The organism is Candidatus Poseidonia alphae, from assembly GCF_943787815.1.
In the GTDB taxonomy this organism is placed as follows: domain Archaea; phylum Thermoplasmatota; class Poseidoniia; order Poseidoniales; family Poseidoniaceae; genus Poseidonia; species Poseidonia alphae.
Window position 1 is genome coordinate 115,344 of the sequence record NZ_CALSNW010000003.1, and the last position, 57,671, is coordinate 173,014.

42 protein-coding genes (2 of these 42 cut by a window edge) are annotated in these 57,671 nt (G+C 50.0%); 13 read left to right on the forward strand and 29 right to left on the reverse strand.

All coding sequences use genetic code 11. The features are described from left to right. Both AAA857_RS05390 and AAA857_RS05395 read right to left on the reverse strand, forming a co-directional pair. On the reverse strand, window positions 1–108 hold the start of the coding sequence (locus AAA857_RS05390; protein ID WP_338173893.1) for a Z1 domain-containing protein. It extends 2,445 nt beyond the left edge of the window; only the first 108 of its 2,553 coding nucleotides appear in the window; its start codon is at window positions 106–108; its stop codon lies off the left edge, out of view. Window positions 109–128: 20 nt separating this feature from the next. Continuing rightward, on the reverse strand, window positions 129–1,997 hold the full coding sequence (locus AAA857_RS05395) for an ATP-binding protein (protein WP_338173895.1): 1,869 nt from the start codon (window positions 1,995–1,997) through the stop codon (window positions 129–131). Between the two features lie 91 nt (window positions 1,998–2,088). Here AAA857_RS05395 and AAA857_RS05400 point away from each other — a divergent pair, with 91 nt between their 5' ends. The 6 genes from AAA857_RS05400 to AAA857_RS05425 are packed head-to-tail and all read left to right on the forward strand — an operon-like array spanning window position 2,089 to window position 7,782. Continuing rightward, window positions 2,089–3,273 carry a DNA cytosine methyltransferase gene (locus tag AAA857_RS05400; RefSeq protein WP_338173897.1) on the forward strand — a complete coding sequence of 395 codons (1,185 nt, stop codon included), beginning with the start codon at window positions 2,089–2,091 and terminating at the stop codon, window positions 3,271–3,273. A gap of 56 nt (window positions 3,274–3,329) precedes the next feature. Beyond that, on the forward strand, window positions 3,330–3,512 hold the full coding sequence (locus AAA857_RS05405) for a hypothetical protein (protein WP_338173899.1): 183 nt from the start codon (window positions 3,330–3,332) through the stop codon (window positions 3,510–3,512). Beyond that, window positions 3,513–5,654, forward strand: coding sequence for a hypothetical protein (locus AAA857_RS05410; protein ID WP_338173901.1), 2,142 nt, complete (start codon window positions 3,513–3,515; stop codon window positions 5,652–5,654). Further along, window positions 5,651–6,022, forward strand: coding sequence for a hypothetical protein (locus tag AAA857_RS05415; protein WP_338173904.1), 372 nt, complete (start codon window positions 5,651–5,653; stop codon window positions 6,020–6,022). Before AAA857_RS05410 ends, AAA857_RS05415 begins: the two co-directional genes overlap by 4 nt. Before the next feature lie 38 nt (window positions 6,023–6,060). Then, a complete protein-coding gene (locus AAA857_RS05420; RefSeq protein WP_338173906.1) occupies window positions 6,061–6,981 on the forward strand; it encodes a DNA adenine methylase in 921 nt (306 codons plus the stop codon). A gap of 15 nt (window positions 6,982–6,996) precedes the next feature. Continuing rightward, on the forward strand, window positions 6,997–7,782 hold the full coding sequence (locus AAA857_RS05425; protein WP_338173908.1) for a hypothetical protein: 786 nt from the start codon (window positions 6,997–6,999) through the stop codon (window positions 7,780–7,782). 467 nt (window positions 7,783–8,249) lie between these two features. Here the strand turns inward: AAA857_RS05425 and AAA857_RS05430 are convergent, their stop codons facing one another. From AAA857_RS05430 to AAA857_RS05445, 4 genes are read right to left on the reverse strand one after another with little or no spacing between them, the layout of a single operon-like run. Next, window positions 8,250–8,936 (reverse strand): hypothetical protein, encoded by a 687-nt coding sequence (locus tag AAA857_RS05430; RefSeq protein WP_338173910.1) that lies wholly within the window; start codon window positions 8,934–8,936, stop codon window positions 8,250–8,252. After that, complete coding sequence (locus tag AAA857_RS05435; RefSeq protein WP_338173912.1) at window positions 8,936–9,814, reverse strand: AIPR family protein; 879 nt, start codon at window positions 9,812–9,814, stop codon at window positions 8,936–8,938. The genes AAA857_RS05430 and AAA857_RS05435 overlap by 1 nt, the downstream gene beginning before the upstream one ends. 42 nt (window positions 9,815–9,856) lie before the next feature. After that, window positions 9,857–13,204 carry a methylmalonyl-CoA mutase family protein gene (locus tag AAA857_RS05440; RefSeq protein WP_338173914.1) on the reverse strand — a complete coding sequence of 1,116 codons (3,348 nt, stop codon included), beginning with the start codon at window positions 13,202–13,204 and terminating at the stop codon, window positions 9,857–9,859. Window positions 13,205–13,254: 50 nt separating this feature from the next. Next, window positions 13,255–16,653, reverse strand: coding sequence for a hypothetical protein (locus tag AAA857_RS05445; protein WP_338173916.1), 3,399 nt, complete (start codon window positions 16,651–16,653; stop codon window positions 13,255–13,257). 113 nt (window positions 16,654–16,766) lie between these two features. On the opposite strand from AAA857_RS05445, the gene AAA857_RS05450 reads away from it, so the two are divergent. After that, window positions 16,767–18,443, forward strand: coding sequence for an ABC-F family ATP-binding cassette domain-containing protein (locus AAA857_RS05450; RefSeq protein WP_338173918.1), 1,677 nt, complete (start codon window positions 16,767–16,769; stop codon window positions 18,441–18,443). Window positions 18,444–18,511: 68 nt separating this feature from the next. On the opposite strand, the gene AAA857_RS05455 is transcribed toward AAA857_RS05450, so the two are convergent. The 9 genes from AAA857_RS05455 to AAA857_RS05495 form a co-directional block, all read right to left on the reverse strand. Continuing rightward, window positions 18,512–19,462, reverse strand: coding sequence for a glutathione S-transferase C-terminal domain-containing protein (locus AAA857_RS05455; protein WP_338173920.1), 951 nt, complete (start codon window positions 19,460–19,462; stop codon window positions 18,512–18,514). 89 nt (window positions 19,463–19,551) lie between these two features. Further along, entirely contained in the window at window positions 19,552–20,223 is a 672-nt protein-coding gene (locus tag AAA857_RS05460; protein ID WP_338173923.1) for a hypothetical protein, read from the reverse strand. Between the two features lie 62 nt (window positions 20,224–20,285). After that, entirely contained in the window at window positions 20,286–22,193 is a 1,908-nt protein-coding gene (locus AAA857_RS05465) for an AMP-binding protein (RefSeq protein WP_338173925.1), read from the reverse strand. A 32-nt stretch (window positions 22,194–22,225) separates the two neighbouring features. Continuing rightward, window positions 22,226–23,002 (reverse strand): uracil-DNA glycosylase family protein, encoded by a 777-nt coding sequence (locus AAA857_RS05470; protein WP_338173927.1) that lies wholly within the window; start codon window positions 23,000–23,002, stop codon window positions 22,226–22,228. A 29-nt stretch (window positions 23,003–23,031) separates the two neighbouring features. Then, window positions 23,032–23,331: a hypothetical protein gene (locus AAA857_RS05475; protein WP_338173929.1), complete on the reverse strand. Its 300-nt coding sequence runs from the start codon at window positions 23,329–23,331 to the stop codon at window positions 23,032–23,034. A gap of 22 nt (window positions 23,332–23,353) precedes the next feature. Further along, window positions 23,354–25,834: a hypothetical protein gene (locus tag AAA857_RS05480; RefSeq protein ID WP_338173931.1), complete on the reverse strand. Its 2,481-nt coding sequence runs from the start codon at window positions 25,832–25,834 to the stop codon at window positions 23,354–23,356. Between the two features lie 84 nt (window positions 25,835–25,918). Then, on the reverse strand, window positions 25,919–27,700 hold the full coding sequence (locus tag AAA857_RS05485) for a radical SAM protein (RefSeq protein ID WP_338173932.1): 1,782 nt from the start codon (window positions 27,698–27,700) through the stop codon (window positions 25,919–25,921). Window positions 27,701–27,726: 26 nt separating this feature from the next. Beyond that, complete coding sequence (locus AAA857_RS05490) at window positions 27,727–29,175, reverse strand: exosome complex RNA-binding protein Csl4 (RefSeq protein WP_338173934.1); 1,449 nt, start codon at window positions 29,173–29,175, stop codon at window positions 27,727–27,729. A 74-nt stretch (window positions 29,176–29,249) separates the two neighbouring features. Further along, window positions 29,250–29,843, reverse strand: coding sequence for a methyltransferase (locus AAA857_RS05495; RefSeq protein WP_338173936.1), 594 nt, complete (start codon window positions 29,841–29,843; stop codon window positions 29,250–29,252). 31 nt (window positions 29,844–29,874) lie between these two features. On the opposite strand from AAA857_RS05495, the gene AAA857_RS05500 reads away from it, so the two are divergent. Further along, window positions 29,875–30,081: a hypothetical protein gene (locus AAA857_RS05500; RefSeq protein ID WP_338173938.1), complete on the forward strand. Its 207-nt coding sequence runs from the start codon at window positions 29,875–29,877 to the stop codon at window positions 30,079–30,081. A gap of 57 nt (window positions 30,082–30,138) precedes the next feature. Here the strand turns inward: AAA857_RS05500 and AAA857_RS05505 are convergent, their stop codons facing one another. Genes AAA857_RS05505 through AAA857_RS05520 form a run of 4 tightly spaced genes read right to left on the reverse strand, consistent with a single transcriptional unit; the run spans window position 30,139 to window position 35,380 of the window. Beyond that, window positions 30,139–31,215, reverse strand: coding sequence for a hypothetical protein (locus tag AAA857_RS05505; RefSeq protein WP_338173940.1), 1,077 nt, complete (start codon window positions 31,213–31,215; stop codon window positions 30,139–30,141). Between the two features lie 5 nt (window positions 31,216–31,220). Continuing rightward, window positions 31,221–32,294 carry a hypothetical protein gene (locus tag AAA857_RS05510; RefSeq protein ID WP_338173942.1) on the reverse strand — a complete coding sequence of 358 codons (1,074 nt, stop codon included), beginning with the start codon at window positions 32,292–32,294 and terminating at the stop codon, window positions 31,221–31,223. Window positions 32,295–32,336: 42 nt separating this feature from the next. Beyond that, window positions 32,337–33,065 (reverse strand): glycosyltransferase family 2 protein, encoded by a 729-nt coding sequence (locus tag AAA857_RS05515; protein WP_338173944.1) that lies wholly within the window; start codon window positions 33,063–33,065, stop codon window positions 32,337–32,339. A gap of 11 nt (window positions 33,066–33,076) precedes the next feature. Continuing rightward, on the reverse strand, window positions 33,077–35,380 hold the full coding sequence (locus AAA857_RS05520) for a hypothetical protein (RefSeq protein WP_338173946.1): 2,304 nt from the start codon (window positions 35,378–35,380) through the stop codon (window positions 33,077–33,079). Between the two features lie 73 nt (window positions 35,381–35,453). Between AAA857_RS05520 and AAA857_RS05525 the strand changes: the two genes are divergently transcribed. Then, complete coding sequence (locus AAA857_RS05525; protein WP_338173948.1) at window positions 35,454–36,074, forward strand: peptidoglycan DD-metalloendopeptidase family protein; 621 nt, start codon at window positions 35,454–35,456, stop codon at window positions 36,072–36,074. Here the strand turns inward: AAA857_RS05525 and AAA857_RS05530 are convergent. The 5 genes from AAA857_RS05530 to AAA857_RS05550 form a co-directional block, all read right to left on the reverse strand. Beyond that, window positions 36,068–37,165 (reverse strand): SIS domain-containing protein, encoded by a 1,098-nt coding sequence (locus AAA857_RS05530; protein WP_338173950.1) that lies wholly within the window; start codon window positions 37,163–37,165, stop codon window positions 36,068–36,070. The genes AAA857_RS05525 and AAA857_RS05530 overlap by 7 nt on opposite strands. Window positions 37,166–37,168: 3 nt before the next feature. Next, window positions 37,169–38,254 (reverse strand): NMD3-related protein, encoded by a 1,086-nt coding sequence (locus AAA857_RS05535; protein WP_338173952.1) that lies wholly within the window; start codon window positions 38,252–38,254, stop codon window positions 37,169–37,171. Between the two features lie 74 nt (window positions 38,255–38,328). Then, window positions 38,329–38,490 carry a hypothetical protein gene (locus tag AAA857_RS05540; RefSeq protein WP_338173954.1) on the reverse strand — a complete coding sequence of 54 codons (162 nt, stop codon included), beginning with the start codon at window positions 38,488–38,490 and terminating at the stop codon, window positions 38,329–38,331. Window position 38,491: 1 nt separating this feature from the next. After that, window positions 38,492–39,193 (reverse strand): cytochrome c biogenesis protein CcsA, encoded by a 702-nt coding sequence (gene ccsA / locus AAA857_RS05545; RefSeq protein ID WP_338173956.1) that lies wholly within the window; start codon window positions 39,191–39,193, stop codon window positions 38,492–38,494. 40 nt (window positions 39,194–39,233) lie between these two features. Continuing rightward, the gene (locus tag AAA857_RS05550) at window positions 39,234–40,454 is read right to left on the reverse strand and encodes an ATP-binding cassette domain-containing protein (protein WP_338173958.1); all 1,221 of its coding nucleotides are present in this window, start codon (window positions 40,452–40,454) and stop codon (window positions 39,234–39,236) included. Between the two features lie 11 nt (window positions 40,455–40,465). Here AAA857_RS05550 and AAA857_RS05555 point away from each other — a divergent pair, with 11 nt between their 5' ends. The 3 genes from AAA857_RS05555 (at window position 40,466) to glmS (ending at window position 48,167) form a co-directional block, all read left to right on the forward strand. Continuing rightward, entirely contained in the window at window positions 40,466–41,593 is a 1,128-nt protein-coding gene (locus AAA857_RS05555) for a rhomboid family intramembrane serine protease (protein ID WP_338173960.1), read from the forward strand. Window positions 41,594–41,699: 106 nt separating this feature from the next. Then, window positions 41,700–46,334: a S8 family serine peptidase gene (locus tag AAA857_RS05560; RefSeq protein WP_338173963.1), complete on the forward strand. Its 4,635-nt coding sequence runs from the start codon at window positions 41,700–41,702 to the stop codon at window positions 46,332–46,334. A 9-nt stretch (window positions 46,335–46,343) separates the two neighbouring features. Beyond that, on the forward strand, window positions 46,344–48,167 hold the full coding sequence (gene glmS / locus AAA857_RS05565; RefSeq protein WP_338173965.1) for a glutamine--fructose-6-phosphate transaminase (isomerizing): 1,824 nt from the start codon (window positions 46,344–46,346) through the stop codon (window positions 48,165–48,167). 3 nt (window positions 48,168–48,170) lie between these two features. Here the strand turns inward: glmS and AAA857_RS05570 are convergent, their stop codons facing one another. Beyond that, window positions 48,171–48,890: an ATPase domain-containing protein gene (locus AAA857_RS05570; protein ID WP_338173967.1), complete on the reverse strand. Its 720-nt coding sequence runs from the start codon at window positions 48,888–48,890 to the stop codon at window positions 48,171–48,173. Window positions 48,891–48,947: 57 nt separating this feature from the next. Between AAA857_RS05570 and AAA857_RS05575 the strand changes: the two genes are divergently transcribed. Then, window positions 48,948–49,559, forward strand: coding sequence for a Maf family protein (locus AAA857_RS05575; RefSeq protein ID WP_338173968.1), 612 nt, complete (start codon window positions 48,948–48,950; stop codon window positions 49,557–49,559). A 2-nt stretch (window positions 49,560–49,561) separates the two neighbouring features. Here AAA857_RS05575 and AAA857_RS05580 read toward each other — a convergent pair whose 3' ends face one another. The 4 genes in view from AAA857_RS05580 to AAA857_RS05595 are tightly spaced (at most 47 nt apart) and all read right to left on the reverse strand, a layout consistent with a single transcriptional unit that may run on beyond the window. Continuing rightward, complete coding sequence (locus AAA857_RS05580) at window positions 49,562–50,131, reverse strand: hypothetical protein (RefSeq protein WP_338173969.1); 570 nt, start codon at window positions 50,129–50,131, stop codon at window positions 49,562–49,564. A gap of 9 nt (window positions 50,132–50,140) precedes the next feature. Then, window positions 50,141–53,725, reverse strand: coding sequence for a hypothetical protein (locus AAA857_RS05585; RefSeq protein ID WP_338173970.1), 3,585 nt, complete (start codon window positions 53,723–53,725; stop codon window positions 50,141–50,143). A 47-nt stretch (window positions 53,726–53,772) separates the two neighbouring features. Further along, window positions 53,773–57,309, reverse strand: a complete 3,537-nt coding sequence (locus tag AAA857_RS05590; protein ID WP_338173971.1) for a hypothetical protein — start codon at window positions 57,307–57,309, stop codon at window positions 53,773–53,775. A 38-nt stretch (window positions 57,310–57,347) separates the two neighbouring features. Then, window positions 57,348–57,671 carry the 3' portion of a TATA-box-binding protein gene (locus tag AAA857_RS05595; RefSeq protein ID WP_338173972.1) on the reverse strand. Its footprint extends 291 nt past the window's final position, so 324 of the gene's 615 nt are visible here — the last part of the coding sequence; its start codon lies beyond the right edge, outside the window; the stop codon is at window positions 57,348–57,350.

Sequence of the window (57,671 nt, forward strand, 5' to 3'; positions counted from 1 at the left end):
GCTCCAACCGTTCTTTTTGGCATACTCAAAGAATTCAGAATACGTATCAAACTGTACGGCGATGTAGGCAGCTTCTATGGCCTCCCGAACCTTGTCATCGTCTTCCATGAATGGTCCCTCTATCGTCCTTACTTCAGTTCATCAGGTTGGATTCCTAGGCGATTTAATGCTCCTTTAAGATCATCAATGTTCTGTTGCTTGTTATCGGTATACATTCTCAAAATGACTTTCGGACCCGAGAGGGTGGCTTTGTTTTCCCCCTGCTGACATTTGCATGAACTCTTTTCCTGACCACAACCACCATCGCAAATGGTTTTCGGAGTTTTTGGTTTCGGAGCCTTCGGACAAAGATGCGATTTATGAGTGCCTTCACAGTGTTTGCATTGGTTGTTGCAGGTTGTCGGCGTACATTCTCCTGCTTTTGAACAAGTTAGACACTTAAAGGTGCATTTTTTGCTAGTGCACCCTGAGTTTTTCTGTTTGCATGTTGGACACTCGTACTCAGGGCAGATTTCCCCGGGCGCGTGAGCGTAATCACACAACGGGCACTCGCTGTATTTGACGCCAGCCTTTCCGTCTCTGACCAAAACATTAGGAAAGTGAGCGGTTTTGTTCTGAGCCTTCTTGGTTCCAGTTGGTTTCTTCCAGCCTTCGTCAGTGTCCACGAAGAATGAAATCTCGTTTTGGAACGGAGGAGCGTACATTCCGCCTCCAGCTTTTTGGTCAAGTCCACGTAGGATCTCATCCCAAGCGTCTCCGAACTTTTTGATACGGTCTTTGTTGGCAGAGACTTTGATTTGATCGTCGAGTGAACTGGGGTACTGCACCTCGATTCGAATTGAATTGGCTTCATTGGCCGAGACATTGAGATCGTAGAATTGGCCGTAGTTGATGAGTCGATCATCCCTGTAGAAGAAAAATCCAGCAACACTGTCGCTTTGTAACCGTTTTGAAGGGCCATTGGGGGGCGCTCTATCCATTGGGGATGTCTTATCATCCTTCTTCCATTTCAAATCAGGGAGTTCCTTCCGAATGATGCTCCGAATAGGTTTGGATGAGGGAACCACATAAGGTCGGATTTTTAATCCAGCAAGGCTGGAACTGCTGAACTCATATCCTTCAAATGTGCCGAATCTAGACATGGCTTCACAGAATTTAATCCTCTCAGTAAGAATGGCGATTTCAGCAACATCTTTACTATCTGATTTGTTTTTCTCAAGAATTTTCTTCTGTTTCTCAAATTCGGTTGGTGTGAATGCCTTCCAGAACGGATCAATCGGAGCCACATTCGTGTAGTCATTTTCAACGTGGTTGTAAACAGAGATTTGAGCTGGTTCAACCCTTTCCAAGTATTTTTGATACACCATTCCGAGAACCTTCTCAAAGTGATTTGTACCTGCATGTGTGTGAATGAAGCACGAGACAGGTTCGTTGCCCGCCATGGATAAGGTATCGTGCCGATGACATGCGACCACACACGTACTCCACTCACCTTCATTGAAATCATCAAGAATTTCATGCACTTCTGCGGGTATTGTGGTGTCTGATTTGGAATAGAGTTTCGGCATGGTTGGATTGAGCAATGGATCCTGGTCCATGTCGTAATCAATGCCACATTCTTCTGGGTTTTTCGCAACAGAGAAGTATAGTTCATCATCAATTTGAGTAAATACGAACAAGAAATTGTATTTTGACAACGGTGCAATCTTCATACCTACGTGGTATTTACCAATGTCATCGTTCTTTCGTTCCTTTTCTCCGGCCTTTTCTTGAATTTCAAAAGAATTGAAGAGTTTCGTGGTGGTTCCGAAACCCTCACCATCATCAAACACAGCGAATCCTACATCGGATTTCGGGGAAGAAGATGTGCATTCAAAGAATTTGATGTAGACATGTTTGCTGTTGCAGTCCAAAGAATTGTCAACAATCTCCAAGACGATATCATCAAGTTCGAGTCCAGACCTGTCAAAGATGATACTGGGTACTGACCTTGCCATGCTTCTGAAGAAGAGGTGACCTCATAAGAACTTACCTTCAATCTAATATTCATCCTGTAAAGTCTATCAAGCGCCGAGAGGGTGGGGTGTCATGCCTAAGCTAGCGCTTGACTATGGCCTCGTTGCCGTTCCGACTGATAGAATTGACAAACGATGGCTCAATGCCCAAAATAGGGGGTTTTCAATCCATCCGAGAAATGGTCAAATCTTACGCTCGTGCGATATTTTTTCAGGATGTGGGGGAATTACACTTGGCCTTCACGAAGCTGCACGGGCATCTGGCTTCAAACTCAAGGTGGTGATGGGATGTGATTTGTTTCCAGCCGCAAAAAAATCGTTCCAAGCCAACTTCAAGGCTCGACACTTCCTTGACAAACCGATTGAAGAATATGTTGACGGTGAGCTCGGTGGTGAAGAGACTCCAAACGAAGTAAAATTGAAAAAACGCCTCAAGCGGATTGACATTGTCGTAGGCGGTCCCCCTTGCCAGGGAAATTCCAATCTTAACAACCACACTCGAGGCGATGACCCGAGAAATGAGTTGTACATGCGGATGATTCGTTTTGTTGAATTGTTTCGGCCTTCAGTCGTGCTTATTGAGAACGTACGTGGTGTCGCCAACAACAAACAGCGTGTTGTCCCTCGTGCGAAAAAATACCTAGCCGATATGGGCTACAGCGTTGACAACGGCGTCGTCAGAGGCGAGCAAATCGGGATTCCACAAACGCGAGTCCGCCACTTCACGGTCGCCATCAAAGGCTCGCATCCCGATTTTTCATTCACTGCCATTGCTGCCCCTACTCACAAACAACCACGAGATCTTAGGTGGGCTATTGGTGATTTGAATACCAAAGACAGTGAAGATTCCATTTTCTATCAAACACCGAACGCCGGTGACGTCAACCAAAAGCGAATGGATTGGTTCATTGGAAAGGACGAATACAATCTTCCAAACAAGCATAGACCTCTTTGTCAACAGGGTGACCATACCTATCCTGCGGTCTATGGTCGAATGAAATGGGACGATCCAGCACCTACACTCACGACTGGATTCGGTTGCAACGGAAGGGGCAGGTTTACCCACCCTGAAGGTGGCAGAGTGCTCACCCCACATGAGGCCGCAAGGGTCCAGACCTTTCCTGATTTTTACAATTTCAAGGTCATTGAGAAGCGAACAGACCTCCACGCCTTGATTGGGAATGCGGTTCCGCCCCTCATGGCGAAACATATCTTGGCTAAACTCTTGGACTGGTCGTCATTACAAATTGATGATTGAGTAGGTTCATGTCAGCAGTACGGAATGATTATCAAATGTCATGGTTATATTAGACCATGGAACAGGATACTCTCCTTTTGACCGAGTTTCTCAAACATGGTAAAAAGCAAGGTCTGGAAGAGAACTTCCTCCGAGAAATGTATGTATTCTTGTTCAAGAATCAATACGTCATGGCAGGCGACCGGGATCACGTCCGAGCGCAATTGTTGAAACTTATCAGGGCAGAAACGGGTGATTGAATGGAACTTCAATACCTAGTCCTCTACAACATTGGTCCTTTCAGAGGTCGGAAGGAAATTGATCTCCGCACCGCTCGACCAGGGAATGGGTTTGCCTTTTTTGCAGATAACAATCGAGGAAAAACATCGATCTACAATGCAATGCGATGGTGTCTGTTTGGAGAAGTCTCCGCTCGTGCGCGGACGGTCAACGGCGAAGTTTACGGTGGTGGCATGCTACCGATGGTTGGTGAAGGTAAAAGCCTCATGAACAACCATGCATACCAAAATGACGACCAAGAAATGGAAGTGATGATTTTGGCAACAACCTCCCAAGGTGACGTTGTTATCAGACGCACAGCGAAGTCAACCACCATTTTTGCTCGAAAGGATTCTGAGATAAAGACCGCCATCTCTGTTAAAATCGGCTCAAATGATCTGCTCTCGGGAAGAGAAGGGGAAGAGGCGATTCAGCAATTTTTCCCGAGAGAACTTGAACGGTTTTTCTTCATTGACGGTGAAGCGCTTGAAGAATACACCGAGATGATGCAATCAAGTTCACTCAAGGGCCTCAAAGACGAGGTCAACGCTGTTCTGGGAATTCCTGCCCTGACCCGTGGCGATGATGATCTGTCAAGAATCCGTGAAGGCGTGAAGTCAAAGATAGGGGTCAAACAAAAAGCTGCCAAAGCACAGACAAAGGCTCGAGATGCCGCCAACAATCAGAAATTAAAACTTGAGAAAGCCGTTAAGGAACGAAATAAGAAAGAAGCATTGTTGGAAACGGTGCTTGAAAAACTGGAGCAGACGGAACTGGCCCTGAGTGAACACAAAGAAATTCAGCCACTAATTGAAGAGAAAAAGAGATTGGAAGTGCAGTTGGAACTGAACAAGGAAACACTCTCAAACTTTGCCAAGGACAAACAAGACGAGGCTAAAACTGCCTGGAAAATCTTGTTGTGGAAACGTACCAAACCGGCCTATGAACAATACAGATCACAGCAGCAGTCCTCACTACTTCACGATCGAGACATCGAAGATTTGGAATCGAAAATCAGAGATGCAGAAAAAGATATCAAAGAAATGACAGGCATTTGTGGTGAATGCGGTCAACCACTTCCAGACCTTGAAAAGTTCAAAAGGCGGAAAGAATCCGAATTGAGCGAACTCAATATCAAGCTTCAATCAATGAAGGAAAAAGAAATCCTTCCATTGGATACGCTGAATAAAATCGTTGGCGACTTAGGAGAGTTGAAGCCAGAATCGAAGTCAATGGACAGAATTACCAAAGCCAACAACCGATGGAAAAACATGGCAGATGAAATCCAAAACCTCGCAGAGAAAATAAAGAATCTCGATGAAAAGGTAGATGAGGAGGCCCAGGGTGAATTCGCTGAATTAAGTGAACGTCGTGGGCGCCAACAAACGGTTGTCGCGAACCGCCGAGCCGAGTTGAAAGTAGCCAGAACAGAGGTGTCTCTTGCAGAAACCGAATTACGGAGACTTGAGCGGCTTGCTGGTAAATCTGTTGAGAATCAAGGGGAACACGAACTTGACAACCTCATCGGTGCACTCCAAGTGACCGTCAAAGACACCATCGCCTCCTACAGAGAAGAGGCGAGGAAAAAAGTACAAACAAGAGCCTCATCTGTTTTTAAGCGCCTCAACAACGCACCAGAAGTCTACACAAATATTCGAGTTGACAAAAGCTTCAAGACAGAGATTTTGAACAGCAAAGGAGGCGTTTCCCCGAATCCTTCCAGCGGCGCCACTGTCATCATGACCATGAGCGTGATCGATGCCCTTCGACATGTCTCGGGAATGAACATACCAGTGTTCCTTGACACTCCGGGGCGCTCCCTTGATGAACAACATAAACAGAACATGCTTGAGTATTTTTGGAAGACCGAAGGCCAGCAATTCTTGATATTCGCCCATAGCGGAGAATACGAAGTCGGGCCGACGGTTGAACGGTTCAATGATCAGTTGGCCAAGGCGTTCACTCTTTCTTTACCAGGAGATCACAAGACGTGCTACATGGTTGAGTGCAAGGGTGAGGATGTGGATTACGACGTTGCTTCCAAAGTTAATACATGCAAAGATTGTGGAAACACATGGGACATCACGTCCGATGAGACATTGATTTTGGAGGTGCCGCTATGACAGAAGAATTGAAGACGGGAAGTTTACAACTATCAAGCGAGATGCATGGTTTCATCTCAAATCTGGTTAATTCAGATTCATCTTCTGTTGACACTCCCTTTGATTCTATTGTTGAAGGGTTCAGGTTTGCTTTCTCCTTAGGGCATCTCCATGGTAAAACAAAGAAAATCGGGGCTTCCTCGCAAACTGTTTCTCCTCGTGGATTTGTCGCTAAAGATTACGAAGTTCTTATCGCAGACGAATGTAGGGCCAGAGACATCTCTTTGGGTGGCCTAATCAGCGAATATGCTGAGGCCGGACTGGAGATGATAGCGGAGCATCAAACGGCAGGTGGCCTGATTTTAGATTTACTTTCTGTCGAACCCTAACATGAATCTCTAAATGCTGTCGCCAATGATTTCGTCCTATGCCCACCGAAACACCGGCTCCCCGTCCGTTTCTAAAATGGGCAGGGGGAAAGCGGCAACTCCTTTCCGAGATTCAAGAACGCCTTCCTGAAAATCTGGATGACTATGATACCTATGTCGAGCCCTTCATTGGCGGAGGGGCCGTCATGTTCCATCTTCTTCATCGCCACAACTTCGAACGAGTCATTGCTCTGGACATCAACGCTGAACTCATTTTGTGCTACAAGATGCTTCAATCCGATGTGAAAAAGGTCATCGCTGAACTCAGGACGTTGCGTGACCTCTATCCTGGCTATGAGGAACAGGAAGAGCGCAAAGCTTTCTTCTATGCTGTTCGAAGCGATTGGAATGCCTCAGTCGGTGATGTATTTTCCCTCAAGAAAAGCGATCAGGTAAAGCGAACGGCACAAACCATTTTCCTCAATCGAACCTGTTTCAACGGCCTCTTTCGTGTGAATTCAAAAGGTCATTTCAACGTCCCCATCGGCTCTTACAAGAATCCTTCAATCCTGGACGAGGAAAATCTGCTCAATGTTTCAAAGAGCATTCAAAACGTCCAGTTTCACCATGCTCAGTACAGCCACGTCTTGCATTTCTTGGGCAAGAAGACCTTCGTTTACTTTGACCCACCGTATCGCCCGCTCACCACCAGTTCAAGTTTCACGGCCTATTCTAAAAGTGGGTTCAACGATGAAAATCAAGAACAATTGGCTGCACTTTGTCGCCAACTTGACAAGAACGGCGTTCTTTTCATGCTCTCTAATTCAGACCCCAAAAATGCAGACGAAGAGGACCAGTTCTTTGACGACCTGTACGACGGTTTCCGCATTGATAGAGTTGAAGCGAACCGAGCCATCAACAGCAAAGGGACTGGGCGAGGCAAAATCACTGAAATTCTGGTTCAAAATTATAACACATGACGCCAAGCAGACTGCATGGCTTCATCCAAGAACACTGCTTGGAACGAAATTTTTGATGTCCTTGACATCCATTCACATGATTTCAATAAAGAACCGTACAGAATTTCTGCGAAGCAAATCAAACGAATTTGTTCCAAATTCTCCGAAACCGCCGAAAAGGAGCCTCGTATCATTTGTTACCAGGCCCAACGAAAGGACCGCCCCCAAGTCTTTGTTGACCGAGGACTGTTTCTCTTGCCTGTAAAAAACGGACATTATGTCATCGTTAAAAGGACGGAATCTTGTGATGGATACATCGATATCCCGCCAATCACATCACCACCCGTCCAATTTCGTTCAAATCTGGCCTTTGAATTACGCTCTTCGAAAGTGGGGGATTCTGAAATGCAACATGTTGACAAAGCGTATGCCTTAGGCATAATCCAAGACTTCTGCGGCGTCAACCCGATGTTTTTGACCATTCGGGGGCGCAAGTACTGTCCCGAATTTTCATTCTCTGTCGGTTCACAGGCTTTAGTGGCTAAAGGTGTACAAACAGAAGTTGACGCAGGTTATGAGGGAGAAGATACCGTTGTCCTCATAGAAGCAAAAAACACCAAAGTGAAAGACATCATCATTCGTCAACTATACTATCCCTACAGACAGTGGTGGCATCATACAAAGAAGGATACAACCGTTCTCTTGTTTGAGTTTAACGAAGGGATGTACCACTTGTGGCAGTTTGAATTTAAAGACCCAAGTGAGTATACGTCTATCCTTTTACTAAAATCTAGAAGGTATTTAGTTCATCGGATTGCTTAGATTAAACTCCAGCGTCCTGGTTAGCGTGGCATGGCGAGGTTTGTTCTTTTGTTCATCCCAAAGGTCAAGTGATCGAAGTTCGTCCTTGAGCTCCTCAAAGAACTTCAATTTGCCGATGTTTCTCCTTACATTAAATTCAACCTGTTTAGTACGAATGTATTCATCCTCGAGCGAGTCCATATATCTTTGAACTGAACGTTTGCAGTACGCATATTTTATTCCGAGGAAAGGGTTTGGGACGGATTTATTACTGCTGTCTCGAAAAGTTTGCATGTCTGAGAATACCCAACATCTCCACTCATGGTGAATGGTGAATGCTCCGTAGAGATCAAAATATGCGTGGCATGTCGGGCAGGGATTTACGATATTGAAAATTCTATCTTGTTGGTTTTCACTGAACGCGGCTCGCCCCTTGACGTGAGCCTGTTCTACCACACTGTCTGCTCCACAAACCCAGCAAAACAGAATTACACCTCTAAGAATCGTATTGCATTTACTAGTGGCTTTTGAGCACCACGTTGAGGGTCGTAATCATCAATATCATTAATCTCGGGCCGTAGGGCCATTGTGTTAAACGCCGTTGAATTAATGATTTCGAATAATCTGCCTTCGGAACCACGGGTAACTGCTCCCCAATTCGAATTCTGACCCATTGTAACATTGTTCTTGATATCATTTAGCCAAGGCCCAAAATTCAATGCAACAAACTCAATTGGATCAATTATCCAACCAATCTCCCTGAGGAATTTTGAATCTTGGTTTTGTAGGTCATTAACGAAAGCACCGTCATTGCCAAAATATCCTTTCAGGAGACCTGCATCGTCCTTTACTCGTCTGCTATGGAGGTTCATCCTCATTGCAAACAGTAGACAGTTACGGATGGATTTCTGTACTTTTTTTACCGGTATGTTCTGAATTCCAGAGTATTGTGCAGGTTCCGATCCTTTTTGACTGACATGGTCCGTCCAATAAGTGTGCAATCCTTTCCTCGTTCCAGTGTTAATCTCATGCCCTGAGAACATAACTGGAACCCCCCATTGAGCAGTATTGTCCATAACATGAAATGCTTGGCCAATGTAATCTCTTGCCTTCAAAAGTTCGTTTACGAACAAAGCATTTTCATAAAGTTCGTCTTCAATTGGCTCGTAAGGCATTACAATCCCACCGTCTTTTTCATGACATTGATTCCACGATTTTTATCTGTGAGCCGTCCTGCTTTGATGATACTATCGTTGACTCCACCTGGACATGGATTGTTTTTAGTAGGATGGCCCTCGTTTTGTGATAAAGTGAAACCATACAAGAGCCAGCAAATATCCAAGGCATCTTCGGCGTCATCGTCAGCATCTGTGTCTCCTACATTAAACGCCCATCTCCCTCGCCAATCCTCATTCAGAGATGTTTTTATGTGTTCAAAAGCACCTAGTTGATTGAGTCTGTCTGCCAAATTTAGTTCACGGTGAGTATTTCTTGCGTCAGCCGCCTCAACATAATCCTCCTCTTCGTAATCGTCTAAGCACCAAATTCTGCAGGAGACTCGGATTTGGTCTATATTCTGTTGAATTCCTGCAACATAGGCGAGCACTGATGTGGTGAGCCCACCATTGACAATACCTAATTTCTCTCCTTGGAAATTGATTCTGATTTTGTTGTCATCGGCTAGGATTTCGTAACTAGAACAAAAGATGTCTACTCCTGTATTTTCTACAACAAAATCATCTGGCTGAGTTGTAATTGTGTTGAAAATACGATCAAAGGTGTTACACAAAATTGGAAACCGAGGATTTGCTCCGTAGGGCAAAGTCTCAAAGTCAGGACCTAGGAACTCTCTGCCACTTACAGTAACCGAAATTTCACTTCGAGCATTTGTATGAGTTCTCTCGATCATGGTTCCTGCAATGTATTCCATTTCAACTTCAATCTCCGTCGGCAGATAATTTAACTCAAAAGGTTCAATTTCGTCTCGATTGCTTGTTTTTCCACGAACCTGTGCTTGTAACACTTGAACATCATTACCAAATGAGAGTGGCATGGTTCTTTCCTCAAGGTTGTTCTTGATAATGCTTTCGCATACTCACATGTTGCGCCGATACTGCCCACCAACGTTGAACAGCGCATCGGTAATCTGACCGAGACTGGCGACCTTCACCGTCTCCATCAATTCTTCAAACACGTTTCCACTTTGTCGTGCAACCTCTTGCAGTTGCATCAGTGCAGCCTGCGTAGCATCGCTATCGGCGGTCTGACGGTCGGTCACACGCTCCAAGCAGGCTTCCTTCTCTTCTGGAGTCGCCCGGGCAAGTTCCATCTCAAAGTCGTCTGCTGCTGATTCGTCAAACACCTGAGCGTTCGGGTTCTGGAAGGTATTCACGCCAACAATCGGCAGCGTGCCGTCGTGCTTGAGGTGCTCGTAGTACATTGATTCGTCCTGAATCTTACCGCGCTGGTACATGGTCTCCATCGCACCAAGAACGCCACCACGGCGAGAGATGGCTTCGAATTCTTGAAGCACTGCTTCCTCAACCATATCGGTCAATTCGTCCACGATGAACGAGCCCTGAAGTGGATTCTCGGTCTTCGTCCAGCCGCTTTCTTTGTTGACGATGAGCTGAATCGCTAGGGCGCGTCGCACGCTCTCTTCAGTCGGCGTGGTAATGGCTTCATCGTAGGCATTGGTGTGCAGTGAATTGGCGTTGTCTTGGATGGCGAGGAGCGCTTGGAGGGTGGTTCGTATATCGTTGAAGTCAATTTCTTGGGCGTGAAGGCTGCGTCCACTGGTTTGAATGTGGTACTTCAGTTTCTGACTTCGCTCGTCTGCTCCGTACATGTCTCGCATGGTAATCGCCCAAATGCGGCGTGCGACTCGTCCAATGACCGTGTATTCAGGGTCAAGTCCGTTGGAGAAGAAGAACGAGAGGTTCGGTGCAAACTTGTTGATGTCCATGCCTCGGCTTCGGTAGTATTCCACGTAGGTGAATCCGTTGGCCAGTGTAAGCGCAAGTTGAGTAATGGGGTTGGCGCCAGCCTCTGCAATGTGGTAGCCTGAAATGGAGACGGAGTAGTGGTTTCGCACGCCGTGGTCGATGTAGTACTGCTGAACGTCGCCCATGAGTTTGAGGGCAAAGGGCGTTGAAAAGATGCAGGTATTCTGCGCTTGGTCTTCCTTGAGAATGTCGGCCTGGACGGTTCCACGAACGGTTTGCAAGGTTCGTGCCTTGATCTCCTCGTAGGTCTTGGCGTCCACCAACTCGTCGCCTCGTCGTCCAACCGTAGCAAGTCCGAAGCTGTTGTGCCCTTCGGGTAAATCGCCACGATAAGCAGACTCCAGCAACTTCACCGGCTTGCCTTGCTGGGTCAAATACGCCTCAATTTGTTGGTCAATAGCAGCGTTGAGGAAGAAAGCGAGAATGATGGGAGCAGGTCCGTTAATGGTCATGCTCACCGAGGTATTGGCGTTGCACAAATCAAATCCAGAATACAATCGCTTAGCGTCATCGGTCGTTGCAATGCTCACGCCAGAGTTCCCAACCTTACCCCAAATATCAGGGCGCCGTGCAGGGTCCCGCCCATACAGCGTGACCGAATCAAAGGCAGTTGACAAACGGACGTAATCTTGGCCTTGGCTCAAGAGATGGAAACGACGATTGGTGCGCTCAGGTTCTCCTTCACCTGCAAACATTCGAGCCGACAATTCATCGGTTCGCTTGAAAGGAAACACGCCTGCGGTGTAGGGGAAATGTCCCGGAGCATTCTCTTTGGTGATGAAACTGTGGAGTTCGCCGTCGTCAGCAAAGGTCGGTAGGGCAACACGTGGTATGGCGGAGTGAGCCAAAGATTCGGTGGTGGTTTGGACCTTGAACGCCTTGCCCCGAACGTGGTAGGTGTATTCTCCAGTGGCGTATTCTGCGGCCAAGTCACGGAATGCAGCCAATCCTTCGCGAGCCTCATTGACGCTCTCCAACATCTCGTCGATTTGGGCATGGAGGTCGTCAGCCACATTCTTTGCACCTCGCTCTTGAGCGTGCTTAGCCGCCGTTTCCAAGTGTTGACAGAGCCGCAGTTGCTGGGCAATGTCTTCGTTGGCTCCGTGATAATCACGAACGGTTGCGGCAATTTCAGAGAGGTAGTGGATCCGCTCAGCAGGAATGACGCCCTTACGCTGCCCCATCTCGTCCATCGGTTGGCTGGCTTCAAAACCGACCAAAGCGGCGACCTTCTGCCATAATCGGTCCACGCCACCGTCTGCAAACTGACTGGCAATGGTAGCGACAACAGGAAGTTCCTCATCTGCGATTTCAAACAGGTTTCGGTTGCGGCGTACTTGCTTACGAATGGCTCGCAGTGCATCTTCACTGCCGCGTTTCTCGTACTTGTTGAGAACGACGACATCAGCGACATCGAGCATCTCAATCTTCTCAAGTTGAGTGTGAGCTCCAAACTCTGCCGTCATCACGTAGAGCGAACGGTCGGCCACCGTTGTGATGGCGTCGCTGCCCTGACCAATTCCGCTGGTCTCACAGAAGATGAGGTCAAAGCCAACCGCCTTGGCGACCTCAATCGCTCGGTCAAGATTCGCACTGATCTCTGAGCCGCTTCCACGGCTGGCAAGACTGCGCATGTAGAGGTCGTTGTTGGAAAGTGAATTCATACGGATTCTGTCACCAAGCAGTGCTCCACCGGTTCGCTTTCGCGTTGGGTCAACGCACAGCAGACAGACTTTCTTGCCGGGATTGTCACGCTGGATGCGCAACATTAACTCGTCCAAAAGACTTGATTTTCCTGCTCCTCCGGTTCCAGTAAATCCAATGACGGGGACGTCTTTGTCTGAAGACCGGCATGCCTCAACTGCTGCTTTGAAGGTCTTCTCATCAGCCGATTCAGAGAGCGTGAGAAGAAGGCCAACCTTGGCCATGTCTTCTGGGGTAACGGGTCCATTCAGCGTTGCAAGGCGTTCTTCGGAAATCAAATCCACTTCACTTGCTTGCGCCATGAGGTCGTGAATCATGCCCATGAGTCCCATGGTGCGGCCATCATCAGGCGAGTAAATCTTGGAAATACCCGACTGGTGGAGCGTACGAATTTCAGGAGGCGTGATGGTTCCACCTCCTCCACCAAAGATGCGGACGTGCTCACAACCGGCCTCATCGAGCAGTTCCCGAATGTAGGTGAAGTACTCGACGTGACCGCCCTGATAGGATGTGAGTGCCACGGCGTGAGCGTCTTCTTGAATGGCGCAATCCACGACGGCCTTTGCGGATTGGTCGTGGCCCAAATGGATGACTTCTGCTCCGGAGGATTGAATGAGACGACGCATGACGTTGATGGCGGCGTCATGGCCGTCAAACAAGGACGCAGCGGTAATGACGCGAACGGGTCCAGCAGATGTTGAGAAGACAACCTCTTCTTCCGCCTCGTCCGCCATGCTCCGTCCAGCAGGCTTTGGTTCATCAATTCAAGGGTGGATCTGCAACCCTACCAGCCTTGCTCTTGTTCGTAATTGGCGTCGCTTGGAACGGGGGGTATGTCCTTCGAGTGAGGTTGGACAATCTGGCCTTGGGCGGTGCCCGATTGTTGTGCCTCATAGGCTTCTTGTTGGCGATAATATTCAGCCCATTGCTCTTCGTTACTTTTGCTCGTTTGACCGCTGTAGCCTTGGTGCATAGCTTGTTCCAGCGAATCGTCAAGTTCTGTTCGCATCCGTTCGAGACGAATGGCTTGGTGTGGTCCGAGCATGCGCATCATGACGGCTCGCTCGTAATCCGTAGCAATCTCTTCGAGTTCTTCACGGCGGGTGGCGCCCTGAAGACGCTCCTCAAATCGCTTAGCACGACCGCCTCGGGTGAAGATACCAATCAAGATCCACGTGGTCAGCGGAATTCCAACAAAGACCCCAATCAAGTCCCACGCACCCAAACCGACGTTGGTTCCGGGCAACAAGATTTCAAAACTATCTATCGGTTTAGAATTTGCGTCGTAGGGGTCGGTGCCCGCATTCAGTTCAGCATCATCGAGTACTCCGTCATTATCGTCGTCAGGGTCGGCTCGGTCACCGACGCCATCTCCGTCAAAATCCCGGGTCTCCGTTGGATTTGATGGAAAATCGTCGTCATCATCGGGAACACCATCGTTGTCAAGGTCACCAGGTGAGCTCAACTTTGGCAGCACGTCTATACTGTCATTATAACCGTCATTATCAAAATCAAAGAGGTAAGGGTCCGGATTGTTTCCAGATTGGTTGTCACCAAAACCATCTCCGTCCTCATCTTTGCATTGCGTAGAATCGTCGGGAAAGAGGTCGGGATTACGGCCGTTGGCGTTATCGCCGCAGCCGTCGTTGTCGAGGTCTGACCACTGACTTGGCTCCGCAAGGAATGCATCGTAATCTTCACCTCCGGGGTTGTCACCATATCCATCCCCGTCAATGTCGTACCATTGCGTCATGTCAAGTGGGAATCGATCGGCATTGGAGCCAAATTGATTGTCGCCAAAGCCGTCATCATCAGTATCCAACCATTGTGAGGGGTCAAAGGGAAAATCGTCAACAGAGTCCTCGTATGAATCTCCGTCAGAGTCAACCCACTGGTCGGGGTTGTTGGGAAATCCATCGTTCAAATCAGAATAACCGTCACCGTCGGTATCCAAGCAGCCATATCTGTCATAGGTGGAGGTGCCGGCGACATTTGGACAGGCATCGCCCCGAGTGCCACCGACGTTGTCTCCGTATCCGTCTCCGTCCGAATCGACTTGTTGAGTTGGATCAAATTTGAACTGGTCGTAATCCAAGCCGACTATGTTGTCCCCGTATCCGTCTCCATCCAAGTCTTCCCATTGCGTTGGATTTGTTGGTAAATCATCTTCTTGATCTGCCCATCCGTCGCTATCTTGGTCTGCACATCCAAGGGCGCCAGAGTTACTGGTGCCTGCGATGGTCGGACAATTGTCGCCGAGCACACCCAGTGGGTTGTCTCCAAATCCATCACCGTCCGTGTCGGACCATTGGCTCGGATCGTTGGGAAAAATATCGTTCTCATCACTAAATCCGTCAAAATCGCTGTCAAGGCATCCACGCTTGTCCCGGCTTGACGCTCCTGCAATCGTTGGACAGTCATCACCGAGATTTCCAGTTTCGTTGTCCCCGTATCCGTCACCATCTTCATCAGCCCACTGAGTGGAATCGTGAGGGAATCCATCGGAATCATCTGCCCATCCATCAAGATCAATGTCGGTGCAGCCTTGACGACCGAGTGTTGATGGTCCAGGGGAAAAAGGACAATCATCACTGTTTGAAAATCCGCCATTGTCGCCGTAGCCGTCCCCATCTTGGTCGCTCCACTGGTCGGCATCATTGGGGAACGAATCAGTTGAGGCGCCGTAGCCATCTCCATCAGCGTCGAGGCCAAAGAAGGTCAATGTCTGCAGAATGCCGTCATTTTGGAGCATCAGCAGTTCACCCATTCCTGCAGTCAAAGCCTCAGGGCATCCGCTGTTGACATTGTGTGAAGTGACGTTGATGATGGTGGCTCCCTGCCATGCGATCACAGAAATTTGTTCATTTTGTCCTCCGACTTTGATGGCAGCGTTATCGTTGGTCAGACTACCTGTGTGACATACAGCAGCATAACCCGTGTTTGGGGTGCTGGTGGCTGCCATGCTGAGAAGGTCACGGCTGGATTTGACGGCGATTCCGCCGGAAAAGTCACTGGTGCCCAGCAGGCCCATGTTTGCATTCCTTCCTTTGAAGGTCGTAACTTCTCGACTGGTATCTCCTGCGTCTGCAGCTTCATGCTCAATAAGAGAACATTCTTGATTTCCTCCACCCGTCCAACCCTGGATAAAGAGAGCACTGTGGCTGCCGTAGTGGGCAGTTTCAACTTCAATATCAATGCCAGAATTGCAATCAACAAAAGCCAAGACATCTCCGTCGAAACTCTCCGTAGATGTTGCAAGGCTGTACGATGAGAAGGCCAAACCCATGGACAGGGTCATTGCATCTCCACCGGTTGCACTCCACGATGAGGTGGATCCGAGTAAGGATGAAGCGTGCTGTGCTGTGGTTTGCTGACGGCGTTCACAATGCGCGTTAGCCATGCTTTCAATGCCCTGGCTGTGGGCGTAGAGGGATTGAGGGCACGCAGGGTTCGGCCCAATGGTGGTGAATCCGCCTCCTGTTTCGGCAGGCAGATAGTTCATCCAAGTGGATTCGGGAGAAAACCACTTTGCTACAGCGGTAGTGCTCAAAGCATTGGTTGTAGCATTCCATGAGACCGTGATAAGAGAGTAACGGTCTGTGCCGGTTGAACATGTTTGACTCATGAAAATCAGTTGTCCGTTGGGGCATCCAAAGGTGGCGTAAATGTCTCCACCAGCGACATCCATTGCATACGTGATGAGGTCCCCGACCCCTCCCCCAGTTGTGCTGGATTGTAGAGTTTTAGCGTTGATTAAACTGAGTTGTTCATCGTAAGCCTGTAGGACAACTCCGTTTTGAGTATGATTCGTTAACGTCACGATTATGGTTGAAGAAGCTCGCATCTCAAAAGGAGCGATTGTTGTAAAGGCCGTGTCAACAACCGTACCGTTGTGTGCTAAGGTCAACAAGGCTCCGCCGGCAGGTTGTCCAGTCCAAGCGTAGGCCCCAACAGAACCAGAACCATCGTGGCTCACAGCAACGACATAGGTTTGCCCGACGTGGTCGATGTCCACGACCTTCGTGCTGGAAGCTACGTTTAGCGAGAAGTCGGCAATCATATCAGAGGCCTGAGTTACGAACAAGGGTGACTCTTTTTCTTCCAGTGATTGGTGGGGTGGGGGGAGGCTCATAATCAGAAGCAATACGGTTACAGCAAGAGCAGTTTGTGAGATTTTGGCCATGGTTCTTATTCAACCTTCTCCTTAATGAAACCCTGCGTTTAAACCTCCAAGGCTCATTTCACATGGGGGCTTATTTATCAACAGGGGACTCGGCGCCATAATTAGGGAGACTCATGGTTCGTGAACTCATCAACGTCGAGGCGGTAGACCGCGCCTTTGGTGCCGTTGATGTTCTGCGCGATATCAACCTCAAAGTCAACGACGGGGACCGCATTGGTATCGTCGGACACAACGGGGCTGGAAAAACCACGCTCTTGAACACCATCAGCGAACAAAAGCAGGACACGGGAGACATTGAATTTGCACCCGGGATTCGTATTGCTTACCTCACTCAAATTCGGGACCTCGAATCCGATTCGACCATTGAGGAGGAACTCGGTCGCAAAGGACGCCAATTCCAAGAACTGGAAGATGAAATCGCTGCTATTGAAGCCCGCATGATCGACCCTGCGTTTTACGAAGGCGATTGGGAACCGGTTATGGAACATTATACTCAACTCCAACAGACGCTTGCGGCCAGTGGCGGTGGTAACGTTGCTGGAATCGCCAAAGGAATTCTTGAACGGCTCGGTCTTGACAAGCACCCAATGGATATGGCTGTGAACAAACTCTCAGGTGGAGAGCAAGCCAAACTCGCTCTCGCTCGTCAATTGGTTGGACTCAACGGCATTGACGTCATCTTCCTCGACGAGCCGACCAACCACTTGGACATTCAAACCACTGAATGGTTGGAAGACTTCATGCGCACGTTCAAAGGCGCACAATTGATTGTTTCTCACGACCGTTATTTCTTGGACCAAGTGTGCACTCGTATTGTGGAAGTTGACAACCTTCGTGCCTGGCCATGGAAGGGCAACTATTCACAATTCTTGAAGCAAAAAGAGGCCAGTGAGGCATCTCTTGGTGATATGATCAATACCATTGAAAAGAAGATTCAATCCACAATGGGTGCGTTGTCACAAATGAAGCGGGCCAACAAATACGACAAGTCCATTTCAGCCAAACACAAGATGATTGAACGCATGCAACAAGAACTCAAAGCGCTCAGAGCCCGCATGCCCAAGAAGCGCAAGAACCTCGTTTTTTCACTCGAGGCAACCGATAAGGGAAGCATGGACGTCTTGATGATTGAAGACGGAACCATGACGTTTGAAGGTCTTGAACGACCCATTCTCAAGAAGCAATCACTGGAAGTTCGTAAGGGCGACCGCATCGGGATTGTCGGCGGGAACGGACAAGGCAAAACCACCTTGCTGAAAATTATCAACGGAGATTTGAAACTCGACAGCGGCTCTTTCGATTTGGCCCCAGGATGTGAAATCGGATACTTCCACCAAGACCACGCTACCCTTGATTTCAACCTCAGCCCGGTTGAACAAATTGAGAAACTACGCCCGGATTTCCAATACGGTGACATACGTGCTGCTTTGGGTCGTTTCCAATTCTCAGGCGAGCAGGTGACGACCAAGCTCTCTCAACTTTCTGGTGGAGAACGAGCCCGTGTGGCTCTTCTGAAACTCCTGCTTGAACAGAACAACCTGTTGTTGATGGACGAACCGACCAATCACTTGGACATGGATTCCAAAGACACGTTGGAAGAAGCGCTCGTTAACTATACCGGGTCACTCATTACCGTATCTCACGACCGTTGGTTCCTGGACCAAGTCGTCAATCGCATTTGGGAAGTTGACGGTGGAAACGTCAAGGTTTACTACGGAAACTACACCGATTACGTTCGTGCCAAGAAGGGTCTTCCGCCCCTTGCAGAAGACGAGATTTCAGAAGTCTGAACTCGTCCATCGTTTGGTTGGGCAGAACCAGCATATTCTCCACTTCTGGGGGCCTTAGGTCACTCAAGTTACTTCGTGTGTGCGCCTTCAAGTGGCCCGAGTGGAATGATTCGGAAGGTGTTGATGTTCTGATGGGACCAGAAATAGTGGGCCTTGATGTGATGCCAGTGACAGGTTTCCCGAACACCAGGTTGGTCAATCATCCGCTCAACAAATGCCTGAAGGTTTGGGTAATCGATGATTCTACGCAAATTGCACTTGAAATGGACAACATAGACCAAATCAAACCTTGCAAGTGTTGGGAAGAGGCAAATGTCTGCTTCAGTCAGTTGACCAACGCCTTCTCCGACCAACCACTCTCTTCCCTCAAGATGAATTTCTAACTCGTCCAAGCGGGCAAACAGTGCGGTAACCGCTTCATCGTATGCTGATTGTGTGCGTGCGAAGCCAGATTTGTAGACACCATTGTTCACGGGTTCGTAGTTTGCATCGATCATGGCGTCAATCGCTTCACGCAGTTCCACAGGCGAAAGTGATGTTCCGTTTCCCATGCCTGCTTGTGCAAACGAATCGAACATCCGAACAATTTCACGGCTCTCGTTGTTGACAATGGTACTGTGTTTACGGTCCCACAATACGGGAACGGTTCCGATTCGTTGACTTTCATTCCATCCCTGGAATGCTCGGTTGTATATGCCTTCAAGACTTGATTCACCGTTGATGGTATCTGCAGTGGCTCCCTCTTCTTCATCGTTGAACGACCAGGAACCATCACTGTTCATACGCCAATCCACGACATCTACGCTGATGTCATCTTCCAGGCCAAGCAAGGTTCGAGTGATGAGCGTTCGATGAGCCCACGGGCATGCGTGAGATACGTAGAGGTGGTACCGTCCGCTTTCAACATCAAAGGGGCCGTCGTTGACGATATGGTCGCGAAATTCACTTGTTTTTCGGACAAACTTGCCCGATTCAAAGGCTTCAGTCCACGCACCTGCTTGCTCATCTGTTGGTTTCATGTCACTCGCAAAACGCCATGTCTATTGACTCAAACGGTTTCTTCAGCGATACCGTCCTCAACCGTCACGAAAAATTCAACATCAAGATTTCACAAGTCCAGTGCGAATAATCCGAGAGATTGGTCCGCCTCACAGTAATGGTTGTAGACATCCAGCACTCTTTTTTCTTCAAACAAATTAAGATAGGAATCGTAGCGCTGGATGAGTAAATTACGCTCTTCTTCTTGAGTTTGATTGTCAGTTCCTTGGTCAACAAAGAGAGCATGATGACTTGACAGTTCTTTGTTAAGTCCGATGAAGCACATTTGCAATTTTCCATCGTCGTTAACATCTGTGATATTCATCTCATTTGCCTTTGTCTCATTGAAGTTGTATTGTGTTGCGAGAGAAAACGCAATACCCTGTTCAGTGAATATAACTCCTGTAGTGAGGTCTTTTGTTTCAAAGAAATGGAACACAGGTGACTCAAAGGATGCATCATCAAACCAAACTCCGTCAGAAGATGACGCTTCTGCTGGAACATCAAAGACGAAAGCTTGTCCATTTTGAATCTGGTCAATACAGCCGATGAATGGTTCCTGATCGCATGGTGATATCGATACAGTTTCTAAAGTGACGTTGTTCCCTTCTTTTATCTGAAGGTCAATTGCAAAAGAATACTGAAAGTAGTACAAGTCGTCGATTTCCATTCCAACTTGCGCATCCTCTTTAGACAGTGGATTGACGCATCCTGCTATGGACAGAGTTAATGCCACGCACATGACGAAAAGTATTGTTTGTCGGTTGTGGATACCCATCTCTCCTCAAACAAGATAAATGAGCGTCAAGCGATGGCTTGGATTTCTTCGTCGTGCTTCTTCAAGAGGTTTCGTAGTTTGACCTTCATGGACGGCGTCAACATTTCGTTGTCAGTGGTCCATTCTTCCGAATCAAGAATGAGGGTACGAGCAACTTCATATCCTTTCCAATCTGGAGCAATCATGTTGTTCTTCTTGAGGTTAGTCAACAGGAATTCACGAACCTTAGGATCAGCGCAAACTGCTGCGTCATCACCGGATGCTGAGATTCCCGCACCCTTGAGCGCAACACGAAGCGCTTCCATGTTCGGGTGAGCCACGAGGAAGGTGTTGAGCATGTTACGTCCGTCAAGCACACATTGTTCGATGAGTGGGTTGAGTTTGATCGTCTCTTCAAGGGATGAAGGAGAGACGTACTTGCCGTTTTCCAACTTGAATTGAGACTTGACACGTCCGGTAATTGAAAGATAACCGTCGGTGAGTTTACCCAAGTCACCGGTACGGAATGTACCCGGTTCAATGATAACTTCCTTCGTGGCTTCCTCGTTGTTCCAGTATCCCATCATGACGTTGGGCCCGGTGACGATGATTTCTCCTTCGTCAGGTCGGTCTGGGTCGTCCCATGCATCGGTATCGATGGTCACGGTAACGCCGTTAGCCACTCGGCCAACGGTGTTGAGTTTGCTTGTACCAGGTCCAGACCATCCGTTTGCGGAAACAAGCGGTGAGGTCTCGGTAAGGCCGTATCCTTCGTAGCAGCTGAATCCAACCTGTTGGATAAAGGCTGCAACATCTGGTGAGAGTGCAGCAGCACCTGACATACAGAATCGAATGTTGCCTCCAAATCGGGCGCGGACCTTGGACCAAACGAGTTTGTCCCACAGTTTGTCAAAGAATTTGGTTGGAGCGACAGCGTCGCATTGAACGCCAGCCTTGGCGATTCGCTTAAGAGAGGCTTTCTGTGCCTTGTTAACGAAGACTTTCTTCAGCCCAGTTGCACTCGCAAATTGAGCGTTCACTCGGTCGTAGAATTTGTTCCAAACGCGAGGTACGGCAAGCAAAACAGCAGGTTTGATCTCGATGCATTCGTCAGCGATACGCGTCAAGTCAGAAATGAGGTTGATGTGGACGCCACAGCGAATCATCCAGTGCAAGTCAAAGGTTGAACCAAAAGAGTGCGCCCACGGCAAGAACGCAGCGTTTTTGTCACCGACATAGATGGTGAAGGCAGATTGAACACACAAAATGTTGGACAGCGTGTTCCAATTGGAGAGCATGACTCCCTTTGGGTTTCCAGTTGTACCTGATGTGTAAATGAGCGTGTTCAATGCAAACGGGTCGTCTGCAATCTCGAAGTCGGGGGCTTCTCGGCCCGCTGCGACGAAATCGTTCCATGCATGGACTGTTACTCCCTCGGGAGGCAGTTCATTGGCTTCTTCATCACCCAAGAGGAGAATTCCACACGATGGCCACTTTGATGCATCGGCCGGCATATTGGCGACCAGTTTGTCAAGCACCGTGGTATCTGCAACGGCGAGCAACGAAGGAGTAGAATCGTTCAAGATAAACGCCCATTCTTGGCCGTGTTGGTGGGTGTACATGGCGGTATATGCAGCACCGATTCCGTTTGCTCCGTAGGCTAAGGCCGCCCATTCAACGGAGTTGTTCAGGATGAGTGCTACACGGTCTCCGGCTTGGACGCCGACAGACGCAAGTTGCTTACCAACTGCAGTAGAGAGGCTACCAAAGGTCTTGTAGTCAAGATGGACGCGAGGCATGTCTTTTTCGGGGATGTATCCAAAGCAAGGCAGGTCTCCAAATCGGTCCACGCTGGTCATCAGCATTTGGTAAAGTGTCCGAGGGTCATCCCCCTCAGGCACCTTCCATTGTCGGTCGTTCGGCTGTCGGTCCCATGCGAGTTGAGAAGGTTCCATGCGTCCCCACTGAACAATTAAGCATTTGAAGACTACGCCTGCATTTCTTCAAGAACGGCGATGACGTTCATTTTCCAATCCGCTCCATTGTTACGGTTCGCCAGCGGGCTTGCAGGACTTGGATGCCAGCATGTTGTGATGGTGATCTCTCGCCCAGATGCGGTGACTCCGAGACCCGATTTACCAGCCGAAAAAGCCTTCCTTGCCCTCTTTTCTGCATATTTTCCAACGCCGATGATTCGAGTAATGTTCATTGCTTCAACCACCTCTTGGAGGTGTTCATCACAGGCTTCCAAAATTGGTTCAACTACCGATGCAGGGATGTTATCTGGAGTGATGTTTTGTCCACGTCCTCCCAAAAGGAGCAAGGGGCAATGGTTGACGACGAAGATACTGGCAAATGCCTCCTCTGCAGAGCCGTAATGTTCCGCCATCAAATTCCATAGGCGTGTACCTGATACTTCTTGTCGCTCGAGACTCATTCCAACGATGGGCCGCTTAGGGTGAGCATTCAACGGAGTCTGTAGTGGGCGTGATTCAATCTTCAGAAAATCAACAGCAACGCCAGTGGCCCCGAACGGAACACCGGTTTGAGCCATACCCCATGGACCGGGATTCATTCCAAGAAGCAAGGTCTTCGCCCCAAGGCCGCCCCATTTCTCCAAGTATTGTTCGTGATGGGGCCAAGCATAGTCGAGTGGGTTGGTTGCATGAGCGACTTTTTCAGTCTTCTCAAGTTCTAAAATCGCACCATCACAAATCTTGGACAAACGCAATGCGGCTTCTTTCAACAGGCCAACCGTCTTCATCGCCAACCCTCGCATTGGATGTTATCCACTCAATCGTCCTTGCGACGTGAAGCGAAGACACCTGCAGCGATGGCAGCCATGGTTCCAATCGTTCCAATTGCTGGAAGACCTTCTCCATCGTCCGAATCCACATTTGGAACCGGTAAGATGACCGTGGATGCGGACGCCGCAATGCTCGGTTGTTGGCCGTCGGTAGCGGTAACTGAGCACGATACATCATCGCCAACTGAAAATCCTCCAGTCAATGAATCCGAACCCGTCAGAATAATGTTCCCATTGACCGACCATGTTACGGTTGTCGTCGTTAAATCGCCGTCCATATCAAACACGGTATAGGTGCATGTCAGCTCGTCATCTGCAGTGGTTAAGACGGGAGAAATTGAGACATCTGTGACGCTTGGTGCAGTATTTGGTGTCACGGTGTTGTTGCCGCCGGTGTTGTTGCCGCCGGTGTTGTTGCCGCCGGTGTTGTTGCCGCCGGTGTTGTTGCCGCCGGTGTTGTTGCCGCCGGTGTTGTTGCCGCCGTGTTGTTGCGACGTATGTTCCAGCCGGAGTCATGGTCATCGTGACCTTGTTGCCGCCGGTGTTGTTGCCGCCGGTGTTGTTGCCGCCGGTGTTGTTGCCGCCGGTGTTGTTGCCGCCGGTGTTGTTGCCGCCGGTGTTGTTGCCGCCAGTGTTGTTGCCGCCGGTGTTGTTGCCGCCAGTGTTGTTGCCGCCAGTGTTGTTGCCGCCGGTGTTGTTGCCGCCAGTGTTGTTGCCGCCAGTGTTGTTGCCGCCAGTGTTGTTTCCGCCGGTGTTGTTGCCGCCAGTGTTATTCGTATTTGTATTCCCAATAAAGGTGAACTGATATGACAAACTTGAATCGGTTGAGTTTGGACATTGATTTCCCCAAGAATTGTTAGAACCACAGTTCAAAACAGTGGCCTCTAGGTCAATATCAACCATAGTCCCGTTGGTCAAGTTAGGGCTGAAATACAACTGCCAATTCATTGTAATTGAGTTATTAAGTCCGCTTGAGTTGTTTCCACCAATCACGTACCACCAGGAATTGCTGAGTCCAGAAACTTGCGAATTACTTGTAGTTGCATTAATTCCTGGATAATTGATAGCGTCATTGCAAGTATTGACCAAATTCACAGTCACATAGTAGGATTGACTCATGGTCAAGTTATGAAGGATGAGACAATGTGCATCGTTTACTGTGTTGTTGCCTCCGTTATTTCCACCGCCACCGCTGTTATTGGCGTAGACCATGATTCCACCATAGTTGCTGGCAGCGAAGGTGCCGTTGGTATACAGTTCAGCGTCGAAGGTGTAATTTCCTGCGCTAAGCCCGCCGATAGACCAGTTCCAGTGCGAATAGTTGTTCATACCTGTCCACGAATGGTTTCCAGAGAAAACAGTGTAATTGTTGGCATCGTAGATCCAATAGTTAAGCAACATGTTGGTATTGTAAATCTCACAATTCACATACACTGAGGTCATGAAGGATTGATTCTCCATTACCATGGATGGGACATTTGCACTGATAAAGGTGTAGTTGAGGTCGTATCCGCATCCGGTATTGCCGGTATTTCCTCCGCCACCGCTGTTGTTGGCGTAGACCATGATTCCATCTGAATCGCTGTCAACATATGTTCCATTGACGTAGAGTTCAGTATGGAGCGTGTAGTTTCCTACGCTAAGACCTCCCACAGACCAGTTGAAGTTTGAGTTGTTGCTTGTGCTGCCTGTCCACGACTGGTTTCCAGAGTAAACAGTGTAATTGTATGCATCGTAGATCCAGTAGACGAGCAACATGTTTGAATTGTAAATTTCGCAATTCACGTAAATCGAGGTCATGAAGGATTGATTCTCCATAATCATGGATGGCGAATATGCGTATACAGATGCGTAACTAGGATTGTATCCACACGGCGAGGTTTGGTTGCCGCTGTTGTTTCCACCGCCACCGCTGCTGTTGGTGTAAACCACGATTCCACGGGAGCTGCTGTCATGATAGCTACCGGCCACATAGAGTTGGGCATGGAAGGTGTAGTTTCCTATTGAAAGTCCAGGTACAGACCAATTGAAATTCGAGTAGTTGTTCATACTGGTCCACGATTGATTGCCGGAGTAAACAGTATAGTTGCTGCTGTCGTAGATCCAATAGGCAAGGTCCATACTTGAATTGTACACCTCACAATTCACATAGATTGTGGTTGAGAATGATTGGTTTTCCATAACCATGTAGGGTGAGTATGTGGATACAGATGTATAGTTGACGTCGTATCCGCAGCCAGTGCTAGTGTTGGTGTTGTTTCCGCCGGTGTTGTTTCCACCAGTATTGTTGCCGCCGGTATTGTTGCCGCCGGTGTTGTTTCCACCGGTATTACCACTGCTTGAATTTCCACCAGCGAAGAACGCACAGTCGTGGTTGCCGTCATTGTCGGCGTCGTAGATGTTGGTTGAGGCGTTTGAATCACTCACTTCCAAGGAGTCATTTAATCCGTCTCCATCATCATCGATGTCTGATTCATCGTTGATGCCATCGCCATCAAAATCGTACGGTGAGGTGTCGTTTGAATCAGGAATACAATCGTTATCGTCATCGGAATCAAGGCTGTCTATGACCCCATCGCCGTCGTTGTCATTGTTGCCGTTGTAACTTTGGTTGTACAGCATGGATTGTTGCTGGGAATCGGTGAGCACACCGGTTGAGCGCGCCCCTGATTCAAGAACAGGGCCCTGCCAGGTTTCGGTGTTTGGTTGTGCAGGAATTACTGCGAGGCCTGCGGCCATTGCCTGAACCAAAAAAAGAACGGTGAATACAATGACTGATTTCTTCTGCATGGTATGGCCAAGGCTTTCGGCCTTTTGTTTGTTTTGCATCATTTTTTGTTACGAGAAGGCATTAAAACCATCTCTAGCTCTTGCTCATTCACGTTCATCAAAGTAAGTTTGAAACTTTTCATCCCACTGGATTCCCGTATCCTCGAACCACATTTCAGCACTTTGATAGGGGGCTGAAGTATTCATTTTCCTCATGGCCCTGGCCCGCTTTGAAATGAGGTTCCAAGCGGTTTTGCTGCCGATTCCAGGTATTGCACTGAGTTGTTTCTCGGTTGCCCTACTTAGGTCGAGCCCAATTTCAACCCCCGTAATCGAGCGTGCACCGTGACCGGTGACGATAACGTTGGATTGAGTTTCAAGTGGAATCTTGTATTCGACTCCGATGAGGATCGGATAGGCTCCTATTTGTCTGCCAAATGTGATTCCGGGTTTACCGTGTATTGTAGAAGATGTGTGAGCCTCGGTTTCATGAACGGGCAAACGGGTTCTGCCGTCATGAGTTTCCCAGTGAACGTCTCGAAGGATGCTTCCAAGCGGGAACAACTCTTTCAGCAGTGGTTTGTCGATGGTATCTCTGCAGGTTTCTTTGAAGCGATTGAATGCCTGTTGCGGAATCTCTTGAAATCCCTCTCCTTCGACCTGTCGTATGTTGATTCGGCGGAGCATGAGCCCCTCTTCACGAATCTCTTGGAGCAGGTTCAGATTCATGTCGTAGGTTTGTTCAGTTTCGCCGTTCAGGCCAGCAATAAAATTCAATCCAGGTAGTAATTTGGGCAATCCTCGTGCTCCACGCTCACGGCCGTATTTATTGATGAGGCGGATTGCTGATTTCAATTGGTGGGGGTCACAGTTGAGCCAATTCGCTTCGTGAACGCTCGGGTCCGCTGATTCCAAACCGAACGAGAGGACCGCCCCATCAGAAAGGGTTTCCACAAGCGTTTTGGTAATGGCCTCAGATTCCTCAATATTCTCCGCAATGATGGACGGGTTTCCATTGTCTGTGTGGAGAATCCCCAACCGTTCGTCTTCTCTTAGCCCGTGAAGCAATTTCGCAATTGGTTCGGGATTCGGGACTGGATATTCGAGTTCTTTCACACCTTCTGCCATGTACGTGTACGTATCGGTCATTCCACCAAGACGAACATGGTGGACGCCAGCGTCATGGGCAATGCGGACTTCCTCAATGATGTCTTCAGGAGTGCGCCATATGGGGACTCCTTTCTTTGGCTCAATGCAAAATTTACAACCACGCTTGTAGCGTACACACCCTTGGTACACCTCGACTTCATAGGTGAGCGGACCAGGTTGTTCCTCTGTTCCCAAATCTGGATGGTGAAGGACTGCTTTGCTGCTTGCTCCGGCTTGGGCCCAAGCAGTCCATTGCTGCGCCGTTCTTCGGGCATGCTTCCACTCGCCGTTTTTGAGAAATCCATCCAGTGTTGCGTCTGTATCTTGCACCGCCAGAAAGAGATTTGGCCGTAGAGGGTTCCAGCCTTGCTGACGCCACCCACGAATCGCCCACCCTCCAAACAAACCAGGAATGCCTCCCGGAATCATCCGAATGAGTTGTTGAGTCTCGTTGAGTGAGATGGGTGTTCCTCTAAGGTATCGGCCGGGGACGACCGCACCGGCAATACAAGCAACACCTTCAACATCTTTCATCCACTTCTGGACAGCCTCACCGTCCTTTTTGATCCATTGTCGCCAACGGTCTACCGTCATGTAAGTGTAAGGGATTCCTCGTTGTTCAAGGACTCCGCATAGATAGCGTATATGGAATCCAACATATGGCGGTACACCAAATGCAGCGGGTTCATCTTCGTAGCCGTCAAGGACAAGCCATCCGGGTGAATCGTGGCTATCCATGATTGAGGTGGGAAGTAGACTGGACTTCAATCCTTCTTCGGTCGAGGACGTCGCTTTCGCTTCTTTCCGCCTTCTTCCTCTTCACGAATGGCTTGGAGTTCACGTGAAGATTTGCCTCCATCGCTATCGCCAGACTTTGGTCCTCGGCCACCCTTTCCACCTTTGCCTGCTTTGGCTTTGGCGATGTCGACCTTGATTTTACGTCCTTCGAGTTCCATTCCGTTCAGTGCCTTGACAACGGCTTCTCCTTTGTCCATATCCTTGATGAATGCAAAGCCGAATCCTTTGGATTTACCCGCTGGGTCCGTAGCCATGACGACTTCATTGACCGTTGCATGAGCACCGACCATCGTGGTCAGTTGCTCTTGAGTCGCAGTAAAGGGCAGGTTTCCGATGTAAAGTTTGAGTCCTTCGGGGTCTCTTCGTCCACCTTTCTTCTTCTTTTTATCATCGCTATCGGCGTCACGAACTCCAATACGTCGTCCGTTGATTCGATGGCCATCAAGTGCTGATGCGGCTGCATCGGCCATGGCCTTGCTGCCGTAGGTGACGAATCCAAATCCGCGGTTCGCACCGGCGTCATCAACCAACACAATACAATCGGTCATCTCACCGTGCTTTGCGAAGAGTGCGCGCAGTTCTTCGGTTCCAACTTCACGAGGTAGACCGCCTACGAACAATCGAGTTCCAGGTGCCGCTTTTTGTCGGCCACCACGGCCTCCACCCATGCCTTCGAAACGGAAGTATGTACGCTCACGCCCGTCCTCACGGACATCGGCTGCAATGAAGGTTGCTCGGCCAGCAGGTCCACGTGCAAACATAGCTTCTGCTTCTGCACCCCAGCGCTTTCCGGAGTTGTTCATGGCACTCGCTCCTTGTTCGAGTTCCGCCCATCCAGCACCGTAGTTATCGGCAAGTGCTCGGTAAGATTGAGATCCACAGGTGGGGCAGAGCATGTTCCAGTCGCCGTCTTGGTGGAGGGTGAGCGTGTCGCCGCATGGCGGGCAGATGGCGTGAAGAACGCCGCAATCATTTCGGTCTCGGAAATCCAAACGGACAACGGGGGTTACTTCCTTGACAAGAGCACGGCAAATATCTCTTCGTCGCAGAGCATCAGATGTTTGATGCATGAATCGGTCGACAAGTCCAGTTACGTAGAACTGTCCGTAGAGGTGTTGCGGTTGAATGGAGCCTTGTTGACCCTCGATCACATGAATCATAGCTTCCCCGTTCTTTTCGTTAAGCTTGGTGACTTCACAAAGTACGGTGTCACCAATTTTGGGTTCAACAATCGTTTTGCTGGCTCCAACCGAGATCAAACCGTCTTCAACATGGACTGAACCGATCACGGTTGCGATAATGTTTCCGTCGTGAAGTGCTGTACCTTCACCGGTGGTGTGTTGACCTTCTTGGCCAATGATGCTTCCTGGGGTGACGAGGCTCGCCGTCATGTCTATCATTCCTTTAGCGGACATGGCCCGAGTTGGGTCGCACGCCGTTTCGCTAATTGAAGGCGGGGACTCCCTCCTTTTCAACCCCCCTCCCAGTCCTACTGGTCTTCTTCGGCAGGCAAACGGGCATCTCCTCGTCGATGGATTCGCCAACAGAGGACCTCAGTATCACTTGAGCGCTTTGAATGATGTCCGTATTGTGCAGGCAATCTGAACGTGGTTGCAATCACGTGTTCGTACTTCCATCCAGCGTCTCGAACCATGCCCCCAATGTGCTTGGAACTTCGGCTGTGGAGGAGATGAATTGCAGTGCATTGGGTGCTCAACGCGGCCTCAATAAACGGGCGATCTGCTTTGGCCATTTGAACGCCCCATGGCGGGTTCATAACGATGAGGTCCGTTTCAGGAACGGTCCAATCGTCCTTACCAATTCGCATTGAGTGGATGGTCCATGATTCTTCATTGTAACTTGATTTCAAGTTAAACCGTAGCACTTCAAGGGCGGCATCATCGCATTCAACGAAATGAACGTGCTTAGCACCCAGCAGAAGGCACGCAATTCCCAATACACCGTTTCCAGCCCCAAGGTCAAGAACCGTTTTGCCTTCAAGTTCATCAAGTTGGTCTACGGCCAACATCCAATACGATGCGAGGTCGCCTTCAGTTGCGTATTGTTCCAGTTGTACGTCCAAACAGGGATGAGGCTGAAGTTTTGACAATTGAATGGCCAAGTGTTTGGGGCGCATTCGCTTCACCAGCGAGGTTGCTGCTGATACTGATTGTTTTGCTGCTGTGCCTGCATTTGCAAACGCATGGCATGAATCTGTTGTGCTTCGATGCGAAGTCGTTGGAGCAAAGGCTCACCGGGCTGTTGGTTGCCACAAAACCGGCAGAAACGGGTTCCATCAGCGTGTTGTTGTCCGCAGTTGATACAGAATCCCATGTCGTTACCCAGCCTTTCCTCTCGTCTCTTAGATTTTAACTTTATCAGCCCATGGCGGTCATTTCCAGTAGGATTGGCCATGTCTCAAGACCTTCTGCAAGAGCACGTTCGCTCAAATCTTCCCAGCGATGGTCGTCCATGAACGATGACGGTTCAACACCTGCTTCAATCAGTTCTTGGAAGAAGGCACGGAGTTCAATCTCCAGCTCGGATTGAGAATTAACTTCCGGTTCAGGTTCCGGAAGTTCCACTTGCTTAACGGGTGGTAGTTCCTGCGGTGCATCCTCTGACGAAGCCATAGGAGTTGGGAGTTCTGTGGATGTGGATTCCATCGCAGGACTTGGTGCGGAACTCGGTGGGAGGGGTACTGAAGGGGCAGGTTCTGCCTTTGGAGTTTCGATTTCAACAGGTGCATCCTGAACCACATCTTCGGGCTCGGATTCAACCGCAGGCTCCGGTTCAGGTTCCACAGGAGGTGCCGGTTCTGGCACAGGCTCAGGCTTTGGTTTTTCGAGCCTTCCCACGCCGAGCACTTCTGCTTGTTGCCTCGCCATTTCAGCTGCAGCACGTCGCGGCAAACTCACAAAGCATTTCCCGGGGAGTGAATCCGGTGGGAATGGGAGAAAATAATGTTCCAATGGGGGCAATGAAGGATGCCTGAAGTACAACGTCTTGATGGTCTCAAAAGGCCGTTGTGTCGGCAGTCCTACTGAAAACGGAACAGACGAAATTTGAATGGAACCTCGTAACCACCCTTCATTGGTGACCAAATGTTGCATCCATAATCCGAGGTCAGCCGTTGCCAGGTCGACGAATTGGAACGATGCCGCCCGCGTGTCAAATCCTTGTTCTTCGAGGAGTGGTGCTTCTGCCCGAGGGCGGTGGAACGAGGCCATGACCGGTTGGCCGTGGTCGACCATATCACCATGGAGTTCCATCATTTTGCGCTCTTTACGAGGGCACAGGAGCATGATGCAGATGCGTGCGGCGTTGACGTCCCAGATTTCGCCCCATCGCTTGCCTGCTTCTTGGGTAAGTTGGCCGATGGTCGTGTCAGGAATCATTGCGGTAATACCCATGCTCGCACCGAATGAAAGGGAGCGGTTCCACCCTTTAGCCATGCGGGTTAACTGCTACCGTTTCCCAACAAATGCATGGTATATGCGAGCTCTGCAAGATAAACCACGCCTCCTGCAGCCCCACGAATGGTATTGTGGGAATAAGCTTCAAACGTCACAGTACGGGAGTCCAAGCACTCGATTGAAGCAACGACAATGGCCATCCCCGTCTTGAGATTCTTTGCAGGGTTGGGTGCATCTTCGAACGCCATCCCGTCCCCGAAAAGGTGGCTCTTCACATCAAGAGCAGACGGGAACATGAGTGGGGAATAGGGTGCGCTTGGGTGTTCATTGTTGGCGTTCAAAGCGTTCCACTGATGGAGGCATTGATGGATGTCGTCCAAGGTCATCTCGTTCTCGAATACAGCCTTGACTGAAACATGGTGGCCGTCTTTTCGCTCCACGCGCTTGCATGCAATCTCTGCAGTCCCGTCCCAATCCAATATTCGGCGGAATTCGGCTTCTGTTTTGATGGCCTCCCCGGGGATTTCCTGCTCTAAGGGCTCCAAATTTCCCTCTTGATGGTCGAGTAAGCGGTATCCTCCACCTGAAAGCGCTTGCTCGGTTCGCACCGAAAAAGAACGCAGCCCAAACGATTGGTGCATTGGCGTGAGGGGCATAATAATGGGCAGCAGCGTGCAATTTGTGGCGCATACCAAGGGATATCCGATCGTTCCAATTTGCGTCATTGCGTTCGGATTGATCTCAGGAATGACCAAAGGAACTCCATCGGCTTGGCGGTAAGAACTCGCGTTAGAAAAAACGGTGATCCCTGACTGTGCCCACATCGGTTCAACATCAACAGCATGTTCTGAAGGAAGGGCAGAAAAAGCCACTCGGATTCCTGCATCGTAGAGTTTCTTAGGCAATTCCGTATTATGGACGTCCTCAATCTTCAGCGGCCCAAACGATGGTCTTTCCTCATCCAGTCTCCACTGGATGCTGTCCAACATCTCGCCTTGCCGCTCACTTTTACCAGCGATTGCACTCAATTCAAACCACGGATGTTGATGGAGACGCTGTTGTAAACGTTGAGCGACCAAGCCACTAGCGCCCAAAACCACGGTTTTGAGACGGTCCATGACCCGCCGAGACGGTGTTGGTCTTTGAGGACTTGGCTTGACTCACATTAAGGGGTCGGGGAAGATACGGCGGGTGACCAGTTTTCGGAGAATCTTCCAGCCATCTGCGGTAGAGCCAAGTTTTGCTTCCCCAATTCGTGCGGAGTAGGATATCGGTTTGTATTTGAATGAAAGTTCTTGATGGATCATGGACGCAAACATTTCGGCTTCGATCTCAAAAGAGACGCTGTTGAGCATCAGTTGGTCGACCGCTTTGCGAGAAAATGCCCAATAGCCTGAACAAACATCGTTGGATGTGACTCCATAAAGAGCAGTGGCGAACCAGGTCAGAAGATGATTTCCAACGAAATTGAATCGTGTCATGGCGTCGGCGGAAATCGCCCCATTGAGGCGGTCTCCGATGACAACATCTGCGTTTTCAAGCCCTTTGAGCAAATCCAACATTTCCGAGGGGCGGTAGGTTCCGTCAGCGTCCAACATCACCACAACATCAGCTCCCATTGCTATGGTTTCTCGAAATCCGTGACGGATGGCCGTACCCTTGCCGGTTTCATCTTGCTCCATGAAAAGGACATCAAATTGTTCTGCGACTTTATCTGTGCCATCGGTGCTGTGGCCGTCCATGACCAACACTGCGGTCTCGAATCCTTGGTCGTGAAGTTCTTTTATCGGCAGTCGCTCAAGTACCCATTCAAGGCCCAACGCCTCATTGAGCACCGGTAGCAGCACGACAAGGCGATTCATGAGAGGTTCTCGTTGGTTCTCACTCATTGAACTTCCTCTCAATTCATGCTCCATTCCAACCAATGAAGACGCACGCCTGTATTGTCGAACATGACACTGTCTCTCCCCGATAGGCCAAGGGGATTAATCCACCCAGAAGGCTGAGTTGCTTCCCATTCAATATTGAGTTCTTGAATGGGCTGGTCATCCATAAGGTCCATGCAATGGCGATGGTATCCAGCATGTTTGTTAAGGGTCTGGAAGGGGCGTATGAGTCCACTCTCGCTCTTCAGGTAAATGCCTTCGAGAAGCCCTACGGTTTCGTAGACAACGCACAGTTCTGTATGATTTTGTGAGGGTGAAGTGACTGAAATCGAACCCGGTGTCCCTTCAATGAGGAAGGGACGGTCATCACCAAGGCCCAGTGGGTCTCTAAAGCGGTGGTCTCGCCACGGGTCCAGTCGGGGTGTGCACTCGGAACAATCCTCAATGGTGATGGCTTGAAGTTCAGGAATCTCAGCATCACCTTGTGAATTGAAGGCCCAAAGAACAGCCCCGTCATGTTGTATCATCGGAGCCCATAGAGGCGATGTTGCAAGCGTCCATTGCATTGAACCAAGAGGAGACGTGATGGCATACCTCATGTTATGTTTGAGGAAGTATGAAGCATTGTCATTGAAGATCGCTCGGGTTGCATTGCTTTGTTCACTCCCCGTCAAATGGACCAGTCCAAGCGTGGGGATGCTGGTTGGGTCAAGTTGATTTGGAGCATTCCAAATGTACCCCCAATGCATGTTTTCCGTGTAGACAACTCCCGCATCGAGACCTTCCAACTCTTCTCGTAGAGTGAGGTCGCCGGGTGTGACGGAAAACAATTCATCGTGTGTTGACAATTCAAATGCGATGTTTTGGGCAAGAAGTGTCCCGAGCAAAAGCAGGGTCATTAGAGCAACCGAAAGTGGTGCAGGCATGGAACTGAATACAGGTAGGGGGCGTTCGGGAAGTTCAGATAATTGAGTGGTTGGTGACCACCACAATACGACCAGTACTGCAAGGGGGATATGAAATGCGTGAAGGGCCATTGAATACAGCGTATAGGATAACAATGAAAGAATTGGAATATGCTGCAAGCCTTCTACCAGATGAACCGTACTCAAAAGCCACAGGCTTGCAAACCAGGTGAGGGCAATTCTTCCTTCAAGCGTGTTGCGAAGGGACCACCCTGCAAACGAGGCGACGATCAATAAGAATCCATTGTAAACCAGCATCGGTTTGCCCCCCTGCCAACCGTATTCTGAAAATACGGCTTCGTCGAACAATCGGGGCGCAATCACCACAAGAGCAATTGTGAACCCTACCGTGATGAATGCTGATGCCAGCATAGCAAACTTCCGCATCATCTCTTGGTGGTCTTCATCATCAAACTGAATGCCGTGCAATACATGGCAGAGCATGAGCGCAGCCAGATAAATAGCTCCTGTTGGATGAATCAGTCCGACACAAATCAGTGCTAACATGACTCCCAACGTGTGATGCCGTTGGCGTTGATGAGTCGGACGGAGCAAGACGAGAACGCCTACAATCAATCCCAATTGACTGGCAACGCTTGGATATCCGGAGTCAAATGTTTTTGCGAACAAACCGAGCCCAAGGCCAACACCAAACATTCCATATGCGCCAGCACCATGTCGGTCAAATGCACCCATCAAACCAATGAGGAGCACAAAAAGGCTGTAATGGCCGAGATGAAAAACCGCAGTCGCGGCATCAATTGATGCAGTTACCGAGATCCATGCTGCAAGAGATGGAAATGCTGGCGGATAGGTCCAGAACCCTTGGTTGGTTCCCGGAAGGCTGAGGTTTCCCTCCAATGCAACTTGTTGAGTGAGCATCGCAAACCCAATCCAGTCGACACCGAAGGGCAGACGTTGAAGCAAGGGGGGAAGCAGGGCGGTACTCGCAATCAAGAAGGATACGACGTAGAGAGGGAACTTGCGCATACGCCGGAATTCCAACTGAGTTGATGCTTCTTTGCTAAGGGCGGGGTCTTCTTGTTGGCTGATTTCCCCGTGCATGGCGGCTTCAAGCATCTGCCATCGCGTTCGCTGAGCCAGAACTTCATGTCGGGTGTTCATTAATTTCCAAGCCAAAACATTTGCTCCCAGGAGGGCGGCCAACATGGAGAGGGGCGACCAGATATTGAGCAACAACAGCAGCCCTGAGATTCCAAAGACGACCAGAAGGCCAAGAGCAGGCGCCAAGAGGGCCTTTCGAAAGCGGTCACTGCTTCCGTCAAGCACTGTAGAAAGCGCCCATCCCGGAAGAAGAGAGGGTGCGAGGACCACTACAATGCTTCCAAGCATGACCCCTCCAATCCCAACTCCTGTTTTGATGGTTCGCCGAAGGCTCAAGTAGAATCGCCGTTTCTTCGACATCATGGTCACGGCCGAGCATGCCTTCCACCCCACTGTTTTGTTCGATGAAGCCTATTGGGTCCATGACTTCACAAGAGTCAATAAAAGTGGATGGGAGTCGCCTCATATCTACTCGGTGGGCAGGTACAATGAACATCGCCCGCAGATGTACACTACAGAATTGTTCGAGGGGATTAGGGATATTCATGTTGGACTCGACCTCGGCGGTCCGGCAGGCACTCCAGTTCATGCATTCGCTGACGGGGTGGTATATGACCTCGGCGTCAACGCCGAGGACGGTTCTTACGGACCAACCCTCGTCACCGAACACCATCTATCCCTTCCGTCCAATCCTGGGGAGCCAGTAAGCGGTGCTCCGGTCACCTTCTGGGTTCTCTATGGACATTTGAGTCTTCAGAGCATTGAGCATTTGGAAAAAGGTCAATCGTTTGTTCGCGGTGAACAACTTGCAGCCCTTGGTGTTGAAGAGGAAAACGGTGGATGGCCACCCCATGTTCACGTACAGATGTCGCTTGAGCCGCCGCAGGAGTGCGACCTTCCAGGCGTTGTTGAATCAAGCCAACGTCAAAAGGCTCTGGAATTGTATCCTGACCCGCGCCTCATTTGCGGTCCACTTTACTGAACGGATTGCAAGTGATTTTTCAGTGAAACAATCGGGGCGATCGCTTCTGGGTCTTTTCCATGAAGCAACGCCAGCGTAATCGATAACCAATCCATGATAATGCAGTGGTAAAGCAGCGCCTCCAGCAAGGATTCGCCTTCTCCAACCAAGTTCCAAGCAAGTTCTGTAGGGGAGTGAGCGACCATCCAGTTCAACCGCTGTTGGACCCTCGGGTGCATCTCTCCCCACGTGAGGAACAGAAGAACGTGGTCTTGGTTCGTTGAGTCTCCGTGTTCGCCGACCCCACCCCATGCAACGCTCTCATTGTGGTTCATCTCGGGCAAAATTCCGACTCGCATGAACCTCGCAGCGTTTTCATTGATCTGATTTTTGAAGCGGTGAAGTGCAGGTGTCAATTCCGTAGGGCCAACCACCGAAAGGGGATGGTCCATCATCGTGGATGCAAGCAGTGCAATATCGCCTTCTGGGTCTTGAAGCACATCAAATTGGTCGTTGATTAGCGTCAATCGTTGAAGCATAGCTTCTCGTTCTTCATGGCCTTGCTTCGGGAGAATGTCAAGTGCCTCCATGCAAGCGAGTTGGCGACTAAAGATATGACCAAATGCAGTTCTTGGTGGCTGTCCGCCGATGCTCGGAATCAAATGGCAGTTTGGAGAGGTTTCTGCAAGTCCAGCAAGTATTCCTCCCGTGGCGATGACAATGACAGTAGCGCCTGTTTTCAATGCAGATTCAACGGCCTGAATGGTTTCTTCTGTATTGCCACTATGACTGGTCGCAAGTACCAGCCATGAGGCATCAAACCAGGAGGGCAGCGTGTAGTCGCGTTGAACCATAATGGGTCGATTCCCATGGTGGGCTGCGAGTGTCGACAAGAATTGTCCACCTGCGGCACTTCCACCCATTCCGAGGCACAACACTCCCGTCCATGGGACGGTGCGGAGGTTTTCCAACCACTCAAATTGCCCATTGCTGACCGCTGCAAATCCTCCTTGTAGGTCATTCACGAAAGACTGGACGTACCCGAACATGTTTCCTTGGTCAAGTTGCTGGGCGAGGTCAACCAGATTTCTTTCTTCTTGGGGCTCGTCCATCGATTAGTCCTCCTTTTCAGGTTCTGGCGAAGCAGTGTCTAAGCCCATATGATGCAGAGCAAGCCACTCACCATCACGCCGTATGAGAATGCCCTTTCTTCCAGGGGTATGGTCAAATGGAAGTCGTACCGATTGCATGGACCAATCGTTAGGGTCTAAAAATTCGCCAACCGATGCATCTTCATTGATGAAATCCACGGTTGTGAATTCATGCCGCTGTGCAACAACTCGAGCGGTTTCGAGGTCCCTCCATGATGCGCCGGTGCGCTCCTGTCGGTCCACTCGCTCCATGAGGGCTCCTTCTTTTGTCCAAGATGAAGGTCTCCACATGCGGTCTCTCCAAATGACAACGTCTCCAATTTCATAACCCGGTTTCCGGTAGAGGAGCGTTAATCGGGTGACATCCACTCCGTCCTTTCGACCCACGGTAGAATTGGTTTCCACAATCATGCCGCCGTATTCGGTCACCATGTGCCTGCCCCATGTTCGGGCGAGGCCTTTGCTTCCGAGAACAACATCAAAACCTCCTGTGACGGGACCTTCGCTGGTAATGAAAAACATGGGGTCATCCGAGAGTTTCTCCAACACATCATCAAGGGTTCCGCGCAAACTTGTGAGTTCTTTTTCGGTGAGTCGTCGGCCACTTGAGCGAAGTTGCACGGTGGCTTCGAAATAATTCCCGGCCCTTCTGGTGCAGGTAAGGCAAACTCCGTTTGCCATGCGAGCTCGCATCGTATGTTCTTCTTTGAACAGCAACTGATCAATGATGCCTTCAACTTGTACGTGAAGGAGGGTATGCCGGTCTGAGACCGTTACCGTTTCCATCCCGAGGTTGATGTCTTCAGCCTTGGGGTGGATTTCCAAATGTCGATGAAGGAGTTCATCCCAAACTTCGGTATCGGTAACGTTCTCCCATTTCCCTTGAATTTCAACGATGCCACAGCGTGCGCAACGGACCCAAGGAATGTTTTGTGGAACCTTTGCGAGTTGAGTACGAGTCCGCAGACAAGGTTCGCACATTCTGTCGCCAAACAAAGGAGGTTCAGCCCCACAGACCAAACAAAATTCACCTCCAAGCCGGCTGTCCATCTCTCTCCCTCGTTCCTCGGTTTGCCCTTTGACCTTTCAAATTGTGGCCCATATCTTGGCCGGGGCATTGAAATTCAATCTTCTACAACTTCCCGTGAGGCTGCTTTGACTGCCGCCTCGAGGGCGTCCATTCGTTCAGAGAGATGACGGCTGCGCTGAACGACGGTATACGTCCACAAGCCTACCGCGACGATCATTCCGAAATATGCAACAGCGAGATAGGTCATTCCTTCCATCTTATTTTCCTCCATCCAATTGAATCTGAAGTGCTTCTATTCGCTGTTCAAACGCAGTAATCCGCATTGAAGTGAGCATGTGACCGAAGATAAGCAACGTAAACGAAAGGGTTCCAAAGAGCAAGATAAGCCCCATGTCCGCATTGAGAGATCCGCCGTCATTGGTGCCGATGACAGGACCTGGATGGCGGATGGACCAAATCCGGGTTGCGACGTAGGTAAACGGTACTAAGATGAAACCGTAGAGTCCGAACGCAGCGAATGTATCTCGGGTTTCGACCCCATCCGGTTGACTGCTTCGTCCCAACACAAGATAGATGGCGAGGAGCGTGAGTAGCCCAAAAGTGTTCAATCGCACATCACTCCAATCCCATGGAGTGCCCCATTCAGCAGCACCCCAAACGCAACCTGACCATACGGTCATCAGGCCAGTAGCCAATCCTGCTTCACTTCCGGCGATGTGAATTCTCCACATCAATTCAGACCGTTTAAACATCCAGCCGGCAGAACCCACAAAGAGTGCTCCGAAGGCAATAAACGCAGCCCATGCTGAAGGGACATGCCAGTAAAAAATGCGCTGTGCGGCTGGCGACTCAAAGGCATTGATGGACACGCTTGGGGCCCACAAAAACGCGAGCACCATGGTGGATGCTATGCCGGTGAATCCGAAGATAAGGAGAACCTCTCCGACCTTCATCTTCATGATTTAACGGGGATGGCCGCCCTTCTTGAAGGTGGTTGTGTTAACGGGTCAACAGGTCAAGCAACAAGGCGTAAGGCAAAATGAGGACCGGAGTGAGGAGACCAACGAACACAGCTTGTGGGCGTGCGAGACGTTCTGTGCTTTGTTGAGCCAATCGGAGCAGGTGAGCGACAAATCCAGTTAACAATGCTCCAATTACCACCGTTTCTACCGCGAGGCCATCGGTGAATGCGAGGCTGGAGAGAAGTGTAATCGCTCCGCCGAGAACAAAAGGAAGCATCCCCGAATGGGGGGTTCCTGTACTGACGCAGTACCACCACGAACCCGCTCGTTCTTCTCTGCACATTGCCACCATTGCATCACCACAAAGTCCGGCCGCTAAGGCAGGTGCTAGGATGAAGCCCAGTTGTTGCATTTCGCTGAGGTCGCCACTCAAATCTCCCATGGAGAGAAGAATCCCGAGGGTCAGCAGAGCCGCCATGGCATTTTGATTCAACCAAGCCAAGGTTCGCCACTGCATGTTCCAACCGAATTGACCCGGTGTGACCTTTGCTTGAGGGGTCGTTGGGCGGTCGGAGGAGGCCGGCCCCTCAACGTCCTTTTCGAGGACAGTGGTGGTTCCATCTGGAAGGTGGTGGCGGACGGTAGCCAAGGATTTGATGCGGTCATCGTGCGTACTGATGAGGAGGCCGTGGCCCAACTGATGCAATTCGGAGATCCACTCACACAGAGAGTCCATGGAGCGATCGTCCAAACCTGCGTCAGGTTCATCCATGAGGACGAGGCAAGGTTCGGAACTTGCAAATGCAGGCAGGAGTGCTGAAAGAACAGCCACTTTCCTCGCTTGACCTTGGGATAAATGAGACACGTTATCGTTTGCACGATGGGTGAGTGAGAACGCTTCAAGAAAGGCATTTGTGTCAACAGTTGACCCTGTCATCTTCATGGCGAGTTGGAGGTGTTCTTGAACCCGTTCACAACCCAATAACCCGTTCTTTTGGAGAACGAGTGTGACGTTGATTGGTGAGGCTTTTCGCCGCCCTTCATGGTCCACAACCGATGTGCCTGCGTGCGAGATGTGCCCTTTTTCAAGAGGGAGGAGTCTCGCAACCGCCTCAATCAGGGTTGACTTCCCTGACCCGTTAGGGCCTTCTAAAATCATAACATCACCTTGCTTCAATTCAACATGATGGTCGGATAGAACAATGCCCATCCCTCGACGAACTTCAATATCGACCGCTTCAAAGAGGGTCTTCGCCATGGTCCTTGCACTTGGGTGTTAAGGATGAACCCTCCTATTCGCTTGGAATCATGCATCAACTCCAAAGAGGACCACCTCAAGGGGCAGGCATGGCCTTTGCCGTGAGCGTCTTCAGCCCTGCGGAATTGTCCGTTTTGGTTCTGTGGATGGTGGTCATCACGATTCCGATTGTTTACGCGTTCAGAACAGATACGTCCTTGGCGATGGGAATTACCGTGAGCGTTCTCCTCGGGTCGGTAGTCCAAGTGCTATGGTCGGTCTTGGCTTCTTGGGATTTGGTATATTTTTGGGTCTGGTCTGATTTTGTACTGGTTCCTGCCCGAACGAATGGAGGTCCGGACTTCTGGCATACGTTGATCTCAGCCGGTTTTCTTCACAGCCAATATGACCTCACGCACGTTCTCGGCAATGTCATTATCCTTGCCTTGGTGGGCGTCCCCTTAGAACAGCGTTTGGGAAGAAGGCGCTTTGCTCTGGTCTACATTGTTGGCCTTCTCGGTGGTTCGTTGTGTTGGACGCTGTTTAACGCGGGCTCAACTACCATGGCTCTGGGTGCGTCGGGGGCAGCATTTGGATTGTTAGGGGCTTATCTTTCTGGATGGCCAAAGGATGAAATTCCATTCCCTCTGCTTTTAATTCGCCCATGGCCGGTCGTTTTCATTGCTCTTCTGTACTTTGGGATGGAACTTATTCGAGCGCTCTCAACAATGGATTCTGGACAATCCAGCGGAATTGCACACATGGCTCATATTGGTGGTTTTGTTGCCGCTTACGCCTTTTTACCCCTCATTGCACGTGGGGGTCCGGTCGAACTTGGGGTTGTTGATGGAGGGCCAAGCGGGCAAGACGCTGTATCGGCCCGTCTTCGTAAAATGAAAGCCACGATGGTCTCGCTGGATGAACTCGCAGATCCTTGGACAGAGCGTGGAATTGCAATTCCAAAGCACTTGCGGGAACCGTTCAAGAACTTAATTCAGGCAGGCGACGAGCCTGAAACCCGAATGGCTTGGATGGAACACATTGCAGATGCAGGCTCCTGCCCAACTTGCAACGGCCCACTCGGGTTGGTGGAGCGGCAATCCGGCCCACGACTTCAATGTTCAACATCGAGCACACATTTTGAATGGCCTTCGCCTTGAATGCGACTTTCGGTCCCCTTTGGCCACGCCATTTCCGTTGAGTTGAAACCGCAACGCCAAAGACCCTGAAGTGGATAGACTCAAAGGGGGGGTTGTTATCCAACAAATGGTGAGGCGATTGAAGACAACATCTTCAGTAATAAATTCGCACCGTAGAGCCGCATATTTGTTTGCCCTCATCATCTTAATCGCCGATGTCAGCGGGATGGCCCTCGCTCAAGAAACGACGCAGGATGATGCGGTGCTTTTTACAGACCCAATTTTGATTGATTCCCTTCCCCCATTGATGTGCGGTGAGGAACTTTGCCTCCGCCCAACACGCATGATTGACCGAGGCGACCGTCCATCATCGGAAGAGCCGATGTGGTGGCTTGCATACGGTCCTGATTTGGACTGGAATGGCATGGATGACCGATTGCAGCGTGTAATGGACGGTCAAGAGTCCATCTCTCCAACGTCGATATTCGGCGATGATGGAAGGAAAACCGTTGCCATTGTCGTTGACTATGCCTGGCATCCTCAATCTAAAGAATTCTCGGAGTTGGACGCTGTCCTTGACCATCACGGTTGGATTGGGGAAGAACAGGGTGCATGGTATCAAGTGCTGGATTCGCTGGATGCGATCGTCTTGGATAAGGTCCCAGTGAGTGCGCTCATGGACATTTATCATCTTGAAGGAGTTGTCGTCATCGAAATGCAAAACGTGATGGTTCCCTTCAACGGAGTTGCCTCTAAGGCCGCCAAGTCCATGCCTTCTGACACCTATTCCAACACAACATATGAGCAAGGCTTCAACGGTGAAGGTGTTGTTGTAGCCGTCTTGGATACTGGCGTAGACAACGAGCATAGAGCTCTCAACGATTTTGATGACTTGGATGATGAACCCGATGCTGACGCTACCAGTTATTTTGACCAGAAATGGGTGGCTGGTTTTGATGCAACCGCTGCCAATCCAAACCCAGACGGCACGGAAGACCCTGACGACGGGCAAGGTCATGGCACTCACGTTGCTGCCACGGCGATTGGAACCGGGGGTTCAGATCGCGTCCACACCGGGACTGGAATGGGTGCGTATCTCGTAGACATCAAAGTCCTGACCGATTCGGGAGGTACAAATTCTCAGGCATCCATCAGTGGAATGCAATGGATGATCAACAACGTCAACACGGATTGGGGTGTTAACGAATCAACACGAGGTATTGACGTCGCATCGATGTCCTTTGGGTCCGTATCGTCTCCACTCAACCCTGATGACGACGGTGACAATGGTTCAGGTGCAGAAGCTCGTCTTGTTAACGATGCTACCGATGCGGGAATTGCCTGTATTGTTGCCATGGGGAACGATGGAAACCAGCGTGTTCCCTCACCAGCAAGCGCAGACGGTGCGATTTCAATCGGGTCGGTGGATGACCGAAACTCGGTCAACCGGACGGACGATATACTCGCAGATTACAGCAATTACGGCCCTCGTTTGGATGATGGAGATGACGACGACTGGGATGAACTAAAACCTGACATCACGGCCTTTGGCAGCAACATCATTTCAGCCACTGCCGCATTAGGGACAAGTTTCCCGGGACAACCTGAGCGGCCTCTTGCAGACAACGAATATGAATCAAAAAGCGGAACCAGCATGGCTACGCCTGTGGTTTCGGGAATCGTTGCTGCAATGCTCCAAGCCGATGAAGACTTGACGCCCCAGGAGATTAAAGACATGTTACGCAATTCATCGGAATCAAGACGCCAGTCAGGTGAACCGCTTGCCTCCGAGCCATCGGTTTCAGAACGGTGGAACAACAAGTGGGGATTTGGCCTTGTTGATGCTGCATGTGCCCTCGATTTTGCATTAGGTGCAACTGAATGTGATGGAGATGCTGCCGATGAGATTCCCCTGGTGGCTATGGGAATCAATTTCACCGGCCCTTCATTGGGTACGAAATTATCGGGATTCGTTGAGTTTTCAGGTAAGGTTGAGGGTGCTGAAGCAGAACGCGTAGAGTACAAAATCGACCGAGGTGATTGGACCTTTGCAACCGATGTTTTCAACGAAAACGGACAGAGCGTTGATTGGAACTTCAACTGGGACTCAACCGTCGTCGACGATGGACAAGTGGACATCAAAATCCGTGCACTCAATGGATCAGGAATCAAAAGTAACATCTCTATGCGTTCTTACTTCGTTGACAACATCCCCCCCGCTCCGGATTTCTCCTTCACTGGAGCAGTGGAGATCTTTGACAGCGGGCTTCAGGTGAGTTCCGCCATGGAAGGTACTGTTCTCGAGATACGTTTTGGAATACGCAACAGCGGGGATTTGGATGCCAATGACATCTACGTCCGATTGGATGGCCCAGGGGAGGATTCAACCATTTATCCCTCTGAGGGCTATGTTTCCAGCCTTGCAAAAGGAGAATCGGTTCAGGCCACGCTTTACTGGTGGGCTACCGAAGCCGGGCTCCATGATGTCAGTATTTTGATCGACCCCAGTGATGCACAAAACGACCCCTATCCCGAAGACAACACCTACACCTTCCCGTTCCAGGTCGATGTCCGACCTGTTGAACCCATGCTCCGCTTCTTACCCGGTTCCGCTCGATTGGATCCGGTGATTCCCACTCCAGATGCTCCGTTTGAGATCAAGATACGAGTGGACAATCTTGGCGAGACCCAAGCGACCAATCTCAAAATAAGTCTCTCAAGGCAATCGAAGGAAGACGGCAGATATAATTCACCAATCGGTGAGGAAACCGTTACGCTGGTTCCCGGTTCGGAAACGAGTTCTGGCTACAGCATCGCCCGTTTTGCCGATGTGGTTTCCGAGCCTGGAGTGTATTCGTATCGTGCAACCCTCACTGGCTCAGGTGTTGAACTTGAACACAGTGTACTGAGCTTCAACGCTACAGCCGGTTATTTCGATTTAGGTTCAAAGTCTACACTTTCCTTGGCCACAAAGGAAACTCCTCTTGAGTTTGTGGGCCTTCCTGACGGAGGGTTGCTCTTTACCACTCGCGATGGAGAACTGCATGTTCGGACCATTTCATCGTCCTTGTCCATGCCAGGCGATATTCTGCTTGATGATGATTGGGGTGGTGAATTAGCAGTTTACCTACGTGAAGACGGCCTGGTCCAAGCTGCATGGAGTCGGCGCAGCATCAATGCGGAAGGTTACACACTTACGGACATCGCCATGACGTCAATATCGGCTGCCGGGAAAACAACCGCAAAACACTACCACATGCAAGCATTGAAGCTCACAGAAGGTACCTATCACGGATTTGCCTTCGACGAATACGACGGAACGATGGTTCTTGCTGGATATCATCGGGATCTTTCTACTGGCGGTTCGTGGCAGGACATCACTTCCATCTTCGTTCTTTCATCCTCTACCCCAGACCGGGGCCCCTCGTGGGGTAACGCCATCACGGTACTTGCTGATGTGGACATCAGCAACGTTGACGCCCCTTCGCTAGGCGTAGCACTAGGAAATGAATACCTCCACCTCCTTTACCACGAATACAGAGAAGATGTGACCGGCATCAAACGAGCAGGTTTGATGTATACCCATGGCGAGTTTACAGAATCCTCGTGGACGTTTCAATCCTCCGTAGGCGACCATGCAGGAGAGGTGGCCTTAGAAGTTCTCGTGGTTGATGGAGAGGACCGCTTGGTCGGAGCATGGATTGAAGGAATGGGCAAATCGGCCACCGTAGTCTCTGCTGTGACCGATTCAGTGTGGTCGGTCAGCGAACCCAGCCGTCTGTTGTCTCAAGGTGCAACCACCATTCATCTTCAAATGCGTTCAGAAGGCACTTACCTTTACCACGATGAAATCAACTATTACGGTCCAGTCGTTCGTTGGGGGCTTTTGGCTGACGACGAAGGGCAAGCCGTAAATGGCCTGTCCAATTTACTCATTGGTGGGATCCTGTTTGGCATTGGATCAATGGAAGAAGACACCTTGCTTTGCTCGAGTTCTACCAGTGGAGAGTTCTCACTTAACAAGCAGGCATCGCTTGCAGGGAACCAGGATTCAATTAAATCAAGCACGATTCTAGATTTGCTTCTTGGTCCACTACCTGGAACAGATGTTACAAAGCGAATCATTCTTGCAGTAGCGGTCCTAACCATCAGCCTGTTCCTCGTTGGGGTTGTTGTTGCTGTAAGGCGTTCCCATTCGAAAGAGGACGATGCAATCCTCGTTTTGGGGGATGGCCAACACGATGGCATTGAGATCATGATACAACCAGAACAAGACGATGGACCCCTCCTTTCTGTGGATGCTGATGATTCTGCTCTCGCTGTGAGTGGTTCAATCAATGCGGTCATGGAAGAGGACTTGATCGTCGAAGACCCTACCCTCGCTCAAGAATTGGAGCGTAAAGTGCAAGACGGGGAGGGCAATGCTCGACTCCAACGTCGTATGGAGCGAAAACAACAACGAGAAGTGCAAGATATGGTCGCATCCATGCCGCTCCCTGGTCAACTTCCTCCGTTGCCTTTGCCCGGTGAACTTCCGCTCCCTGGTCAACTTCCTCCGTTGCCTTTGCCCGGTGAACTTCCGCTCCCTGGTCAACTTCCTCCGTTGCCTTTGCCCGGTGAAATGCCGCTGCCATCCGGTGTACCTCTCCCCGAATTGAAACGGGATGCACAATGTCCAGAGTGCAACGCAGCTTTTACCGTCAAAGACTTGATGTTGAAGCGGATAAAATGTCCGATTTGCTCGACTGCATTCGACCTGTGAGGATTTTCAATGTGCGGTATCTTTGGTTATATCGGACATCAACCCTCCCTGCCTATTTTGGTCGAGGGATTAAGGCGTCTGGAATACCGTGGATACGATTCCACAGGAGTCGGACTCCACGATGGAGAATCCATCAGCGTCTACAAGACCGTCGGAAAGGTCAATAATTTGAAACATGTTTTGCCTGAGGAAGCAAATGCAACGATGGGCATTGCTCATACACGTTGGGCAACACACGGTGGAGTGACGCAAGAGAATACACATCCACACGCTTCCTACGATGGCAGGGTTTTGCTCGTGCACAACGGTATCATTGAAAACTTCCGACCGCTTAGAGCGAAACTTATCGCCAAAGGAATTGAACTTCAAAGCGAGACTGATTCAGAAGTTCTCGCCCACATGGTTGGGCTTGAATTGGAAGCCGGTGCATCCCCTCAAGATTCTGTTCGTAGAATGCTGAAGCGAGTCCGAGGCACGTGGGGCATCTGTGTCATGTTCCGTGACCACGATCTCTTGCTCTGCGCGCGAAACGGCTCGCCGCTGATCATCGGCCAGGGCGAAGGTGAGATGTTTGTATCCAGTGACCCCCACCCACTCACCTCTCACACTCAGCGTGTGGTTTACCTTGAAGATGGAGACATGGCTACCGTGACTCGTCATTCAATTAAAGTCGCATCAAAGCAAGGTCGCTCCATTCAAACCAACCTTCAAACGCTTGAAGATTCTTGGGCTGAATCAGAACTTGGTGATGCACCTCACTACATGTACAAGGAAATTTATGAACAACCCGAGGCTTTGCGCCATTGCATCACCGGAAGAGTTGACCGTGAAATGGGGACAGGAAGGCTGGGTGGAATGCGTTTGGCCCATTCGACCCTTGTTCAAGCCCCTCACGTCCGATTGCTTGGATGTGGAACCGCTGCATTTGCTGCTGAAATCGGTCAGATGCTGATCGAGAAAATGGCTCGTATCCCGGCTGTGACTCACATTGCAAGCGAATACAGGAACAACGACCCAATCATCAATACAAAAGCAATTTATCTCGCTGTATCTCAATCTGGAGAAACAGCCGATACCATTTCTGCCATCAAAGAGATCAAACTGAAAGGAGGTCAGGTCTTTGGAGTGGTCAATGTCGTTGGTTCTACCATCGCTCGACTGTGCGGTCAGGGCGTTTACATTCATTCAGGCCCAGAACAATCCGTGGCTTCAACCAAAGCCTTCACCAACATGGTCGGCGCATTAACCGTATTTTCGATGCAGCTTGGTCGAAGTCGAAACATGTCCAAAGAACAAGGTCGTGAATTGATTCAACAACTCCAACAAGCCCCGCATCTGATGGAGGCCTACTTTGAGGATGTTGGGCCGATCGATGAGGCCGTTGACCTTCTGGCCAACGCCAAATCCGTGTTGTACCTCGGCCGTGGTCTTTCAGCCCCTGTGGCCAAAGAAGGCGCCTTGAAACTGATGGAACTTGCTTACATCCCATGCCTTGCTTATCCTGCTGGAGAAATGAAACATGGACCAATGGCTCTCCTCGAAGAGGGAAGCCCAGTTGTCGTCGTCGCTCCAAGCGACCACCTCAAAGAGAAAACGCTCCTTGCCATCCACGAATGCAAGGCACGAGGTGCAAAGATTATCCTGATTCACGAGAAAGGAGACGCTATTGCCGAGGAAGGTGACATTTCCATTGCAGTACCGAAAATCCATCCTTGGTTGACGCCACTTCTTACGGTCCTTCCGCTCCAACTGATGGCGTACCGAACTGCAGTTCGTCTAGGCAAGGATGTTGACCGCCCGAGAAACCTCGCCAAGTCAGTTACCGTGGAATGAACCTCACAAGATTGTGAATCGCTGTTCGTCTTCTTTCCAGTTGAAGGGCTTGTAACCCAACAAGTGGTTGGTGTGGCGCATTTTGACAACTCCGATTTTCCTCATGACGTCGTCTCCATGGCGCTCCATGACCAGATGGACCACTCCGTCTGAAAGATAATCTTCAACTCCATATTCACCAAACTGCTTGTGGTCTTCACCTGTCATTTCACAGATGAAGAAAGAAGTCAATTCCAAACGACGGGTTGCTTCAAAGAGGCGGAAAATCTCGTCACGAGGGTTTTCCATTTTTGTAAGGGTGAAAAAGGCTCCAAGGGAGTCAAACACGAGAAGTTCAAATCCGATGGATTGTCGATACGAGGTCAATTGTTTGATGAGTTGTCCCATCCAATCCACACGGTTGCTCATTCCTTGTTCGTCAAGTTGTACGCGAAGATCAGCCAGGTCAATGATAGCGATTCGGTTTCGGACACGAGGGTCATCCACGTTCATTCCCATGTTTGCCATGTGGGAGCGTAGCGATTCTTTGCCCTGTTCAAGGGTCACGTAGATTCCACTGGTTTCCCCGTAGAGAACTGCATTATACAGCATCGAAAACGTGAGGCTGGACTTCATCGCACCGGATGCTCCTGCAACGATGCATATGTGCCCTTGCGGGATACCGCCCTGCATTTTTTCGTCCAGACCTTCGATATGTGTAGGGATTCGTTCCATTGCACTCATGCGGCTCACTCACGCTATGGTACACCTTCCAATTCTTCAACCTCTCCCTTGAGATTCATGAATCGTAACCTCCAAAGTGCGCCGCTCTTTGGGCATGATGTGAAGGTTTGGCTGGCATCAAATTCAGAGCGCCGAAAGGTAATGCTGGACCCGTTATTCCCTCATTTGAATCAGTCGGGGGTTCCCGGTGTTGATGAAACTCCACCGATCGGAAGTGTAGACCACCAGGTGCTGACGATCTGCAAACGTAAAGCACATGCGATTTCCGACTTCAATGACGTTCAAGTCACCGTTGTCTCAGACACCATGATCAGTGACCCCGACGACCACTCGTTGAGCATGGGGAAGCCTGCTGACGCCGCAGAAGCAGCCATGATGCTTCACCGTCTTTCAGGCCGCCGCCATCAGGTATGGAGCGCTACGGGGGTTCATTTCATGGGGAAGTGGACGTTTTTTTGCGAGTTTGCACTCGTAGAGTTCCCAAATTTCAGCGATGAGGTTTTGCTCAACCTGATTCGATCCGGCTCTTGGAAAGGAAAAGCAGGAGGTTACGACCTCCACGGACCGATGGGTGAGCATGCTCGTTTGGTTCATGGTAGCGAATCGGTGGTGTTGGGGCTTGCTCAATCGGCAATGGAAATGCTCGAGCAATTGTCAAACATCAATTGAGGTCACATCAACGGCGTAAGCCCAAGTTCATGCTTTTTCATGTCAACAACGACATTGATTCCGGGAATCATGAGTAACTTGTCTTCTTGGTCGAGGGAGAAAATGTTGACTCCAGCTTCATCTCCCATGTGCTTCAATTCCCTTCTACAGGCCATTTGATGGCTTTCCATATGGACCAAAGGACGCAAATCCACAATAACCGTATCACCTTGAAGCACGCGTTGCAGTATTTGCTGTGTGTGAATGCGTTTCATGGCATCCGGTGCAACATACCTCAGGGCTTTGGATGGAAGCACCTGTGGCCGTCCCGTATGGAGTCCGAGGTCGTGGAATGGTTCCCCATCCGGTGTAAGAGGGCCAGTCCAGTTTAACGGCGGTTGGAGCCGTGTCGAGGACGGTTGCAGAGGTGCTACAGTGGTGCTGGCCATGACGGGAGCGGGTTCAACCATGGTGAGGGTCGCTTGTTCAACATTCACGGGGGTCGGGGCCGGTCGAAGAGGCGTTGAGGGTGCCTCTCGGTTTGAATTGCCTTCGGGGTCGGGTAGTCCAAAGAATTGCCAAAGATTCGCCATAATATGCCCTCAGAAGTCAAGATCGTCCAATAACGATTGCAACTCTGTTGAGGCAGGTGCTGGTGCAGGGTTAGAAACTATGGGTTGTTGAACCGGGGCCGGTGCAGTATTTGCAGCCAACCATTGTTCGCCATAGTAATTCCACTGTTCCATCGTCCATCCCTCCGGCAGTCCTGTTGCTGGGATTTGTGGTCCTGTATTGACGGGCTGAGGTTCTTGATAGATGGGTTCAGCAACGGTTGGTTGCGGTGCATATGATGTCTGTTGTGGTGCGAGTTCTGAAGGAGCAGCAGCGACAGGAGGTGCTTCAAACGGTTGTTCAAACGACGAGAACCCTTTGAGGTCGTCGCTGGGCCGCTTTCTCGTAAAGAGCAGGAAAGCAACCAATCCAGCAATCACAATTCCAAGAATGAAGATGACATAGGTCATGGTGGTTCCTACAGTGTCTGAGATGCTCTCAAACAAACCTTCCGAAGGGGCTTGTGATACCACGAATGAAAGTTCAGTTTGTTGGAATTCACCATCATCGTCGGTGACCGTTAGGACGATGGTCCATGTGCCTGCTGGGAGGTCTTCTATGGTCCATGCTCCCCCTTGGTGGTCAACATCGCCAACCTTACTACCATCGAGGTCGGTATCCAAAAACGAGGCGTCCCATTGGTAAATGAGCGTCGTTTTATCGCCTGCGGTTTCAACAGAATCTGTTCCGTCGAGGGTCAAGTTGTCTCCTTCCACAAGGCCGTCTGCAAGTGAGCCGAGTGTGATGACTGCCGTTGGTGGCAGATTGAGAACACTGACGTTCATTGATTGAGTTGCAGTGGCTCCGTCATCATCGGTTACAGTGACGGTAATCCATCGGACACCTGTTGTCGACCACGACTTGGAAATTGAGGCACCAGAGAGTTCACAATCGTTGTTTCTTGTTCCGTCGTTGTCTTGGTCAACCATGGCGTTAAAATCCCAGCAAATCTCCAATGTCGCAACATCGGAGGCGGTATCGCTAGCAACGACTTCCAACGAGAGGTTATCCTCTTCGAACACAGGAGTGTTTCCCGGCAGTCCGGTAACGGTCGGTGCGACGTTGTGAATCAAGACTTCACCGGTTTGGGTCGCTGATGTTGCACCGTCGCTGTCGATCGCTCTAACATTCAGTGTATGAATTCCAGATGCAGTCCATGCTACCGCTTCCGATGAGGAAATTCCGATGCTGGTTATGGTCCAGTTTTCATCCTCAATCGATGGAAGCCATTCAACGATCAATGTTCCTTGGTCGTTGCTGGTATCGTCTGCAACAACTCGCAGCAGGGCGATTTCGTCTTCGTCAAGATGCCATGTTCCGTTTGCATCCTGCAACAGTTGTTCGCCTCCGGTCCATAATTCGGGGAAACCGATTGTTGGTGGTATGTTCAGCACGTCTAAAGGACTGGTCACCGTTGTTGTTGCGCCATCATCATCCGTGGCGATGGCTGTGATGTTCATCGGGCCTTCGCTCGTTGGGATGAACGTGCAAGTGGGTTGAGTCAATCCTTCAGTACATTCCAATCCTGGCCATGAAATGGTGACTTGTTGCCCTGTTGGAGAAGAAGTGTCAATGTCTTGTATGTCAACTGCATTGATGGTGATGCTCTGCTCGACGGGCACGGTTGCATCATGTGAAAGGTTGAATACGGGGGCGCGGTTAAGCACGGTTACATCAATTTGGAGTTCATCAACATCCAATTCACCGTCGGTAACGATAACTGTGATGGACCATATGCCGCTGTTTGACCAGTTCCAGTGAGTGATGCAGTTGGGCGCTTCAATCACGTCAATAAGGCCTACACGTGATTCGATTTCGAAGACACAACCAACTTCTCCTCCATCTTCATCGTAACTGCCGGTAGCATTGAGGGTGACGTTTTCAAAGGTGTATTTCCCTTCACTCGCTTCCATGACAGCGGTTGGAGCCCGACCAATGAAAATTTCGATGGTGGCATCGTTGTTTGTTCGGTTGGCGTCAGCGGTCACGTTCATGTCTGGGTCCACTGTGAATTTGAGATTCTTAAAGCCCACAGCCAAGTTCTCAGGTACTGCCCAGTTGACGATCACTCGCTCCTCTGAATACGGTCCAATGGCCGATAGTGGCTCTCGGTATATTGCCCCATCAGGTGTCTCAATCTCCATGTAGGTCGTTGGTGAGCTCAATACACCTCTGTTCTGAGCCGGCAATGAGAACATCATCATGTCTCCTGGTAACGCATTGTAGCCAATTGATGCTCCGAGGGTTGATGTTACGCCACCTCGCGTACGCTCCACAATGACCGATGAGGATTGAGCAATGAGGTCAATTCCCACGACATTTAGGTCTTGGACAACAGTGGCAGCTCCGATGACTTTTGTGGCTGGGTCGTAAACAACAACTCCGTTGCTGGTATGGTCGTCACTGCTTGGCGTCGTGTCGGTTTCATTGGATACGTTAAGGGATACTTGAGCCATGCCGTTCTGATCGGTCGTAGGATTGAGAATGGTTCCAGCAATCTCGTATCGCAGTTGTAAATTTGTATTGGCTATCGGGCTTGGTGGTGAGCCTGCGACGTTGTAATCAACGGTAATGGTTTCAGTGGAGTCCGGAAGGGTTGCTGAGTAAGCCGTCGCTACGTTGAGGTTGGTGTTTCGACCACCCGGTGAAGAGCCAGCAACTACGCTGTTTGAGTCGCTTGGGTTGTACGTCTTCAAAATCCAATCAATGGTAAATCCAGCTGGATTGATGATTCGGTTCCAGGCGCTTCCTCGGGCATCAGGGCAGTACCAGTTGAATCCGGTATTGACTCCCGATTCATTCCATTCTGAGATTTTGTATGAATTGTCGCAGCCCAAATATTGCGGTGTGTCTCCATCTTCACTGGGGGCTTCGTTCTTGATGACCTGCCATGAATAGTTTTCGGGTCCACCTCCATCAAATTCCGACGGGTCAAAATAATCAGACGTGCCTGTTACCACGGTGTCTGCGCGGAAGGGCATGTACCACTGGTCGCCGTTCCGAAGTGGGAAATCATGTGTTTCTTTGGCTGGCGTGTAACTGTTATCAAAGTTGATATCAGCCAACGTGAAGCTCAAAAACCCGAGGTTAAAAGGAGCAAATGTCACATCCAAATTAAAATTGGATTCCCTCGTCGCCAGGTCTCTTGCTCGGATGATGTCGGTTCCATCGTAATCAATTTCCAACCGCCCACTCGTTCCTTCAAGGGTTGCTCCACTGTTGCCGGAACTAAACGAGCCGTCAACGGTGATTTCGTACACCAATACCGTGTCGCCATTTTCATCGGTTTCGTAGAGGATATCAGTGACTGTATTGACGGTGTCTCCAGTCAGTGTGTTGAGCGATGCGGAAACGTTGGCTTGGGCGATGAGTTGAGCCACGTCAAATTTCGTTTCATAGACCCACTTGTCACCAATTCGATAGTTGGGGACGTCCACGATTGAAAGATTACCCGTTGAACTGTGATCGGAGGTGTTCTCCTCGGCAAGGAGGGTTGCCGGGCTAACCTGACTCAACATCGGAGTGAGGAGGAACAAAACGGCGACGAAGGTTGCCTTCCACAAGTCTCGGTTCATGCCTCGTCGTGGGCGTTCTCATACTTTAGGAAGTGTCCTTCGTCGCTTCACGTGTTTTGAGAATCAAGCCATTGTTGACCGTAGTATGACCATTGTTCGGTAGTCCAGCCTTCCGGTAGTCCTGTTTCGGGCACGGGTGGTCCATCCGAGTTGGTTTCATTGGGATTGCTTTCAAGAATTGATGCTGGAGCATTTTCAAGCGCCATTTGGAATAAATATTCTGGTGGAGGGGAACTGGGTCGCTTTTCAGCCATCGATTCCTCTCTTGCATCGTTATTTTCAACCATGAGGTTTTGCGATAAATCACTCCACATGTCATCGTCCCCTGCCTTTGATTTACGTCTTGAGAACATCAACAGGAGGCCAAGGAGCAACACAAGCAGCCCTCCTTGCATCAATGGATTCGCTTCTTCGCCAGCCAATGAGGCTCCGATGTTTTCCAATGCTGTACGGTCTGCTGGAGCTACTGCGAACGTGATGACTTTGGTTCCTGGTCGTTGTGGGTCTTCGTCCCAAGCCATGACTTTGATGGATTGACTCCCAGCCTTACGGAAGGTGTAGGTGACGGTCTTCCCGATGACGTCGGCATCATTGTCTGGAATTCCATCCTCGTTGCTATCGAATTCGATGTCAATGTCCCAGACGACGGTTAATCCATCCAAATCGTTAAGGGCATCAATCGTGGATTGAGCGTCAAGGGTACATGGTTCATAGGCAACACAGGCAATGGCTGTAGTGCGAATGAGCGGTGGCGTATTCAATACTTCAACCGTTAGAACTTCACTTGTATGAGCTCCATCGTTATCCGTTACGTGATAAACCAATTTGTGGGTCCCACTTCGATTCCATGAAATGGTCAAGTTATCTCCGATGACATCGCAATCGTCATCTGCGCTACCGATGTCATTTGAGTCCATGCTGGGGTCAATGTCCCAACAACGAATCAATGTTTCTTGGTCGGAACTTGAATCGGAAGAACTTCCGGTCACGCTGATGCTTTGACCTTCCGCAATGGGGAGAATCTGATTGAGTGGCTCGATTGTTGGTGCAACATTCGCAACGCTGATCCACCGTTCTTCAACCCCGCTAGATTCGCCTTCGGAGTCCGTGATTTCCAGTCTCATTTTATGCAATCCTGCCTCGTGCCAGATCATATCAAATTCTGATGTGCGTCCATCAAACGTACGTATCAGGGATGGCTGGGCATCATCTGGCCACCAGGTATGTGTGAGTCCATCAATATCGTCGATGGAGTCCTGCGCTTGTCCCTTTACCAGAATCGGTTGGTCTTCGGTGACATGCCATGTGCTTTGGGCATCCATGAGGATGGGCCCGTTTTGGTCAACCAATTGTATGTTGACACTGTGAGGCTTAATGTTGGTGAATCGTATGTCGATTGTAGCCGTAGCCATGGTACTGTCATCATCCAAACCTACTGCCGTAAAGGTAGTCCAACCTTCCTCATTTGACGTCGTCGTGCAAACTCGGGTGTAGTATCCTTCCTTGCAGTTTGCTCCCGGCCAATAGATGTCGACCACGCCAGGCCATACGTCTTCTGAATCCGAATCGTTTGCATATGCATAGAGCGTGATTGGGTATTCGACCATGGCCTCAGTCCGTGCACTCTGGACTTCGATCATCGGTGCCCGATTGACAACTTCAACAATCACGGTGAGATTGACTTCGTCTCGTTCTTCGTCGATAACCGTGAGTTCAACGGGATAAGAGCCATCATCAATCCACGTATAGTTGAGTACACAATTTGGCGCAAGCACCTTCTGGCTGGACCACGTACGGGTGCCGTCATCAAACGCAACGGCAAATTCACACGTGACATTTCCCCCGTCTTCGTCAAAACTTTCAGACGCATCGAGGAGGATGTAATCGTTCGTAAGGCCGGATGAACCGTTGACCAAGGCGGTAGGGACTCGTCCGACAAACAGGTCAATGATGGCGAGATTGTTCGATGGATTTGCATCAGCAGAATTGAGTCCGTCAGGGTCGGCTTCCCACATCAAACTTTGAGTGCCGATGTCAGCCGTAACGGGTACGGTCCAATTGAGGGCGACCTTGTGCACTTCATAGGTTTCAAGGGCAGGAAGAGGTACTCGGTTGGTGAGTCCATCTGGTAAGGTGATGACCGCTTCGGTTGGCGTTGATGCGGTAATTCCTCGGTTGTTAAACGAGACCTCCACTTCAAGTTCATCACCTGGAAGGACATTGTAGCCTGAAAGTGCGTTCAGGGGGGTAATTACGCCGCTTCGATTTCTGAGAATTTGGGCAGCTTCGGCGTCAGCAAACACATCCAGCCCCACAAGATATTCATCCAGTGTGACGGTGCTCGCTCCAACGTAGGTTCCGGATTTAGCAACCAATCCATGGCTTGCATAATCAGTTTGGCTCGCTGATGAATCAAGGGCATCCCCGATGTCGATTGTAGTCCATGCACTTCCATTTGCTCCGGTTGTTAGGGATTTGACAATGCCTTCGTGCTCATGATGCAGCTCAAGATTCACGCCCGAAGGATTAGAGAAACAACTTGAAGAAGCATTAACCCAAACCTGCATTGGCGTATTCAGCGCGGTAATGCTGCGCTCAGGATTGACCTGGAGGCAGGGGTCTCTTGAGCCTGGATTTGAATAGGGGTCAACTCCAGATGCTCCAACCGGATCGTACCGCTTAAGTCGGAAGTCAATGGTAAGTCCGATATCGTCTTCAGTGTGCAACCAAGCATAGTTTCCAACTTCAGGACAGTACCATCTGTAGCCTTCTGAATCTCCATCGCTGTTGTATGACAGCATTTCATACGAACCGTTGCAGCCACCATAATCGGTCGATTGACCGAAGGAATTGGTTGGTTTTCCGACATTGGATACAACCCATGTGGTGGTATTGGTTTCAGTAACTGGAGGTGGGAATGGTGTGATGTAATCACTCTGGCCGGACCATTGGACATACGAAGTGGTCATCGTCGTCCAACGTTCGTTGGCTCGTAGCGGAAAATCATAGTTCTCGTTGACGGGTGAATACGACGTTGTGATCGTAATGTCTCCAAGGATTTGCTCCAAGAATGAAATACCACTCGGGACGAAGCGTATGTACATGTCAAGTTCGTTTCGAATCGATGATAAGTCGCTGACGCGCAGGTACTCGGTTTGAGTGTATTCAATGTAGACGTTCCCTGAATACCCTTCCAGTGAAACTCCGGATTTATCGAAATTAGCGGTTGAGCGGAGCGTATATGCTAGAACCGACATATTGTCGACATTTTGCATGGAAATAGCAGTGACTTCCGCCGTCGTATCTCCTTGGATTTCGCCAACCGTCGCGTCAACCCCCGTGTCGGTGACAAGAATTGTTGGGTCAAACGTACCAGAGTAAATCCAGCGGTCACCAATCCTCCATGTAGGGACGTCTGAAACGCCAGGGTCATGGCCTGCTGAACGTTGCACTGGGCTTGATTTCTCCAATACTGGATGCTCCAGTGGAATCAGTGTGATGAGGAGCAATGCGGCAATCAAGCCGGGCACGAAGACAGACCGTCCACTGCTTCCCATGCTGAGAGCAGGAGAGAAAGAGACCATCAACGCTTCTCTTGAGAAGCATCTAATTGAGGTTCAGTTCAAAGAAGGTCAGCCAGTTCGTCCTTGATGATTTCTACGGCTTCAAGAATCTCGTCCTTGTGTCGGGCACCGGTAATCACCATCTTACCTGATCCGAAAATGAGGCAGACGACCTTTGGGTCGTCGAGTCGGTAGATGAGTCCAGGGAATTGCTCTGGCTCGTACTCCACTTTGTCAAAGGGCAAGTGGAAGGTCAGGTGGTTGAGATTGAGTTTACGTGGAACTCCTGCTTGTGGCTCGCCAGTGAACTTGTCAACACCGTCGTAATCTTCGGGGTAGTGGAGTGCATAGGTAGCGACCATGTTCTGGACTTCGATGGAGAC

What these genes read in the sequence shown, in the direction of transcription:
- AAA857_RS05395 (WP_338173895.1), bottom strand. Translation starts at nt 1,997, where the DNA reads ATGGCAAGGTCAGTACCCAGTATCATCTTTGACAGGTCTGGACTCGAA.
- AAA857_RS05400 (WP_338173897.1), top strand. Translation starts at nt 2,089, where the DNA reads ATGCCTAAGCTAGCGCTTGACTATGGCCTCGTTGCCGTTCCGACTGAT.
- AAA857_RS05405 (WP_338173899.1), top strand. Translation starts at nt 3,330, where the DNA reads ATGGAACAGGATACTCTCCTTTTGACCGAGTTTCTCAAACATGGTAAA.
- AAA857_RS05410 (WP_338173901.1), top strand. Translation starts at nt 3,513, where the DNA reads ATGGAACTTCAATACCTAGTCCTCTACAACATTGGTCCTTTCAGAGGT.
- AAA857_RS05415 (WP_338173904.1), top strand. Translation starts at nt 5,651, where the DNA reads ATGACAGAAGAATTGAAGACGGGAAGTTTACAACTATCAAGCGAGATG.
- AAA857_RS05420 (WP_338173906.1), top strand. Translation starts at nt 6,061, where the DNA reads ATGCCCACCGAAACACCGGCTCCCCGTCCGTTTCTAAAATGGGCAGGG.
- AAA857_RS05425 (WP_338173908.1), top strand. Translation starts at nt 6,997, where the DNA reads ATGGCTTCATCCAAGAACACTGCTTGGAACGAAATTTTTGATGTCCTT.
- AAA857_RS05430 (WP_338173910.1), bottom strand. Translation starts at nt 8,936, where the DNA reads ATGCCTTACGAGCCAATTGAAGACGAACTTTATGAAAATGCTTTGTTC.
- AAA857_RS05435 (WP_338173912.1), bottom strand. Translation starts at nt 9,814, where the DNA reads ATGCCACTCTCATTTGGTAATGATGTTCAAGTGTTACAAGCACAGGTT.
- AAA857_RS05440 (WP_338173914.1), bottom strand. Translation starts at nt 13,204, where the DNA reads ATGGCGGACGAGGCGGAAGAAGAGGTTGTCTTCTCAACATCTGCTGGA.
- AAA857_RS05445 (WP_338173916.1), bottom strand. Translation starts at nt 16,653, where the DNA reads ATGGCCAAAATCTCACAAACTGCTCTTGCTGTAACCGTATTGCTTCTG.
- AAA857_RS05450 (WP_338173918.1), top strand. Translation starts at nt 16,767, where the DNA reads ATGGTTCGTGAACTCATCAACGTCGAGGCGGTAGACCGCGCCTTTGGT.
- AAA857_RS05455 (WP_338173920.1), bottom strand. Translation starts at nt 19,462, where the DNA reads ATGAAACCAACAGATGAGCAAGCAGGTGCGTGGACTGAAGCCTTTGAA.
- AAA857_RS05460 (WP_338173923.1), bottom strand. Translation starts at nt 20,223, where the DNA reads ATGTGCGTGGCATTAACTCTGTCCATAGCAGGATGCGTCAATCCACTG.
- AAA857_RS05465 (WP_338173925.1), bottom strand. Translation starts at nt 22,193, where the DNA reads ATGGAACCTTCTCAACTCGCATGGGACCGACAGCCGAACGACCGACAA.
- AAA857_RS05470 (WP_338173927.1), bottom strand. Translation starts at nt 23,002, where the DNA reads ATGAAGACGGTTGGCCTGTTGAAAGAAGCCGCATTGCGTTTGTCCAAG.
- AAA857_RS05480 (WP_338173931.1), bottom strand. Translation starts at nt 25,834, where the DNA reads ATGCAGAAGAAATCAGTCATTGTATTCACCGTTCTTTTTTTGGTTCAG.
- AAA857_RS05485 (WP_338173932.1), bottom strand. Translation starts at nt 27,700, where the DNA reads ATGGATAGCCACGATTCACCCGGATGGCTTGTCCTTGACGGCTACGAA.
- AAA857_RS05490 (WP_338173934.1), bottom strand. Translation starts at nt 29,175, where the DNA reads ATGTCCGCTAAAGGAATGATAGACATGACGGCGAGCCTCGTCACCCCA.
- AAA857_RS05500 (WP_338173938.1), top strand. Translation starts at nt 29,875, where the DNA reads ATGGCCAAGTGTTTGGGGCGCATTCGCTTCACCAGCGAGGTTGCTGCT.
- AAA857_RS05505 (WP_338173940.1), bottom strand. Translation starts at nt 31,215, where the DNA reads ATGGCTAAAGGGTGGAACCGCTCCCTTTCATTCGGTGCGAGCATGGGT.
- AAA857_RS05510 (WP_338173942.1), bottom strand. Translation starts at nt 32,294, where the DNA reads ATGGACCGTCTCAAAACCGTGGTTTTGGGCGCTAGTGGCTTGGTCGCT.
- AAA857_RS05515 (WP_338173944.1), bottom strand. Translation starts at nt 33,065, where the DNA reads ATGAGTGAGAACCAACGAGAACCTCTCATGAATCGCCTTGTCGTGCTG.
- AAA857_RS05520 (WP_338173946.1), bottom strand. Translation starts at nt 35,380, where the DNA reads ATGCTTGGAAGCATTGTAGTGGTCCTCGCACCCTCTCTTCTTCCGGGA.
- AAA857_RS05525 (WP_338173948.1), top strand. Translation starts at nt 35,454, where the DNA reads ATGGTCACGGCCGAGCATGCCTTCCACCCCACTGTTTTGTTCGATGAA.
- AAA857_RS05530 (WP_338173950.1), bottom strand. Translation starts at nt 37,165, where the DNA reads ATGGACGAGCCCCAAGAAGAAAGAAATCTGGTTGACCTCGCCCAGCAA.
- AAA857_RS05535 (WP_338173952.1), bottom strand. Translation starts at nt 38,254, where the DNA reads ATGGACAGCCGGCTTGGAGGTGAATTTTGTTTGGTCTGTGGGGCTGAA.
- AAA857_RS05540 (WP_338173954.1), bottom strand. Translation starts at nt 38,490, where the DNA reads ATGGAAGGAATGACCTATCTCGCTGTTGCATATTTCGGAATGATCGTC.
- ccsA (WP_338173956.1), bottom strand. Translation starts at nt 39,193, where the DNA reads ATGAAGATGAAGGTCGGAGAGGTTCTCCTTATCTTCGGATTCACCGGC.
- AAA857_RS05550 (WP_338173958.1), bottom strand. Translation starts at nt 40,454, where the DNA reads ATGGCGAAGACCCTCTTTGAAGCGGTCGATATTGAAGTTCGTCGAGGG.
- AAA857_RS05560 (WP_338173963.1), top strand. Translation starts at nt 41,700, where the DNA reads ATGGTGAGGCGATTGAAGACAACATCTTCAGTAATAAATTCGCACCGT.
- glmS (WP_338173965.1), top strand. Translation starts at nt 46,344, where the DNA reads ATGTGCGGTATCTTTGGTTATATCGGACATCAACCCTCCCTGCCTATT.
- AAA857_RS05570 (WP_338173967.1), bottom strand. Translation starts at nt 48,890, where the DNA reads ATGAGTGCAATGGAACGAATCCCTACACATATCGAAGGTCTGGACGAA.
- AAA857_RS05575 (WP_338173968.1), top strand. Translation starts at nt 48,948, where the DNA reads ATGAATCGTAACCTCCAAAGTGCGCCGCTCTTTGGGCATGATGTGAAG.
- AAA857_RS05580 (WP_338173969.1), bottom strand. Translation starts at nt 50,131, where the DNA reads ATGGCGAATCTTTGGCAATTCTTTGGACTACCCGACCCCGAAGGCAAT.
- AAA857_RS05585 (WP_338173970.1), bottom strand. Translation starts at nt 53,725, where the DNA reads ATGAACCGAGACTTGTGGAAGGCAACCTTCGTCGCCGTTTTGTTCCTC.
- AAA857_RS05590 (WP_338173971.1), bottom strand. Translation starts at nt 57,309, where the DNA reads ATGGTCTCTTTCTCTCCTGCTCTCAGCATGGGAAGCAGTGGACGGTCT.